The sequence below is a fragment of the Modicisalibacter coralii genome (assembly GCF_004117855.1).
Taxonomy (GTDB): domain Bacteria; phylum Pseudomonadota; class Gammaproteobacteria; order Pseudomonadales; family Halomonadaceae; genus Modicisalibacter; species Modicisalibacter coralii.
In genome coordinates this window covers 57,672-114,631 of the sequence record NZ_QWBW01000016.1, presented here as the reverse complement: position 1 = coordinate 114,631, position 56,960 = coordinate 57,672, and the positions used below count along the sequence as shown (strand labels likewise).

Annotated in this window: 52 protein-coding genes and 1 tRNA gene (2 of these 53 cut by a window edge); 31 read left to right on the top strand and 22 right to left on the bottom strand. The window is 66.3% G+C overall.

The window, feature by feature from the left end:
• The 8 genes from D0901_RS10690 to D0901_RS10650 form a co-directional block, all read right to left on the bottom strand.
• Positions 1-484, bottom strand: the start of a protein-coding gene (locus D0901_RS10690) for a TrbL/VirB6 family protein (protein ID WP_129140293.1). 512 nt of this gene lie to the left of the window's left edge; 484 of the gene's 996 nt are visible here — the first part of the coding sequence; its start codon is at positions 482-484; the stop codon falls past the left edge of the window.
• Entirely contained in the window at positions 481-774 is a 294-nt protein-coding gene (locus D0901_RS10685) for an EexN family lipoprotein (protein ID WP_129140292.1), read from the bottom strand. Before D0901_RS10685 ends, D0901_RS10690 begins: the two co-directional genes overlap by 4 nt.
• A gap of 9 nt (positions 775-783) precedes the next feature.
• Positions 784-1,434: a TrbJ/VirB5 family protein gene (locus D0901_RS10680; protein ID WP_129140291.1), complete on the bottom strand. Its 651-nt coding sequence runs from the start codon at positions 1,432-1,434 to the stop codon at positions 784-786.
• 2 nt (positions 1,435-1,436) lie between these two features.
• Positions 1,437-1,760 carry a hypothetical protein gene (locus D0901_RS10675; RefSeq protein WP_129140290.1) on the bottom strand — a complete coding sequence of 108 codons (324 nt, stop codon included), beginning with the start codon at positions 1,758-1,760 and terminating at the stop codon, positions 1,437-1,439.
• Positions 1,761-1,944: 184 nt separating this feature from the next.
• The gene (locus tag D0901_RS10670) at positions 1,945-2,520 is read right to left on the bottom strand and encodes a hypothetical protein (protein WP_129140289.1); all 576 of its coding nucleotides are present in this window, start codon (positions 2,518-2,520) and stop codon (positions 1,945-1,947) included.
• Between the two features lie 674 nt (positions 2,521-3,194).
• Positions 3,195-4,268, bottom strand: a complete 1,074-nt coding sequence (locus D0901_RS10660) for a PIN domain-containing protein (protein WP_129140287.1) — start codon at positions 4,266-4,268, stop codon at positions 3,195-3,197.
• 293 nt (positions 4,269-4,561) lie between these two features.
• Complete coding sequence (locus tag D0901_RS10655) at positions 4,562-5,806, bottom strand: site-specific integrase (RefSeq protein ID WP_233440397.1); 1,245 nt, start codon at positions 5,804-5,806, stop codon at positions 4,562-4,564.
• A gap of 97 nt (positions 5,807-5,903) precedes the next feature.
• Positions 5,904-5,979: transfer RNA gene (locus D0901_RS10650), tRNA-Ile, on the bottom strand.
• Positions 5,980-6,072: 93 nt separating this feature from the next.
• Here D0901_RS10650 and D0901_RS10645 point away from each other — a divergent pair.
• From D0901_RS10645 to D0901_RS10605, 9 genes are all read left to right on the top strand, one after another.
• A complete protein-coding gene (locus D0901_RS10645; protein WP_233440396.1) occupies positions 6,073-6,696 on the top strand; it encodes a hypothetical protein in 624 nt (207 codons plus the stop codon).
• Positions 6,697-6,704: 8 nt separating this feature from the next.
• Positions 6,705-7,436, top strand: coding sequence for a 4'-phosphopantetheinyl transferase family protein (locus D0901_RS10640; protein ID WP_129140286.1), 732 nt, complete (start codon positions 6,705-6,707; stop codon positions 7,434-7,436).
• 154 nt (positions 7,437-7,590) lie between these two features.
• Positions 7,591-8,577 carry a helix-turn-helix transcriptional regulator gene (locus D0901_RS10635; protein WP_129140285.1) on the top strand — a complete coding sequence of 329 codons (987 nt, stop codon included), beginning with the start codon at positions 7,591-7,593 and terminating at the stop codon, positions 8,575-8,577.
• 183 nt (positions 8,578-8,760) lie between these two features.
• Entirely contained in the window at positions 8,761-10,869 is a 2,109-nt protein-coding gene (locus D0901_RS10630) for a TonB-dependent siderophore receptor (RefSeq protein WP_129140284.1), read from the top strand.
• Positions 10,870-11,004: 135 nt separating this feature from the next.
• On the top strand, positions 11,005-11,772 hold the full coding sequence (locus D0901_RS10625) for an ATP-binding cassette domain-containing protein (protein WP_129140283.1): 768 nt from the start codon (positions 11,005-11,007) through the stop codon (positions 11,770-11,772).
• A 113-nt stretch (positions 11,773-11,885) separates the two neighbouring features.
• Positions 11,886-12,722, top strand: a complete 837-nt coding sequence (locus D0901_RS10620) for an ABC transporter substrate-binding protein (protein ID WP_129140282.1) — start codon at positions 11,886-11,888, stop codon at positions 12,720-12,722.
• Positions 12,719-14,719, top strand: a complete 2,001-nt coding sequence (gene fhuB / locus D0901_RS10615) for a Fe(3+)-hydroxamate ABC transporter permease FhuB (RefSeq protein ID WP_129140281.1) — start codon at positions 12,719-12,721, stop codon at positions 14,717-14,719. Before D0901_RS10620 ends, fhuB begins: the two co-directional genes overlap by 4 nt.
• Positions 14,720-15,260: 541 nt before the next feature.
• A complete protein-coding gene (locus tag D0901_RS10610; protein ID WP_129140280.1) occupies positions 15,261-18,332 on the top strand; it encodes a cellulose binding domain-containing protein in 3,072 nt (1,023 codons plus the stop codon).
• A 223-nt stretch (positions 18,333-18,555) separates the two neighbouring features.
• Positions 18,556-19,134 carry a PRC-barrel domain-containing protein gene (locus D0901_RS10605; RefSeq protein WP_129140279.1) on the top strand — a complete coding sequence of 193 codons (579 nt, stop codon included), beginning with the start codon at positions 18,556-18,558 and terminating at the stop codon, positions 19,132-19,134.
• An 88-nt stretch (positions 19,135-19,222) separates the two neighbouring features.
• Here the strand turns inward: D0901_RS10605 and D0901_RS10600 are convergent, their stop codons facing one another.
• From D0901_RS10600 to D0901_RS10580, 5 genes are all read right to left on the bottom strand, one after another.
• Complete coding sequence (locus tag D0901_RS10600) at positions 19,223-21,295, bottom strand: TonB-dependent siderophore receptor (protein ID WP_129140278.1); 2,073 nt, start codon at positions 21,293-21,295, stop codon at positions 19,223-19,225.
• 140 nt (positions 21,296-21,435) lie between these two features.
• Entirely contained in the window at positions 21,436-23,091 is a 1,656-nt protein-coding gene (locus tag D0901_RS10595; RefSeq protein ID WP_129140277.1) for a multidrug ABC transporter permease/ATP-binding protein, read from the bottom strand.
• A gap of 97 nt (positions 23,092-23,188) precedes the next feature.
• Complete coding sequence (locus D0901_RS10590) at positions 23,189-24,121, bottom strand: 5-oxoprolinase subunit C family protein (RefSeq protein WP_129140276.1); 933 nt, start codon at positions 24,119-24,121, stop codon at positions 23,189-23,191.
• Entirely contained in the window at positions 24,118-24,822 is a 705-nt protein-coding gene (pxpB, locus tag D0901_RS10585; protein ID WP_129140275.1) for a 5-oxoprolinase subunit PxpB, read from the bottom strand. The genes D0901_RS10590 and pxpB overlap by 4 nt, the downstream gene beginning before the upstream one ends.
• Entirely contained in the window at positions 24,819-25,571 is a 753-nt protein-coding gene (locus tag D0901_RS10580) for a 5-oxoprolinase subunit PxpA (protein ID WP_129140274.1), read from the bottom strand. The genes pxpB and D0901_RS10580 overlap by 4 nt, the downstream gene beginning before the upstream one ends.
• A gap of 384 nt (positions 25,572-25,955) precedes the next feature.
• Here D0901_RS10580 and D0901_RS10575 point away from each other — a divergent pair, with 384 nt between their 5' ends.
• From D0901_RS10575 to D0901_RS10555, 5 genes are all read left to right on the top strand, one after another.
• On the top strand, positions 25,956-26,393 hold the full coding sequence (locus D0901_RS10575) for a VOC family protein (protein WP_129140273.1): 438 nt from the start codon (positions 25,956-25,958) through the stop codon (positions 26,391-26,393).
• Positions 26,394-26,400: 7 nt separating this feature from the next.
• Positions 26,401-27,351 (top strand): LysR family transcriptional regulator, encoded by a 951-nt coding sequence (locus tag D0901_RS10570; protein ID WP_129140272.1) that lies wholly within the window; start codon positions 26,401-26,403, stop codon positions 27,349-27,351.
• 73 nt (positions 27,352-27,424) lie between these two features.
• Positions 27,425-28,429: a TRAP transporter substrate-binding protein gene (locus D0901_RS10565; protein WP_129140271.1), complete on the top strand. Its 1,005-nt coding sequence runs from the start codon at positions 27,425-27,427 to the stop codon at positions 28,427-28,429.
• Between the two features lie 61 nt (positions 28,430-28,490).
• On the top strand, positions 28,491-29,054 hold the full coding sequence (locus D0901_RS10560; RefSeq protein WP_129140270.1) for a TRAP transporter small permease: 564 nt from the start codon (positions 28,491-28,493) through the stop codon (positions 29,052-29,054).
• A 58-nt stretch (positions 29,055-29,112) separates the two neighbouring features.
• Positions 29,113-30,414 (top strand): TRAP transporter large permease, encoded by a 1,302-nt coding sequence (locus D0901_RS10555; protein ID WP_129140269.1) that lies wholly within the window; start codon positions 29,113-29,115, stop codon positions 30,412-30,414.
• Positions 30,415-30,500: 86 nt separating this feature from the next.
• Here D0901_RS10555 and purU read toward each other — a convergent pair whose 3' ends face one another.
• From purU to D0901_RS10520, 7 genes are all read right to left on the bottom strand, one after another.
• Positions 30,501-31,364 (bottom strand): formyltetrahydrofolate deformylase, encoded by an 864-nt coding sequence (gene purU, locus D0901_RS10550; RefSeq protein WP_129140268.1) that lies wholly within the window; start codon positions 31,362-31,364, stop codon positions 30,501-30,503.
• 282 nt (positions 31,365-31,646) lie between these two features.
• On the bottom strand, positions 31,647-32,288 hold the full coding sequence (locus tag D0901_RS10545) for a sarcosine oxidase subunit gamma (RefSeq protein WP_129140267.1): 642 nt from the start codon (positions 32,286-32,288) through the stop codon (positions 31,647-31,649).
• Positions 32,281-35,331, bottom strand: a complete 3,051-nt coding sequence (locus D0901_RS10540) for a sarcosine oxidase subunit alpha family protein (protein ID WP_129140266.1) — start codon at positions 35,329-35,331, stop codon at positions 32,281-32,283. The genes D0901_RS10545 and D0901_RS10540 overlap by 8 nt, the downstream gene beginning before the upstream one ends.
• Positions 35,328-35,720 carry a sarcosine oxidase subunit delta gene (locus D0901_RS10535; RefSeq protein ID WP_129140265.1) on the bottom strand — a complete coding sequence of 131 codons (393 nt, stop codon included), beginning with the start codon at positions 35,718-35,720 and terminating at the stop codon, positions 35,328-35,330. Before D0901_RS10535 ends, D0901_RS10540 begins: the two co-directional genes overlap by 4 nt.
• A 12-nt stretch (positions 35,721-35,732) precedes the next feature.
• Positions 35,733-36,983, bottom strand: coding sequence for a sarcosine oxidase subunit beta family protein (locus D0901_RS10530; protein ID WP_129140264.1), 1,251 nt, complete (start codon positions 36,981-36,983; stop codon positions 35,733-35,735).
• A gap of 24 nt (positions 36,984-37,007) precedes the next feature.
• Positions 37,008-38,327: a serine hydroxymethyltransferase gene (gene glyA, locus D0901_RS10525; protein WP_129140263.1), complete on the bottom strand. Its 1,320-nt coding sequence runs from the start codon at positions 38,325-38,327 to the stop codon at positions 37,008-37,010.
• Between the two features lie 289 nt (positions 38,328-38,616).
• Positions 38,617-39,672: a GlxA family transcriptional regulator gene (locus tag D0901_RS10520; protein ID WP_129140262.1), complete on the bottom strand. Its 1,056-nt coding sequence runs from the start codon at positions 39,670-39,672 to the stop codon at positions 38,617-38,619.
• A 226-nt stretch (positions 39,673-39,898) separates the two neighbouring features.
• On the opposite strand from D0901_RS10520, the gene D0901_RS10515 reads away from it, so the two are divergent.
• From D0901_RS10515 to D0901_RS10505, 3 genes are all read left to right on the top strand, one after another.
• On the top strand, positions 39,899-40,777 hold the full coding sequence (locus D0901_RS10515; RefSeq protein ID WP_129140261.1) for an AEC family transporter: 879 nt from the start codon (positions 39,899-39,901) through the stop codon (positions 40,775-40,777).
• Between the two features lie 82 nt (positions 40,778-40,859).
• Complete coding sequence (locus D0901_RS10510; RefSeq protein ID WP_129140260.1) at positions 40,860-41,090, top strand: hypothetical protein; 231 nt, start codon at positions 40,860-40,862, stop codon at positions 41,088-41,090.
• Positions 41,090-42,532, top strand: coding sequence for an FAD-dependent oxidoreductase (locus D0901_RS10505; RefSeq protein WP_129140259.1), 1,443 nt, complete (start codon positions 41,090-41,092; stop codon positions 42,530-42,532). The genes D0901_RS10510 and D0901_RS10505 overlap by 1 nt, the downstream gene beginning before the upstream one ends.
• Before the next feature lie 163 nt (positions 42,533-42,695).
• On the opposite strand, the gene rpmE is transcribed toward D0901_RS10505, so the two are convergent.
• Positions 42,696-42,911 carry a 50S ribosomal protein L31 gene (gene rpmE / locus D0901_RS10500; protein ID WP_129140258.1) on the bottom strand — a complete coding sequence of 72 codons (216 nt, stop codon included), beginning with the start codon at positions 42,909-42,911 and terminating at the stop codon, positions 42,696-42,698.
• A 297-nt stretch (positions 42,912-43,208) separates the two neighbouring features.
• Between rpmE and D0901_RS10495 the strand changes: the two genes are divergently transcribed.
• The 13 genes from D0901_RS10495 to tatC all read left to right on the top strand — a co-directional run bounded on the left by D0901_RS10495 (position 43,209) and on the right by tatC (position 55,714).
• On the top strand, positions 43,209-45,455 hold the full coding sequence (locus D0901_RS10495) for a primosomal protein N' (RefSeq protein WP_129140257.1): 2,247 nt from the start codon (positions 43,209-43,211) through the stop codon (positions 45,453-45,455).
• Between the two features lie 248 nt (positions 45,456-45,703).
• Positions 45,704-47,389, top strand: coding sequence for an arginine--tRNA ligase (argS, locus tag D0901_RS10490; RefSeq protein WP_129140256.1), 1,686 nt, complete (start codon positions 45,704-45,706; stop codon positions 47,387-47,389).
• 3 nt (positions 47,390-47,392) lie between these two features.
• Positions 47,393-48,067: an SPOR domain-containing protein gene (locus D0901_RS10485; RefSeq protein WP_129140255.1), complete on the top strand. Its 675-nt coding sequence runs from the start codon at positions 47,393-47,395 to the stop codon at positions 48,065-48,067.
• Positions 48,068-48,252: 185 nt separating this feature from the next.
• On the top strand, positions 48,253-48,774 hold the full coding sequence (gene hslV, locus D0901_RS10480; RefSeq protein WP_129140254.1) for an ATP-dependent protease subunit HslV: 522 nt from the start codon (positions 48,253-48,255) through the stop codon (positions 48,772-48,774).
• A gap of 1 nt (position 48,775) precedes the next feature.
• On the top strand, positions 48,776-50,101 hold the full coding sequence (gene hslU / locus D0901_RS10475) for an ATP-dependent protease ATPase subunit HslU (protein ID WP_129140253.1): 1,326 nt from the start codon (positions 48,776-48,778) through the stop codon (positions 50,099-50,101).
• Between the two features lie 157 nt (positions 50,102-50,258).
• Positions 50,259-50,642: a gamma-butyrobetaine hydroxylase family protein gene (locus D0901_RS10470; protein WP_129140252.1), complete on the top strand. Its 384-nt coding sequence runs from the start codon at positions 50,259-50,261 to the stop codon at positions 50,640-50,642.
• Between the two features lie 205 nt (positions 50,643-50,847).
• Positions 50,848-51,594, top strand: a complete 747-nt coding sequence (ubiE, locus tag D0901_RS10465; RefSeq protein ID WP_129140251.1) for a bifunctional demethylmenaquinone methyltransferase/2-methoxy-6-polyprenyl-1,4-benzoquinol methylase UbiE — start codon at positions 50,848-50,850, stop codon at positions 51,592-51,594.
• 7 nt (positions 51,595-51,601) lie between these two features.
• Positions 51,602-52,246, top strand: coding sequence for a ubiquinone biosynthesis accessory factor UbiJ (locus D0901_RS10460; protein ID WP_129140250.1), 645 nt, complete (start codon positions 51,602-51,604; stop codon positions 52,244-52,246).
• Positions 52,243-53,865 carry a ubiquinone biosynthesis regulatory protein kinase UbiB gene (gene ubiB, locus D0901_RS10455; RefSeq protein WP_129140249.1) on the top strand — a complete coding sequence of 541 codons (1,623 nt, stop codon included), beginning with the start codon at positions 52,243-52,245 and terminating at the stop codon, positions 53,863-53,865. Before D0901_RS10460 ends, ubiB begins: the two co-directional genes overlap by 4 nt.
• Before the next feature lie 50 nt (positions 53,866-53,915).
• Entirely contained in the window at positions 53,916-54,254 is a 339-nt protein-coding gene (locus D0901_RS10450; protein ID WP_129140248.1) for a phosphoribosyl-ATP diphosphatase, read from the top strand.
• Positions 54,255-54,284: 30 nt separating this feature from the next.
• Entirely contained in the window at positions 54,285-54,539 is a 255-nt protein-coding gene (tatA, locus tag D0901_RS10445; protein WP_129140247.1) for a Sec-independent protein translocase subunit TatA, read from the top strand.
• Positions 54,540-54,545: 6 nt separating this feature from the next.
• Positions 54,546-54,929: a Sec-independent protein translocase protein TatB gene (gene tatB, locus D0901_RS10440; RefSeq protein ID WP_129140246.1), complete on the top strand. Its 384-nt coding sequence runs from the start codon at positions 54,546-54,548 to the stop codon at positions 54,927-54,929.
• Positions 54,926-55,714, top strand: a complete 789-nt coding sequence (gene tatC / locus D0901_RS10435) for a twin-arginine translocase subunit TatC (protein WP_129140245.1) — start codon at positions 54,926-54,928, stop codon at positions 55,712-55,714. Before tatB ends, tatC begins: the two co-directional genes overlap by 4 nt.
• An 84-nt stretch (positions 55,715-55,798) precedes the next feature.
• Here tatC and elbB read toward each other — a convergent pair whose 3' ends face one another.
• Positions 55,799-56,452 (bottom strand): isoprenoid biosynthesis glyoxalase ElbB, encoded by a 654-nt coding sequence (gene elbB / locus D0901_RS10430; RefSeq protein WP_129140244.1) that lies wholly within the window; start codon positions 56,450-56,452, stop codon positions 55,799-55,801.
• Between the two features lie 246 nt (positions 56,453-56,698).
• Here elbB and hemB point away from each other — a divergent pair, with 246 nt between their 5' ends.
• Positions 56,699-56,960 carry the start of a porphobilinogen synthase gene (gene hemB, locus D0901_RS10425; RefSeq protein WP_425256172.1) on the top strand. The gene runs 785 nt beyond the window's last position, so only the first 262 of its 1,047 coding nucleotides appear in the window; its start codon is at positions 56,699-56,701; its stop codon lies off the right edge, out of view.

The window sequence follows — 56,960 nt, the reverse complement described above, 5'->3', positions numbered from 1 at the left end:
CCAGCAGGAGAAAAGCCACTACGATGGCAACACCACCACCAAACACCATGATCAGAATTGCCACTAAATACATGCCGAAATCACCACTCATGACTCCCGCTTTATCCCAGGCCTGATCAGCTACGGCGAGAACGCGGGAAAACAGGCTGTCCAAAATGGCCGCGGCACCTCCATTGGACCCCGTGATGACTACTGCTACCTTTTCCGGGCCGTGAGCTAGCACGTCCACCACGACGCCCATATAGGTACCGACCGTCAGTCCCATTGTCATGATGAAGCCGATGCGAAGGATGCGAAAAACACCCTCCTGCAAGGGCTCACTGACTTTGCCAAACATCATTAAATAGCCCCAGATGGCAATCCAGACGATCAACATGCTGGTAAACATTGGAGTGATGTAAGCGATGAGGTCAGTAGCCGTGTTGACGATGTACTGGTCCAGTGCCTGATCAACCACGGAGAACATGCCTTCAAACAGGTTCATGAGTCCTCCTCGCTTTTGAGGCTAGACAGGTCGAGCTCGAAGGACTCACCGCTAGACAGTGCCCGCTCCGCCTGGAGTGCATTAATGCAATTCGGCGCCTCCTGGAGTTCGCCAGGGTTGTTGCCACACGTCTCCAGTGTCACCTTGCGCTCGTCGTCATGCGTTTTGTACCAGTCCACGGTCTGCACCGGGCCAGTATCCGGGGTGTCATCAAAGCACCCGGACTGCGCAACGCTGACCAGAACCACAACGGCGATATTTCGTGCGCACGAAATTTTCCTGGTACTCATAAAGCCTCCTTACCAATCAAGCTCGAAAGGTTCTCCTGATGAAGCGACACGCATCTGCTGAACCCGCTGAGCGTGAAGCGCCTGGTTGGCCTCGGCCTGCGAACGGAACATGGACAGTTTGGCCATCTCATTTTGCAGCATGACTTGTTCGGCGCCGATACGGGCCTGAAGGTCCAGAATGTCTTTCTGGTCCGGGCTGTTGTTGACCTCAGCCACCAAGCCCGTCAGCTCGCTGAAACGCTCCTGCGCTTGCTCCAGGGACTTTTGGGACTGGCCAAGCCAGGTCGCCGTGTTCTGGTTGCCGCTGTCGTACAGGTCCGCCACGTCGCCGGTCAGGCCATGTTCGTTCGCACCTCTGATGCCGGCGTCACTCAGCACCTGGTTAGGATCGACGTTCACGGCGGTGTCATAGGCCGAGTCGATGACGTTGCCCAGGCCGCGAACCCCGCTCATGCTGTCCAGCTCCTTGTTGGCCGTTTCGAGCTGGCTTTTCAGTTGCTCGATTTGGTTAAGCATGTGCTGGACCTGCAAAATCTGCTGAGTCAGGCTCGACACGTCGATCACGGGAATCCCGCCCGCCATGGCTGGCTGCGAAAGACCGACGGTGGCCGCGAGAGCGACACCAGCGATTTTTCGTGCGCACGAAATTGTGATGCTCATAATCAAACCTCCTTTTGACGATTCTGGCGGGTCGCCTTGGCCTCCAGTCGCCGCTTTGTTCTCTGGAGCGCGAGCGACCGTTTTTCAAAATCTAGACTTTTCAGGTCGATGGACTCCATCACCTCTTTCATCTCCTCGATACAGGTGAAGAAGTCTTCGGGAAGGGCTTCCAACCCTTCGGTGAGGAAGTCGCAAGCGTAACCGGCGATGATCACCAGAGTTTGAATCTCACTCTGGATGGCGTGCTGTTCGACAGCGTGTGATCGGTACAGCCGTGACAGGCCACTGTCGGTGAAGACGGGTGTGATTCCCTGTCTGTTAGCCATGTATGCCTCCTATGCAGGCAGTCGTGGTTAGGCGCGGTCGGGGCCATCACCCCCGTTCCGCGCCGCTTGGATTCCATGTGCGAAGGGTTCTGCGCATTTCTTCTACTGCAGGAACTCCAACTTTGTTGCTGCCGTAGTTTCTGGCTATGAGGTCTGCTCTTTGCTGGCCCAATAACTCAGCCATCTATGCCCGCGTTAATTTTGATTCGGGCCTAGGATGGCTCTTGGCCTTGGCCGCCTCGCTTTTATTTCTTGATGTACTCTGTGTTGTATTCTCTGTAATAGATTTGCCCTTTGGTCGAATCAAGGTTTGACCATACTGATCACCAGATTTGCCAGAAGGGATAGTAGAATCGACCAAAGGGAAAAACTGGGAATTACAATCACTTCCAGAAGGCTCGTCGTCGAATCGCTCCGCCAGAAGCTCAAGCAAGCGCTCGCAGTTCACCCGATACCACATTTTTGCAGGTACACCTCTCCTTTCCTCTTCCAATACACCAATTTCCACTAGCGCTTTCCTAGCATTAGCCTGCTGCTTTGGAGAAAGTCCTGTTTCTGACTCCCAACTATCTCTGCCACGCTGATTTTTATAAAACCACCCGCCTCTTTCCTCCGCCTTGGTGTTACGTGTCCAGTAAAATGCTTGGCTAAGGAAGACTGCACCAGGAACTGAAACGCCGGGAAGGAGCGTGAATGCGGCATGATAAGCAACTACCCTACCCAGGATATTCTGTACTACCGAGGGACTAACACGCGCCATATTCAGAAGGCTCCAAATCCAGAGCGTCTTTTACTTGGAGCGTCCGGAAATAGACACGACGCCCTACCTTCACCATCGTGGGCTTTAGCTTTCTTGAAACCTCAGTATCACTATATAGGGATACACGCACGCCATCTGGAGAGCGATCAAGCAGGTCCGCCAGGTCAGATATGCTCATCAGAAGGCCAAACCGGCCAACAAGGTAATCATCTACAGTCATAGCTAGCCCTCATCAATCATACATTGATGAAAGCAATACTAACCAATTCAAAAAACAGCTCAAATCAGCAAGCTACAATTATCAGTCAATATGCTACACTTTGATTTTTAAGATATATCACTTTGATCAACCAGGATGCAAACAGGCTTGATAAAAAATATACCAATCAAGTGATTAACAAAAAAACACAATCCGAAGCAAATCTCACAGAGCCGGATTCCAGGCTTCCGAAAGCCTGCATAATAAGAATAATAATATGATTATTATTCTTATTACTCTATCTCCCTTAATCATCTCGTGGCTTGGCTCGCAAGTGGAGTACCCTTGAGCCTTTTGCTACTCATTTCATATTCTTTACAATACGAAATACGATACAGAATACATTACTGAATAAGGGCAGTCTCAATGAGCAAGTGCAACATCTGACGCACTTGCTCATTGAGACCGCCAATTCTCACATCCGTGGATCTTCCCAAGGAATCTCTTCAACTGAAAACTCGATCCCTCCGCCGATGCCTTGAATGTGCAATTCGAATTCGTCATTGATGAATTCTTCAACATCAGCCTCAAAAGAAAGATCCAACTCCACTGAAAAACTTTTCTCTTCTTCCTCCTGACGCGAAGTAGTATCAAATGTATGGATGACACCCTCTTCTTTGTCATAGAAGCCATTTACATAGTCCGGCCCACTCACATCCGCATGAAGCTTCACACTGACGTCGAATATGATCTGGCAACTTTCGTCGTCCAGATGGATTATTTGAGGCTCAAAATCTTCGACTTCAATCACTTCAAAAGAATCAAGCTCCGCATCCTCCCATGTAGAAAAATTATAAGCTTCCGCTTGCTCTAATTGCTCTTTGATTGTCTTCTTAATATCTTCCTTCTTGTGGAGCAAGAACTCTTCTACAAATTGTGACCTTTGATTATTATGCTTGTTGTAAATATCTAGAAGCTCACTCAGCGTATCGACGCTAACAAAACTCTCATTCTTTTCGCAAAATGCCTTGTGATCTGGATCGGCAGAAACAACATAAACCTTTTCCTGCCCCCTTAATGCAGAGCGAATAGCGAGAAGCGAAAATGCATCACGAAATTCATTCGGTTTTTTTGCGCTGAATGGAGTTTGCTGGTTAAAAAACATATTGATAATTTCGTCACCATTGACTTTGCTCATATCAATAACTGAGGCGCTCGATGCGTCAATGAAATCATCAAACGCTGCTAATGCTTTCTCCTCTAAATCGACCTCATTGATCTCTACGAATAGACTCTTAATACTTTCTTCGTCATACCCTTTCAGCACAGCGGCTTTGCGCCTAAAATTATTGATTCCTTTCAATACATCCTTGATATGATCACTAATTTTTCTCTTGACCTCGCTAACGACAATTGTGCTCATCATGTGATTTAGCTCGTTATCACTGCACAGATCCTCAAAAGACTTAATCGTCCTTGAATGGAAATCCAAATTGGCCTTTACAAAAAATTCTGTATCAATGAAAACGTTTCGTGTAACCAGTGGCATTTCACTATGCTCCAAGCTTTTTTGTGTTGTAGGCAATTGCGTTAAAAAATATTTCCGTATACATCGCAAGAAAGACCCAGCATGGCTCCTGCTGAAAGCAGGTCCGATAATTTCAGCAGGTCAACAAGTCTTTCTTACAGGTTTAACACATGGCCGTACCACACGATTTTTAAATCTTTCTATTCCTATAGGCGCCAATAAGTGACAGCTAATAGTCGATTTTTTTCTGCACTTAGCGGCTGCCTTGGATTGAGAACGGCCACATCAAACTACTCCATATTATGTCATACATATTATATTTCACTCAGTCTATCCAGCTTCTCAACTAAATCTTCCGCCCTAAGAGCTTCTTTCAGAACCGGTGGATGGGATGGGCTTCCTCGGTGGCAAGGCCCGAGGCGTCGGACCGTTGCGAGGGCGCTGTACACCCATCCCTGGGCGCTACCTTTGCCATCCATGGCAAAGGACCCTCGCTTCGCCTTGCCCCCGACGCCCATCATCATCGGGGTTTGGAAATGCGTTCTAAGGTGCGTATACCGCCTCAGCATCTGCATTGACTTGTGCCCACTGATCGCGGCGACCTCCTGATCGGATAGCCCCGCCTCCACCAGCCGGCTGACGGCTTCATGACGTAGGTCATGAAAGCGAAAGTCATCGAGCCTGGCCTGCTTCTTTGCCTGGTTCCAGAGCTTGGTGTACGCATAGGGGCCGCGCTTTCCATCCCTGCCAGGCTCACCGAAGAACACCAGCTCGCAGTCGAACGGTCGTACTGGGTTGTTCAGCGCCTGCTTGAACACCTCTGTGGCGGCCTGGGTCAGTGGTACCAGGCGGGCTTCGTTGTTTTTGGTGTCGGTGAGACGCACCACGCGGCGTTTTACGTCAACCTGGGAGCGAGTGAGGGTCAGGATCTCCGAAGAGCGCATGCCCGTCTCCAGAGCGATTCTGGCGATCCAGGCCAGCATCGGGTTGCTGTGCTGCCGGAGCACGGCGAACAGGCGCTTCTCCTCGTCGGGGCTCAGGCGCCGGTCACGCCCCTCCCCGGGGCTGGGCTTGCGAATGTTCTGGACCGGGTTGTAGGTCAGGCCGAGGCCCCATTCCTGGATGGCCACGGTGTAGAGATGGCCGAGCAGGGCGAGCTCCAGGCGCACGGTATTGGCGCTGATCGGTTGGCCCCGATGGCCAATGCTGTTAAGCCGCGTGTCGCGGTAGTTGGCGATCAGTTCCGGCGTCAGGGCCGCGAGGGAGTACTTGCCCAGGTGCTCAATCAGCGTGTTGGCCTTGTGGCGTTCGCTCTTTTGGGTGCTGGGCTTCTTGGTAGGGCTAACGTCCGTGAGGTAGCGCTTGAGGGCTGCTTCGAGCGTCATGCGCTCCGAGGCGCTGCGCTGGATATAGACGCCACGCACCATTTCATCTTCGGTGCGGCGTGCCCAATCCTGGGCGTCTCGCTTGGTGCGGAAGGTCTTGGCGGTGGTGGGCCAGCCGGTCTTGCGGATGACGGCCTTCCAGCTACCAGAGGGGGTCTTGACGATGGTGGCCATGAAAATCTCCAGGGGGCTGAAGGATCGGCACTGTACCGAAACTGTACCCTTGGACTATGGGACTCACCAAGCCAAACTCGTAAGATGCTGATTTTAATGGTGGGCCCAGCAGGATTTGAACCTGCGACCAAGGGATTATGAGTCCCCTGCTCTAACCGCTGAGCTATAGGCCCGTGCAACGCGGGCGGTATGATAGCGAATGCCAATGGCTGAGACCAGCAGCCGGCTGGTATTCTCGCTGCGTACCCTTCCAGGGAGGAATCGGCATGGATGTCCGCTTCGCTCACGCGCGTTCTGCGCTTTCACGCCGCTGCCTGGCGGCGGCCGGATTGGCCGGCCTGCTGCTGGCCGCGCTGCCCGCCCAGGCGGCCTGGCAACTGGCACCGGATCAGTCCCAGGTCACCGCCACCATCGTCGAGATAACCCCCAGCGGGCCGGTGCCGCATACTCACCGTGTCCGCCGTCTGCAGGGCGACCTGAGCGGCGACGGCACCCTGCGCCTGCCGCTGCGCCTCAACCAGACCGACGTGATGGACAAGCTGGGTCAGTTGCCCACCTGGCTCTCGGGCCTGGCGGACACCCCGCTGGCCACTGTGGTCACGCAGTTTCCGCCGGCGCGGCTCGATGCGCTGGGCGTGGGGGAATCGCTGACCGAGACCCTGATGCTGCGCGTGCAGAGCGACAAGGGGAACCGTCAGGAGCCGCTGGAGGTGCGCTTCACCCGCGAATCGGCGGACACCATCCACGTCGAGAACGCGCAGCGGGTGGTGCTCGACGGCCAGGCGCTGATGAGCGACCAGAATGCGCGTTCGGTCCTGATGTTGCTGGGTTACGAGCAGATCGGCGACGAGGTGCCGATCCGCCTCGACGCCACCCTGGTCGACCGCTGACGACGCGCATGGCCGACACCAACACGCCCCTGCCCGGTTGCTGCGGGCCCTGGCTACCCGACTGGCCATGGCCGCAGCCGCTCGTGGGGGCCCACTGGATGGGGTTGCGCTTTCAGCGCGAGCGCTTCATGCCCGAGCCCTGGGCCGGCGGGCCGGTCGAGCCACCCGACAGCGTGCGTGACGCGGCTCCCAAGCGCCAACTGGAATACCTCGCCGGGCGGCTGTGCGCCCACACCGCGCTGCACCGGCTGACCGGGCGTGCCACGGTCCCCGGCAGCACGCCCAGCCGGGCACCCTCGTGGCCGGCGGGCGTGGTCGGTTCGATCACCCACAGCGGCGACCTGGCCGCCAGCATCGTCGCCAGTCGCTCTGCCTGGCGCGGCCTCGGCCTGGACGCCGAACTGCCCATGAATCCCGAGCGGGCCGAGCGGCTGGCCGCGCAGATCCTCACCCCCGGGGAAAGGGAGCGATTGACCGCCATGGACCCGGCGGATCGTGGCACCTTCGTCACCCAGGTCTTCTCGCTCAAGGAAAGCCTGTTCAAGGCGCTGTTTCCGCTGGTGGGCGTGCGTTTCTACTTCCAGGATGCCCGCCTCGTGGCGAGTGACGAGGCGATGACCACGGCGACGCTGGAACTGCTCGCCTCACTCTCGCCGGACTGGCCGGCGGGAACGTACCTGACCGGGCAGGTCGGCCGGCTCGGCGATCACCTGCTGAGCCTGATCGCCATCCCCGCCTGACGCCGCGTCCCTGCCGGCGAGCATGGCACGAGCGGTGGCGCTATTGGCGCCCCTCCAACAAACGATTATCATTCTCAGACCATTCCCGTGTCCCGAGACGTGCGCGCCCGCCGATGGCGCGGCACGGCCATGGCGACAGGAGATCGTCGAGCCCATGTCATCCCCCGCGACCGCCACTCACGCCGCGACACCCACGCCCCGGCGGCTGACGATTGCCGATTTCACCGCCTACGAGCGGCGTTATCACCTGACGCATCGCTTTCCCGTCCCGCCGGGCGATCGGTGCGGCGACGAACTGACGATCGCCGAGGGCCGGGTCGACGAGCATCGCCCCGGGCGCGGCTGCCAACTGGTCGGCTCCGACCTGGTCGTGCATCGCACCTACGAGACCCATGCCCGGCGGGACGCGCCGGCGCACCTGTCGATCATCGTGATGCTGGAAGGTCGGGCCGAGCTGGCCCTGGATGAACACCGCCAAGCGCTCAGTGCCGGCGACGGGCTGGTGCTGGCCTACGGCCGTGACCAGGCGCTGCGTGCCCGGCACGTCGCCCAGCGTCGGGTGCGCGCCGTCAACCTGACGCTCACGGCGGACGCGCTCGCCGGCGACCCGCGCCTGGCGGCGCTGGCCAGGGCACCGTTCGAGGCGCCGACGACCGGCATGTGGCGGCTGTCGATTCCCGCCGGGCTGCATCGTTCGCTGGACGACTGGCTCGACGCCCCGCCCTTGGGCGACGCCGGGGCGCTGCTGACGGAAGGCCTCGCCCTGCAACTGCTCGCCTGCGGCGTCGCCCAGTGGCCGCTAGCCGCTGAATCGCCGGCCCCCCTGCCCTGGCGCGATCGGCGCCTGCTCGATCGCGTGCGCCAACGGCTCGAGGCCCAGCCGGGCCAGCCGCACTCCCTGGCCTCGCTGGCCGAACTGGCCTGCATGAGCCCCAGCACCCTCCGCGAGAAGTTTCGCCTGGCCTATGGCCGCTCGGTCTTCGCTTACCTGCGCGAATGCCGCCTGGCACTGGCCCACCGCCAGCTGCGCGCGGGTCTGAGCGTCCAGCAGGTCGCCCTTCAGGTCGGTTACCGTCACGCCACCAACTTCGCCACCGCCTTCCGCCAGCGCTATGGGGTCTCGCCCAGCGAGATCCGCTGAATCCCCACGTCCCCGAAGCCCCATGATGTCGCCCCGCGACACCCGGCATTCCCGAAAGCTCCCGTGTCCAGCCGATACCGGCATCCGGCATAGCCGTTCCGGCGCCCGACATAGGCGAAGCGGATCTCAACAGTGAATAATTCTCAATAACAGAATAACCGGTATCCGACACAAGGAGTCTTCATGCAGGGCCATCGCTTCCGCCGACCGACCACCGCCTGGCTGCTCGGTGCATCGCTGCTGCCGCTCACCGCCGCCGCGCAATCCCCCGACGGCGATGCCGCGACGCTCGATACCGTCACCGTCACCGGCCAGGCGGCGACCAAGACCGAGACCCCGGCACTCGAGACGCCGCAATCGGTGTCCAACGTCGGTCGCGAGGAAATGGACGAACGCGGCGTGCGCACGCTGCGCGAGGCGACGCAGTACACCCCCGGGGTCTACACCAACCAGGTCGGTGCCTCCAACCGCTACGACTACCTGGTGATGCGCGGCTTCTCGGACGGCAGCCTGAGCAATACCTACCTCGATGGCCTGAAGGTGATGGGCGACGCCAACGGCTACAGCTCGATGGTGATCGATCCCTACTTCCTGGAGAACGTCGAGATCGTCAAGGGACCGGCCTCGGTGCTCTACGGCCGCTCCTCGCCCGGCGGCCTGGTCGCGCTGACCAGCAAGAAGCCGCTGTTCGAGGACCACCGCGAGCTGCGCTTCTCGATCGGCGACAACGCCCAGCGCAGCGCCGGCTTCGATGTCTCGGGCCCGCTCGACGACGAACGCCGGGTGGCCTACCGACTGGTCGGCCAGGCCAGCCGGGCCGACACCCAGTTCGGCCCCATCGAGGAAAAGCGCTACGCCATCGCGCCCTCGATCACCTGGGACGCCACCGACGATACCAGCCTGACCCTGATGGCCTACCTGCAGAAGGACCCGGAGGGCGGCTATCACTCCGGCGTGCCCTACGAGGGCTCGGCGGTCTCCCACAACGGTCGCAAGATCGACAACACCTTCTTCGACGGCGAGGACGACTACGACACCTTCGAGCGCTACCAGCGCATGGTCGGCTACGACCTCGAGCATCGCTTCAATGACAGCCTGACCGCGCGTCAGAAACTGCGTTACCTGAATGCCGACGTGGAACTGAATCAGGTCTACCAGTACGGCTGGATCGGCGAGTCGAACGAGCTGAGACGCTACTACTCCGGCGGCCGCGAATCGCTGCAGGCCTGGACGGTGGACAACCAGCTGGAAGCCGACTTCCACGGCGGCGGCATCGAGCATACCGTGCTGGCCGGCCTGGATTACCAGCACCGCAAGAACGACGTGGTGTGGACCTCGGGTTCCTTTCCGTCCATCGACCCGTTCGCCCCCCACCACGGCGCCGAGCCGATCGGGGAGATCGGCGTCACCAACGACGAACGCCACGCGCTGACCCAGACCGGTGTCTACCTGCAGGACCAGATGGCGATCGATCGGTGGCGCCTCACCCTGGGCGGTCGCTATGACTGGGTCGACATCGAGAACACCGATCACCTCACCGGCAACGACAGTACCCTGGACGATACCCAGTTCAGCGGCCGTGCCGGAGTGCTCTACCTGTTCGACAACGGCGTCGCCCCCTACCTGAGCTACAACACTGCCTTCACGCCGACCAGCTTCGTCGACGCCGACGGCGACCTGCTGGAGCCCATGGAGGGCGAGCAGTGGGAGACCGGGATGAAGTACCAGCCCCCCGGCACCCGGGACCGCTACAGCATCGCCCTGTTCCGCATCGACCAGGAAAACGTCGCGACCAAGGAGCAGCCCACCGATCCGTATCGCTCCGTGGGCGAGATCGAGTCCCGGGGCGTCGAGCTCCAGGCCCGCACCCACGTCACCGACAACTTCCGCCTGCAAGCGGGCTACAGCTACACCGACATCAGCTACGCCAGGAGCGACGTGCCGGGCGAGCAAGGCAATCAGGCGATCTACGCGCCGCGCCACCAGGCCAGCGTGTGGGGCAACTACCGCTTCGACCAGGGTGCGCTCGACGGCCTGGATGCCGGGCTCGGGGTGCGCTACTACGCCGACATCCAGGCCGACCGCGCCAATACCGAGCAGGTCCCCGACTACACCCTGGTCGACGCCACGCTGGGTTACGACCTGAGCCAGGTCGGTCTCCAGGGCGTCAAGGCGCGTCTCAACGTCGGCAACCTGCTCGACGAGGAATACATCGCCTCGTGCAACTCGCTGGAATACTGCTACTTCGGTGCCGAGCGCAATGTGCGCGCTACCTTGAGCTATCGCTTCTAGGAATGGCTTGAGCCCCCACCGATGCCGTCCGGCCCACCCCGCGGGCCGGACGTTCGGATTCGGTACTTTTTGATACGCATTCGTATTTCTATTAGGATTGCGTCTCGACCTGCCAGCCCCGCGGGGAATACCGCCATGTTCGACGTCAACGCCGCCAGTTTCTCGGTCAACGGCAAACGCTTGCTCGAGCCGACCGACCTGACCTTTCAGGAAGGTCGTGTCTATGGCCTGATCGGCCACAACGGTTCCGGCAAGTCGACGCTGCTCAAGCTGCTGGCGCGCCAGCAGGCGCCGAGCGATGGCGATATCCAGTTCGACGGTCGGCCGCTGGACGCCTGGGGCAATCGCGAATTCGCCCGCCAGGTCGCCTACCTGCCACAGCAGTTGCCCGGCGCCGAGGCGCTGACCGGCCGTGAACTGGTAGGCTTCGGGCGTTACCCCTGGCAGGGCCTGCTCGGCCGCACCAGTGACGCCGACCGCCAACAGGTCGAGCGCGCCATCGAACTCACCCATACCCAGGCCTTCGCCGACCGTCTGGTGGACACCCTCTCCGGCGGCGAGCGCCAGCGCGTGTGGCTGGCCATGCTGCTCGCCCAGGAAAGCCGCTTCCTGCTGCTCGACGAGCCGCTGGCGGCGCTCGACATCGCCCATCAGGTGGAAGTGCTGGCACTGATCCGCCGGCTCTGTCACGAGCTGAACCTGGGGGTGATCGTGGTGCTCCACGACGTCAACATGGCGGCGCGCTACTGCGACCACCTGGTGGCACTGCACAGCGGGCGGCTGCTTGCCGAAGGCGCGCCCGACACCCTGATGCGCGACACCACCCTGGAAGCGATCTACGGCATCCCCATGCACGTGATGACGCACCCCGGCGGGGATCATCCGATCGCCGTGCTGAATTGATGGTCAACGCGCTTATCCGTGGGCCCGGCCTGCCCGTCGGCCGTCCCGCTTGCCGCTCCTCGCCGCCCCGACCACGACGTTCATGGGATCACTGCCGGTGGTTTATCGGGCTCATGGTCCTGACGCTCCTGCTGGCGGGGCCGGCGACCGCCGCGCCGCGCCTGATGACCCTCGACTGGACCATCGCCGAAACGCTGACGGCACTCGGCATGCCGCCACTGGGGGTCGCCCAGACGGCGGCCTACCGCGATTGGGTCGCCGAGCCGTCACTGCCCGACACGGTGGTCGATCTGGGCCTGCGCGTTCAGCCCAACCTGGAGCTGCTCGTCGATCTCGACCCCGACCGCATCCTGATCTCGCCGATGTTCGCCAGCCTTGAGCCACGCCTCTCGCACATCGCCCCGGTCACCACGGTGAGCCTCTACGCCGGCAGCGACGCGCTATGGCCCGACCTGCTGGCGGCCACCCGCAAGCTGGCCCGGCTCGGCGGCAGACCCGAGGCCGCCGAACGGCTGATCGCGACCACCGAGGCACGCATCGCCGATCTGCGCGAGCGGCTGCCCGAGGGGGAAAGGCCGCTGCTCATGGTGCAGTTCATGGACGCCCGCCACGTGCGGGTGTTCGGCGAGCATTCGCTCTATCAGGCGGTCGCCGAGCGCCTCGGCCTCGACAACGCCTGGCAAGGCACCACCAACGCCTGGGGGTTCTCGCTGGTCGGGCTGGAGGCGCTCGCCGGCATCGACGCCCAACTGGTCGTCGTCGATCCTCTGCCGGTGGGGGTCGAGCAGTCGCTGGCCGATAACGGCCTCTGGCAGCACCTCGCCGCGGTCCGGGAGGGTCGGGTGTTGCACCTGCCGCCGGTGTGGAGCTTCGGCGGCCTGCCCTCGGCCGAGCGTTTCGCCGAACAGCTCGCCGCGGCGCTCGAGGCATCACGGAGCCGCGACTCATGAAAGCGATCGCCGCCCGCTCGCCACTCCACCCCCGGCTGACGCCCGCCCGCGCCTGCCTGCTGCTCGCCCTGCTGACCCTGGCGCTGGCCGGCCTGACGCTGCACGACGGGATCGGCCTGGACGCCGCCTGGCAGGGGCTCGTCGCCCCGCAAGCCGGCCAGGAGGCCCAGTGGGTCGCCCATTTCAGCTGGTGGCCGCGGCTCGCCATGGCGCTGCTCGGCGGCGGCGGGCTGGCACTGGCCGGGGTATTGATGCAGCAGGTGCTGCGCAACCCGCTGGCCGCGCCCACCACCCTGGGCGTGGCCAGCGGCGCCAACCTGGCCCTGCTCGCCGCCACGCTGCTGGCCCCGGGGTTGCTCGTCGGCGGCCGCGAATGGGTGGCGCTCGCCGGCGGCGGACTGGCCATGGGGCTGGTGTTCGCGCTGGCCTGGCGACGCGGCCTGGCGCCAATGGTGGTGGTGCTCGCCGGGCTGGTGGTCAATCTCTACTGCGGCGCGCTGGCCATGGTGCTGCTGCTGTTCCACCAGGAGGCCCTCAAGGGGCTGATGATCTGGGGCGCCGGTTCGCTGGCGCAGACCGACTGGAACGGCGTGGTCTATCTACTGCCGCGACTGGCGATCGCCGCCGCCCTGGCCGCCGCCCTGCTGCGCCCGCTGAGCCTGCTCGAACTCGACGATGCCAACGCCAGGAGCCTGGGTGTCTCGCTCAAGCAGTTGCGCCTGGCCGGGCTGGGCCTGGCGGTGTTCGTCACCGGCTGTGTGGTCAGCGTGCTCGGCGTGGTCGGCTTCATCGGCCTGGCCGCGCCGGCCATCGTGCGCCTGCTCGGGGCACGCCGCCTCGGCGCGCGGCTGCTGTGGGCGACGCTGTTGGGCGCCTTGCTGCTCACCGCCACCGACCTGCTGCTGCAAAGAGTCTCCGGCACGCTGCCGACCCTGATCCCCACCGGCGCGACCACCGCCGCGCTGGGCGCCCCGCTGTTGCTGTGGCTGCTGCCGCGCCTGCGCCTGAGCGGGCAGCGTCCGGCGGTCTCGACCGGCGCCCCCGTGCGGCGTCATTCCGCGCCCGTTCGCCGGGCGGGGCTGCTCGGCGTGGCGCTGCTGCTCGCCGCCGCCGTCGCGCTGTGCCTCGGCCAGGGTGCCGACGGCTGGCAATTCAGCCTGCCCGGCGAGGCGCCGGCCCTGGCCTGGCGCGCGCCCCGGGTCCTCGCCGCCGCGGGCGCCGGGGTGCTGCTGGCGCTGGCCGGCACGCTGATCCAGCGGCTGACCGGCAACCCCATGGCCAGCCCCGAGGTCCTGGGCATCAGCGGCGGCACCGCGATCGGACTGATCCTGGCGATCTACCTGCTGCCGCCGATGGGCCCGCTCGGCCTGCTCGCGGTGGGCACCCTGGCGGCACTGGTCACCCTGCTGATACTGCTGGCGCTCAACCGCCGCCACGGCTTTCGGCCCGAGCCGCTGCTGCTCACCGGCGTCGCCGTCACCGCCCTGTTCGAGGCCGTGCGCAGCTTCGTCCTGGCCGGCGGCGACCCGCGCGGTCAGCAGGTGATCGCCTGGATGTCGGGCTCGACCTACTACGTCGGCCCGGGTTCCGCGCTCGCCGTGGTCGTCCTGGCGCTGCTTCTCGCCGCCGCGACGGCGCCCTTCGCCCGCTGGCTGGACCTGCTGCCGCTGGGGGCCTCCACCGCCCAGGCACTGGGCCTGCCGGTCGGCCGCGCCCGGCTGGCGCTGCTGGGGCTGGTCGCCCTGCTCACCGCCTGCGCCACCCTGGTGGTCGGCCCGTTGTCGTTCGTCGGCCTGCTGGCCCCCCACCTGGCGCGTCTGCTGGGCTTCTCGCGGGCCCGCGACCACCTGCTCGGCGCGGCGCTGGTCGGTGCCCTGCTGATGGTCGTCGCCGACTGGCTGGGGCGCCAGTGGCTGTTCCCCCAGGAGATTCCCGCCGGGCTGGTCGCCTCGCTGGTGGGTGGGGCGTATTTCCTGTGGGGGCTGCGAAAGCTCTAGCGTTGCCCGAAAGCTGCCTGCGCTCGCCGACTGTTCGTACCAACCCGAGGCTCCCACCATCTCGCTGCCGCCTTTCCCTCCCACGCGACCAAGAACGCATTTCCAAATCCTCTGATGATGGGCGCCGGGGGCAGGGCAAAGCGAGGGTCCTTTGCCATGGATGGCAAAGGTAGCGCCCAGGGAGGGGTTTACAGCGCCCTCGCGACGCCCTGCCACCGGAGAAGCCTACTTCGTCTACCGGTTGTGAAAGGCGTTCTAACGCCCCTGCCGGTTACCCGTGACTGACAAATCCCTACAAGTTGACAAATAGGGATAATTTTCTTCATTAAAGCTTCTCTAATGAACGCCGATAGTCTTTTTCGGTTGCGAGGTATGCATTCCATGGAAGTTCCACTGGGCGACTGACTGCCCCTCTGCCGCTCTCTCTTCGCCGTCTCCGGCCTCTTGCGGTAGCGCCTCTCGATAACCCAAGCGAGGACATTGCCCGCCCCTTGCGGTGCGAGCGATGCCAGGTGAGTCATGTCTTCTTCAGGTGGTCATCATGAATGCATCGATCGACGTAAAGACCCACAGTCAGTGGAGCACTGGCGCCGTCATGGAAATCTTCGTCACCAACAACGGCGACAGCCCCATCGAGGATTACCGCCTGGGCTTCGATCTGCCCGGCACCATCACCGATATCTGGAGCGCCTCGATCGCCTCGCACGATGCCGATCGCTACCTGATCGGTGAAACCGGCAGCGACAGCACCATCGCGCCGGGGGATACGGTTCGCTTCAAGTTCAAGGTCGCCAGCGATGCTCCGCAACGACCCGACGGATTCACCCTCAACGGTCATGCGCTGACCGCCACCGACGATGACGCGGTCGCCCGCCCCGAGCCGGTCGAGGAACCGACTTCGGAGGACGACGGCGGCCTCTTCTCGGACATCGGCGATCTCATCGATGCCATCGGCGATCTGATCTCGGGGGGCGGCGATACCCTCGCCGACGACATCACGGTCGATGCCGACATCACCGCCGCGCAGTTGCAGGCGCTGATCGACCAGGCGCCGGAGGGTGCCACTATCCATCTGGGCGCGGGAACCTATCGCTTCGACGATTCGATCACCGTCTCGCGTTCCGACATCACCCTGGCCGGTGCCGGCTCCGACGCGACCCGCATCGTCTTCACCGACGAGGCGCTCGACAACGATGCCGACACCGGCATTCTCGTCGCGGGCGGCAACACCCGCTTCGCCGGCCAACTGGAAAGCGATGCCGTCGAGGGCAGCCGGACCCTCGATCTCGCCGCCGATCACGGCCTGACCGTCGGCGACACGGTGCGTCTCTGGCAGGACAACACCGCCGAGTACTTCGCCGAGATCGGCGACGACTCCTGGCAGAAGTACAACGCCCCGCTGCGCACCAGCATGGCGAAGGTCGTGGCCGTCGACGGCGATCAGGTCACCCTGGACCGTGGCGTTCACTTCACCTTCGCGGGCGGCGAGGCCAGGATCGAGAAGGTGGATGCCCTCGACAAGGTATCCCTGTCGGGCTTCTCGATCGGCTATGAACTGGGCGAGCCCGACCCGGGCAAGTTCGCCAACACCCTGTCGGATTTCAAGGATTACCAGGCCGTCAGGTTCGACGCCACGACCGATGCCCGCCTCGACGACATCCAGGTAATCAACGGGCCGGGCACCGCTTTCGAATTCGCCCGTTCGCTCGACCTCGAGGCCGAGGCACTGGGCGCCCACGGCAGTTTCAACAAGGGCAGCGGCGGCATCGGCTATGCCTACGAACTGCGCGAGATGTACGACGGCACCCTGACCCACCTGGAAGACTCGGGCATGCGCCACAGCGTGCTGTTCGCCTCCTGGCGCTCCTCGGTCGGCAACGACGTTCACGTCTCGTCGACCGACCGAGACATCAACTTCCACGGCGGGCAGGATCACCACAACACGGTTCACGTCGAACGCTCGATCCGTACCGAGGCCAACGACGGCATGTCGACCTCGCTGTGGACCAACTCGGGCGGTGAAAGCTTCGGCGCCATTACCGACATGTCCACCAACCGGGTCACCTTCGACTACCTGATCGGCTCGCGGCGCGACGACGTGATCCACGGCTCCGACGACGGCGTCTATCTGGACGGCGGGCTGGGCGACGACCGCCTCCATGGCGGCGCCGGTGACGACATCCTGCGCGGCGGCGACGGCTGGGGCGACAACCTTCTCGACGGCGGCGCGGGGTTCGATATCGCGCTCTTCGGCGAGGTCCTGGCGACCTACACCCTCGAGCGCAATGCCGCGGGCCACTGGCGCGTGGACGGCGCCGGCACGGACGACACGCTGATCGACATGGAAGCGGCCTACTTCGCCGACGGCAAGGTACTCGACCTGCGTACCGGCGAGGTCCGCCAGGGCGAGGCCTTCGTCACGCCCTCCCCGGAAGCGATTCTCGGCGACGGCGATGCCCAGCCCGCCCCCATGCCCGTCCATGACGAGCAACCGGGCCCCGATGCCACGCCCGATGTTCCCGTCGAGCCGCCGCTGGACGCCCCGGCGCCCGACGACACTACCGAGATCCCGGCCCCGCCGGCGGATGGCGACGATGCCGGCGCCCTCGGCTATGAACTGACCCCGGTCCATCGCTGGTCGACCGGCTACGTCATGCGCGTGACGGTGACCAACCATGGCGACGAGGACCTCGTCGATCCGACGATCGCCTTCGACCTGGATACCGACCTGGATCAGCTTTACAACGCCAGCCTGGTGAGCGCCGATGATGGCCGCTATACCGTCGCTTACGAGGGCGCCACCACGGTCATGGCGCCCGGCGAGAGCATCACCTTCTCGTTCAAGGCCTATGCCGCGGAATCCCTGCTGCCCGAGGCGCTGACCCTCAACGGCCGGTCGGCCACGCTGGAAACGGAGGGCCTCTTCGCCACCGACGCCAACCCGGGCGACGCCCTGGATGCCGACGCCGTGACGAGCATCACCACGCATATCAAGAGCGAATGGAGCAGCGGCTATGTCGGCGAGGTGTTCGTCGAGAACACCTCCGCGGCGACCCTCGACGACGTCACCCTGGCCTTCGACCTGCCTTCCGGCCTCAGCAGCCTGTGGAACGCCGAGATCGTCGCCGACGATGCGGCCGGCCACTACGTGATCGGCGACGACCAGCCGCTGAGCCTGGCCCCCGGCGAGACCTGGCGCTTCGCCTACAAGACCTATGACGCGGACAAGACGCCGCTCGCCAACCTGGATGTCGAGGGCGAGGTGTCCTCGGGCGGGGCTTCCGGACCCGTCGTGCACACCGGTGGTGACGGCGCGGACACCTTCGTGTTCCGCACGCTGCAGGCCGCCGGTCCCGAAGCCCCGGCACGCATCGAGGGCTTCTCCCTGGACGAGGGCGACGTCATCGACCTGTCGGGCATCGATGCCGACCTGACCCGCGACGGCGATCAGGCCTTCGTCTGGCGCGACGAGGCGGGATTCACCGGTCGTGCCGGCGAACTGCGCCTGGACGAGGGCACCCTGCACGGCGACGTCAACGGCGACGGGGTCGCCGACCTGGCCATCGAACTCGGCGGTGTCGCGGCGCTCGACGCCCAGGGCCTGTTGCTGTGAACCACCCACATCGACGAATCGTCGCCAAGCGGTTGAAATATCTGCGCCAACCCCTATGTTGAGAAAGACGACGTAGCAGAATGTGAGGCAACGTTACGCCATTCCGGAAGCGGCCAGGGCCGGCCGCTTCCGGGACGCCTCTCCCGCACCGCGGGTCGCTGCATCGGCGCCTCAGGACACGAGGCGACATCCACGAAACGGAATTTTCACAAGGAGCAACGATATGGCTATGCGCAAGCCCCTCGACAAGGCGATTCTCACCGCGCTGCTCGCCGGCGGTCTGACCCTGGCCACCGCGGCCACGGCGGCCCCGCAGGGCCTCTACTCCGCCGACGAGCTGACCGACGCCGAGGTCTACGGCAAGGACAATCCCTCCGAGGAGATCGGCGACGTCGAGGACGTGCTGCTCGACGACAACATGCAGGTTCAGGCGCTGGTGATCGACACCGGCAACCTGCTCGACATGGGCTCCAAGCAGTACGTCATCCAGACCGGCCATTTCACCGTCGAGACCGAGAATGGCGACGATCTCGACAACATCGAGTACAAGGTGCACGTCGACCTGACCGAACAGGAGATCACCCAGCAGCCCGAGTACACCAACGACTGGTGGAATCAGACCAAGCAGGCGACCGCGAAAGCCTGGCAGAACACCAAGCAGTCCGCCGAGAGCGCCTGGCAGAACACCAAGGCCGCGACCTCCGAGCTGCTGATGGATGCCGGTCAGGCAATCGACAAGGCCGGCGAGAAAACCCAGCAGGCCGCGGATGACGCCGCGGACAACATGGGCGGCAACAACTGATCGCCCCGGTGTCTCGGTAAAGCGTCCGACACGCAAAAGCCCGGTCATCAACCGGGCTTTTTGCCGTCATGGCGTCACTGGAGGTCCGCTACCAGCGGTACTTCAGGCTGCCGATCACGCTGCGCGACTCACCGTAGTAGCACCAGTAGTCGCAACTGGCCACGTACTCCTCGTCGGTCACGTTGTTGACATTGACCTGGGCCGTCCAGTGGCGGTTGAACGCGTAGCTGGCCATGGCGTCGCTCACGGTGTAGTCGGGCACCGTGGCGCGCGACGTGCCATCGATCGACTCGCCCACATGGCGAACGCCCGCGCCGATCTTCAGGCCGTTCAGGGCGGTGCCCTCGAAGTCATAATCCAGCCACGCGGACGCCATATGGCGGGGGATCAGCCCGGCACGCTCATCGTCTTCGTCACGCGCATCCGTGTAGGTATAGGCCGCCGTCAGCTTGAGCGCATCGGTGAGATACCCCACCCCCTCCACTTCGAAGCCGGTGGAGGTCCTTTCCCCTTCCTGGGTCTGGTAGCCGGCCGGCGTCGTGGCGAAGGAGTTCGACTCTTCGATGTCGAATACCGCCGCCGTCACATAGCCATCCCAGGTCGACGGCGCGTACTTGACGCCCAGCTCCCACTGTTTGCCCTTGATCTCCTCGAAGATCGCCCCGGCCGTATTGGTCTGTGCCTCCGGCTGGAAGGACTCGGTATAGCTGAGATAGGGATTGAGGCCGTTGGCGCCGAGATACATCACGCCGCCGGACCAGGAGGTCGCCGCCTGGGTCTCGTCGACCGTGGTGTCTTCGCGTTCGGACACGTTGCGCACGTCCGCATGATCGTAGCGAACGGCGCCCAGCAGCACCCAGCGATCGTCGATGCGCAGTTGATCCTGCACATAGAGACCCAGTTGATCCTTGTCGATCTGGCGACGCGTCAAGCGATCGCCGGGAACGGCGACGATGTCCCCCTGGGGGTCGAAGATATCGACGATGTCGTAGGCATAATCGTCGAACTCCTGGCCATCCAGGCTCAGGTCCTGATAGTCCACCCCCAGCAGCAGGGTGTTCTCCGTGCGCTCGGTATACCACTTGCCGACCATGCGGTTATCGATGGTGAAGCTATCGATATCGCCCTTGCGCTGCAGATGACCGCGATATGCCGTCCGGCCATCGCCGGTGGCGAAGTCCATGTAGGTGCTGCGCAGGTCCAGGTCCAGATGGCTGTAGCGGAAGTCCTGCTCGAATTGCCAGGTGTCATCGAAACGGTGCTCGAATTCGTAGCCGAGCGCCGTCTGGGTGTGTTCGTCCTTGTCGTAGTCGGGCGCCCCGTAGTTGGTCCGGGGGTCGACCTTGCCGAAGGGCGTGTCTTCCAGCGTGCCGTAGGCCAGCTTGAACGGATTGACGGGAACGCCGTCGTCCTTCTGGAAACTGGTCAGCACCGTCAGTCGGGTGTCATCGGAGATATCCCATTCGAGGCTCGGCGCGATGTAGTAGCGCTCGTTATCGGTGCCGTCCAGATCGCCGTCGCGCTCCTTGTAGAGCCCCACGAGGCGATAGCGCACATCGCCGCTCTCGGTGGCCGGCCCCGAGGTATCGAAGGCGAATTGCCGATGGTGGCGGTTACCGGCCTGAATCTCGACCTCGCCGCGGCGCTCGGCGGTGGGGCGCTTGCTGACGGCGTTGATCAGCCCGCCGGAGGGCGCTTCACCATAGAGGATCGACGCCGGCCCCTTGAAGACGTCGACGCGTTCCAGCCCGTAGGGTTCGGGTAGCCACTGGTAGTAACCGGTGCGGTAGATCCGCAGACCGTCCTGATAGGTGGCCTGATCGAACCCCCGGATCTTGAACCAGTCGGTGTTGTTATCGGCGCCGTACTGGCCCGACAGGACCCCGGAGCGGTAGCGCAGCGACTCGTCCAGCCGCTGCACGTTGCGTTCGTCGAGCTCGTCACGGTCGACCGACGACAGGGCTCGCGGCGTCTCGACCAGCGGCGTGGCGACCTTCAGGGCCGTGGCACTGATGACCATGGTGTCGGGATCACCAGCGGCATCCGCCGCGTCCTGGGCGAAGGTGGCCACGGGCAGGGTCAGCAACGTCAGGCCCAGGGCATGGCGGACCGCCAGCGGCAGCCGCGCTGGCCTGGCGGCCGGAATCGGGAATGGGGGCATGGGAAAGGCCTCGGATGATCGTCTGAATGTTTTCTAGTTGTGGAAGAAAATGATAAGGATTGTCATTATCCACTACAACTGAAAAAGTCATCCGGCTTCCCGGCCTGTCTTCACCGCCCGGCTTCCTTCGCGGCCGCCGACTATTCGATGCGCGAGACCGCATCGCGAGTGGCGCGCTCGCGCTGGTCGCCGGTGAGTTCGGCGAGCCGGCCGTCGCGCATCTCCAGCAGCCGGTCGGCGTGCACGAAGTAGCTGTCGTCGTGGCTGATCGCGAACACCGTCAGGCCGCGCTCGCGCATCGCCGGCAGCAACTCGCGATAGAACACCCGGCGGAAGACCGGGTCCTGGTCGGCGGCCCATTCGTCGAGCAACAGCACGTCGCGCTGCTCGCAGATCGCCAGCAGCAGGGCCAGACGCTTGCGCTGGCCCTGGGAAAGCTGCGTGGACGTCACCCGCCGGTCGACGAACTCCAGCTTCTCGCGCATGCCCAGCCGTTCCAGCCAGGCATCGAGCAGCGCGGCATCCGCCGCCTCGCCGCCCGGCCCGAGCAATTGATCGAAGAGATGGAAGTCGGTGAAGACGCTGGCGAAGTACTGCCGGTAGGCCGGCCACTGCTCGGGCGCGAGCGGCTCGCCGTCGATGCGGATCTCGCCGGACAGCGGCCGATACAGCCCGGTCAACAATCGCGCCAGGGTCGACTTGCCGCTGCCGTTGCCGCCGATCAGGAAGATCTGCTCGCCACGCCGCAGCGTCAGGTCGATCGGCCCCACTTCGAAACCGGGCGTCTCCCCGCGGCTCGGATAGCGATAGGTGACGTCGCGCAGTTCCAGTGTCTGCCAGTCGTCCTTCACCGTGCCGGGCACGAAGCCCGGCTGCGCCTCGGCGAGCGCCAGCGCCTCGAGCTTGTCGAAGGCCACCTGGGCGCTGAGCAACGTGGGCAGCGCCCCCACCGCCTGGATCAGCGGCGTACGCAGGAACAGCAGGGTCAGCGCATAGGTCGCCGCCACCGTGGTGTCCGCCCAGCCCAGGCCATTGGCCAGGTAGAAGGCCACCCCGATGGCGCCGAGCATCATGATGTTGGCCCAGTTGTTGGCGCTGAGATGAAAGGTGTCGGCGCGGATCACGTGGTGGCGATAGTCCCGGGCGTCGAGGTCATAGACCTCATGATAGAGACGCCGCGCGCGGTGGCGGTTGAGCGCCAGCTCCTTGCGCCCGTCGATCACCGCCTCGAAGTCCTGATAGAGCCGGTCCTCGGCGTCGCGGACGTGACGCAGATGGGCGTAGACCCGCGACACCATCCACCATCCGACCAGCAGGGTCACGAGCACCCACAGCGCGGTGACGGCGAGCATCGCGCTCGAGAGATAGCCGAGATAGACGACCGAGGCCACGGACAGGATCACTCCCTGGACCAGCTCCGGCAGGCGCACGAAGGCGACGGTGACGTTGCGCACGTCGCTCGACAGGCTGGCCAGCAGGTGGGCGCTGCCCAGCGATTCGAGGCGTTCGACGTCGGTGTCGAGAATGCGCTTGATCAAGCGCCCGCGCAGGCGGTAGACGAAATCGTGCCCCAGGGTGGTGAGCGCCAGTTGGGAGCCGAGCGACACCCCCAGCAACAGCACCAGCAACCCCAGGAAACCGGGCAACGCGGAAAGCGCGGCATCGGTGCTGGCAATCAGCCGCTGGTTGATGAAGGCGATGATGCCGATGCCCAGTCCGGCACTGGCCAGACTGAGCAGCATGACCCCGATGAACGGCCAGCGATGATCGCGGAAGACGACGCGCAGCAGCTCCATGCGGACCTCGATGGATAGCGAGTGAGGCGCACACCATTGAGGAAAACGCCGCCTGCGTCAACGAATCATTCTCATTTCCCGCCGATAGCGGAGCACGTTACTGCCAATGGGCCCATTGCGCCAGATACGCCCGCCGGGCCGCGTCCGGCGTCTGCGCCGCCAGTCGCAGGGTCTCCCCCGGGGCGCACTGGGCGAGCCGCGCACAGGCCAGCGGCGTCAGCGCGCCGAGCCGCGGATAGCCGCCGATCGTCTGGCGGTCGTTGAGCAGCACGATCGGCTGGCCGTCGGCCGGCACCTGCACGGCGCCCAGCGGAATGCCTTCCGAGACCATCCCGGTCAGCCGGCAGGTCAGTTCGGGGCCGGTCAGTCTGACCCCCATGCGATCGGCGCGGGTGTCCACCTGCCAGTCGCTGTTGAAGGCGGCGAAGACGCTCTCGCCGGTGAAGTGCGCGATCTGCGCGCCCGGCACCAGCGCCAGATGCGTCCCGGCGGAGGGCGGCAGCACGACGCCCCGCGGCAGGTAGCGCGCGGGCCCCGCGGCACCGCGCCAGCCCAGGCGGTCGCCGACCTCGAGCGCGCGGCCCCGCCCGTCCAGGCCGCCGAGGCCCTCGCGGACCACGCTGGCGACACTGCCCAGCACCGGCTCGGCGTCGATGCCGCCGGGCACCGCCAGATAGGCGCGCAGGCCGCTGACCGGACGCGCGAAGGCCAGCCGCTGGCCGGCCTCGACCTCGAAACCGGCATTGAGCGGCAGCGGATGACCGTCGAGGGTGGCGTCGAGATCGGCCCCGGCCAGCGCCAGGCGGCCGCTGGTCTCGATATGCAGTTCCAGCCCGCCGACGGCGATCTCCAGCGCCGCGGCATCCGGCGGATTGCCGAGCAGCCAGTTGGCCCAGCCCATCGACACCCAGTCCAGCGCCCCGCCTTGGGTCACGCCGAGATGGCGCACGCCGAAGCGCCCGGCGTCCTGAACCAGCGCCTGGGGACCGGCCCGCTCGACGCGCAACCCCTGAGTCGTTTCACGCGTCATTGGCGCTCCTCCAGCGGGGATGGGTCGCCGCCCTGGTCGATGAATGCCTGGCGGCTGACGGCCTCGAAGCGCACCCGATCGCCGGGGCGCAGCAGGCTGTAGCCGTCGCGTTCGCGATCGAACAGCGTCACCGCGCTGCGGCCGAGGATGTTCCAGCCGCCCGGCGAGCGCAGCGGGTAGATCGCGGTCTGCCGGTCGGCGATGCCCACGCTGCCGGCGGCCACCGTCTGGCGCGGCGTCTTGAGCCGCGGCGTGGCCAGCGCTTCCTCGACCAGCCCCATGAAGCCGTAGCCGGGCGCGAAGCCCAGGGCGAAGACACAGTAGTCGCGGGCGCAGTGCCGATCGATCACGGTTTGCTCGTCGACGCCGAGGCGCTCGGCAATCCGCGAAAGCTCGGGGCCGACGCTGGCGTCGTACCACACCGGAATGACGTGATGCTGCCCCTGCTGGCTGCTCGCCGGCTCGAGACCGTCGAGGGCTGCCAGGATCCGGGCGCGCGCCTCGCCATGGGAGAGTCGCGCCACGTCGAACTGCACCAGCAGGGTGGTATAGGAGGGCACCAGATCGATCAGCGCCGCGTCGAAGGCCGCGCGCAGGGCGCTGTCGGCGGCGGTCAGCCAGGGCATGTTGGCCTCGTCGATGGCGTCGAAGAGGCGCACGATCAACGCATCCATGCCCACCGTCTCGAGTCGTGGTGTCATGCGCGCTCCAGCGCCCGGAAGGCGTCGCGAATGGCGCGCACCGCGGCCACCGATTCGGCGTTGTCGCCGTGCACGCAGAGGGTATCGGCGATCAGTTGCAGGGCGCTGCCGTCGTTGGCGACGAGCGCCTCGCCGCGCGCCAGGCGCACCGCCTGATCGACGATCGTCGCCGGGTCGTGATGCACCGCGCCGGGCTCGCGCCGCGAGACCAGATGCCCCTTCGCGTCGTAGGCACGATCGGCGAAGGCCTCGAACCACAGGGTGACGCCCATTTCCGCGGCCAGCTCCCGCGTCGGTCGCGGATCCGCGGTGGCCATCACCAGCAGTGGCAGTTCCGGATCGAAGGCGCGTACCGCACGCATCACGGCGCGTAGCAGTTCGCTATCGCGGGCCATGTCGTTGTAGAGCGCGCCGTGGGGTTTGACGTAGGCCACGCGCCCCCCTTCGGCGCGGCAGATGCCCGCCAGCGCGCCGATCTGATAGAGCAGCATCGCCTCGACCTCCGCCGGCGAGCAGGCCATCGAGCGCCGACCGAAGCCCTGCAGGTCCGGGTAGCCGGGATGCGCGCCGATTCGCACGCCGCTGGCCACCGCCAACGCCACGGTGCGACGCATGACCATGGGGTCGGAGGCATGAAAACCGCAGGCGATGTTGGCACAGTCGACCTGCGGCATGACCTCGTCGTCGAGCCCCAGCGTCCAGTTGCCGAAGCTCTCGCCCATGTCGCAGTTGAGTAATGGAAGGGGCATGCAGTCTCCTCGTCATTGTTGTCATGAAGCGGTGCAACGCCGGGTTTTCCACTGTAGGAACCGCCAGGAAGCGGGTCCAATCGTTTTTCGTGATGCCCAATATCGACGGAACTTTTCATGGCCGAGCGAGCCACGAAAAGCGTTGACGATGCGCGCCGGCGAGGGGAAGAATCCTAAGAGTTAGTTTCCAAACCCCAGTCATGATGGGCGCCGGGGACAAGGCGAAGCGAGGGTCCTTTGCCATGGATGGCAAAGGTAGCGCCCAAGGAAGGGTTTACAGCGCCCTCGCGAAGCCTTGTCGTCGGGTGGCCCATCACGTCTACCGGCTTTGAAATGAGCTTTGAACCATCACTCCCAACGACAATCACGCAAGAGGAGGCCACCATGGCCGTCAGCGATCCGTTCCATCTCGCCGTCCAAGTCCGCGACATCGACGAGGCCCGCCGCTTCTACGGCGATTTCATGGGCTGCCCCGAGGGCCGCTCCTCGGATTCCTGGGTCGACTTCGACCTGTACGGTCACCAGTTCGTCTGCCACCTGAATCCGGCGCTCAGGGACACCCCGGTCGCCAGTCACAAGAACCCGGTCGACGGCCACGGCGTGCCGGTGCCGCATTTCGGTATCGTGCTGGAAATGGACGCCTGGCAGGCACTGGCCGACAAGCTGCGCGAGAACGGCGTGGCCTTCGAGATCGAGCCCTACGTGCGCTTCAAGGGCGAGCCCGGTGAACAGGCCACCATGTTCTTCTACGATCCCTCCGGCAACGCCCTGGAATTCAAGGCCTTCAAGGATCGCGAGACGCTGCTGTTCAAGAAGGCCTGAACGGCCCATGACCTTCGACTTCAAGGAACTCGAGGCCTTCGTCTGGGTCGTCAGGCTGGGCTCGTTTCGCAAGGTCGCCACCCGGCTGCACCTGACCCAGCCGTCGATCTCCGACCGCATCAACCGGCTCGAGTCGGCGGTCGGCGAGTCGCTGCTCGACCGCGGCGCTCGCCCCATCCAGCCCACGTTGCGGGGGCGCGAGTTCTTCGCCCATGCCGAACGTCTGCTGGAAAGCCGCGAGGAAGCCCTGCGACTGTTCCAGAACGAGGAAGCGTTCTCCGGCACCCTGCGCCTGGGGATCATCGAGACCATCGCCAACAGCTGGTTTCCCGATTTCATGCGCCGTCTCGCCGAGCGCTATCCCCAGTTGACCCTGGAACTCACCGTCGACATCTCCCCCCAGCTGCATCAACGGTTTGCCGACAACGATCTCGACATGCTGTTCGCCATGGACGGCGTGGCGCCGGGCCTGGCCGTGGAGGAAACGCCGCTGTGCACCTACGAGATGGGCATGTTCGTCGCCCCGCAGCACGTCGAGCGCCTGCACGCCGAGGGGCCGGGCGCCCTGCCGTTCATCTCCTTTTCCAAGCAGGCCCGGCCCTATACCGAACTGGTCGCCTATCTCGCCGAGCAGGGCATGGACGCCCCCAAGATCCACTGCGCCAGCACCCTGATGACCATCGCCCGGATGAGCATCGAAGGGCTCGGCGTGGGCGTTCTGCCGGTTTCCACCGTCGCCGACAGCGTGCGCCGCGGCGAACTGGCACGACTGGCCCTGCCGCGGCCCCTGCCGGCGATGGTCTACGAGACCGTGTGGCGGGCGGCGAGCTACCCCCGTTTCAGCCGCAGCGTGGCGCATCTGGCGCGGCAATGCGCCGCCGACTACGACCGCAATCATGCCGACGATGCCAGCCTGCCGCAGGTGAAAGCCTGGGCCGATACTGGGAATAAGAATTAACGATTTGACCCTCGACCGCGGGCGCCGGAAGAATGACTTGGCACCTTTTCAACAACAACACGAGGTCTCTGCCATGCGTCATTCGCTGTCTCCGCTGGCCGTGCTGATGGCCGCCGGCGCCCTGTCCGCCGCCGCCTCCACCCCCGCCCTGGCCGCCGAGCAGTGGAACCTGGCCACGCCCTACGGCGATGCCAGCTTTCACACCAAGAACACCAAGCAGTTCGCCGAGGACGTCGAGAAGGCCACCGATGGCGAACTGGCGATCACCGTGCACAGCGGCGGCTCGCTGATCTCGCACGCCGAGATCAAGCCGTCGGTCCGCCGGGGCACCGTCCAGGCCGGGGAGATCTTCCTCTCGACGCTCTCCAACGAATCGCCGATCTACGAGGTCGACACCCTGCCGGGCCTGGCCAACAGCTATGAAGACGCCTACGCCCTGTGGCAGGCCTCCAAGCCGATCATCACCGAGCTGTTCGCCAAGGAAGGCCTGATGCCGCTGTACGCCGTGCCCTGGCCGTCGCAGGGCATCTACACCGACTTCGAGCTGACCGATGCCTCGCAGTTCAAGGGGCTGCGCGTGCGGGCCCCCAACATCAACACCCAGCGCTTCGTCGAGAATCTCGGCGGCAACCCCACCGAGACCGAAGAGGCCGACATCCCCACCGCGTTCAGCACCGGCCGCGTCGATGCCATGATCACCTCGGTCTCCACCGGCAAGTCGATGGCCGCCTGGGATTACGTCTCGAACTTCAGCGACGCCAACCTGTGGTTCCCCAAGAACATCGTGTTCGTCAACAAGCGCGCCTTCGACCATCTCGACGAGGCGTCCCGGAAGGCCGTGCTCGATGCCGCCAAGCAGGCCGAGCGCCGTGGCTGGCAGATGAGCAAGGCGGACCGCGCGGCCAGCGCCGAGGCCCTCGAGGAACATGGCATCACCATCAGCAAGCCGCAGGGCGAACTCGAGAAACAGCTCCAGGCGGCCGGCGACACGCTGTTCCAGAGCTGGCAGGAGCGCGCCGGTGACCAGGCCAAGCGGCTGGTCGAGGACTATCGCGCCCGCCAGCAGGCGCAGAACTGACGCCTCCGGGCCGGCGCTACTCCGCCGGCCCGGCCTCGCACCCCGCCGCCTGGATACCGCCATGACCTTTCGACTCGCCCGACTCTACGACCTCGGCGCCTGGGGCGCCGCGCTGTGCATGCTCGCGATCTGTGGGCTGGTCACGCTGCAGGTGCTGTTTCGCTGCCTCGACGGCCTGCTGTCGCTGCTCGGCGCCGCCCGGCTGGGCTGGGAGATCAGCGGCGTCTCGGAAATCGCCGCCTACCTGCTGGTCGGCGCCACCTTCCTCGGCCTGGCCTACACCTTCGTGCACCACGCGCATATCCGCGTGACGCTGGTGATCTCGCGCCTGCCCGCCGCCGCGCGGGTATGGGTCGAGGCGACCTGCCTGACGGTCGCCCTGGCGCTGACCCTGATGCTTGGCTGGGAATTGATCGCGCTGATCCGCGAAAGTCTGGAATACGGCGACGTCTCCTCGGGGCTGCTCGCCATCCCGCTGTGGATTCCGCAGAGCGTGCTCGGCGTCGGCGTGGCGCTGCTCGGCCTGGCCCTGCTCGAGGCTTTGCTCACGACCCTGCGTTTCGCCGTCACGGCGCCCGGCCGTTATATCGCTCCCGAACAGCACGAAGAGGCCGGCGGCGAGTGAGCCCCCGCCTCGCCGAGCACTCGCGCCAACGCCAACCATCACCGAGGAGACCGCTGCCGTGCTGACCCTCAGCCTCGTCACGATCGCCACCCTGGCCCTGCTGCTGGGCGGCGGCGTGTGGATCGCCTTCGCCCTGCTGGGTACCGGCTGGATCGCCCTGTCGCTGTTCTCGAGCTTCGACCCGGGGCCGATCCTCGCCTCCGACTTCTGGGGCGCCAGCTACGGCTGGGATCTCACCGCCCTGCCGATGTTCGTGTGGATGGGCGAGATCCTGTTCCGTTCCGGGCTCGCCGACAACATGTTCCGCGCGCTGTCGCCCTGGCTGAACCGTTTGCCCGGCCGCCTGCTGCACTCCAACATCATCGGCAGCGGCCTGTTCGCCGCGGTGTGCGGCTCCTCGGCGGCGACCTGCGCCACCGTCGGCAAGATGACCCTGCCGGAGCTCGAGCGGCGCGGCTACGACCCCAACCTGGCGATCGGCACCCTGGCCAGCGCCTCGACGCTGGGCCTGCTGATTCCGCCGTCGATCATGATGATCGTCTACGGCGTGGTCACCGAGCAGTCGATCTCGCGGCTGTTCATCGCCGGCATCGGCCCCGGGTTGCTGTTGCTCGTGCTGTTCATGGCCTACCTGATCGGCTGGTCGCTGCTGGTCGGCGAGCGTCAGGGTCGCGCCGGTCGGCGCGAGGCCTCCACCACCCTCGGCGAGAAACTGCGCGGCAGCCTGCAGTTGATTCCGCTGCTGATCCTGATCGGCGGCATCCTCGGCAGCATCTACGGCGGCTTCGCCTCGCCCACCGAGGCGGCCTCGTCCGGCGTGGTACTGTCGATGCTGATCGCCCGCGCCAACGGCCACTTCGACAAGGCGATCTTCCTCGACTCGCTGTTCGCGGCGATCCGCACCGCCTGCATGATCGCCTTCATCATCGCCGGCGCGTCCTTTCTCTCCTCGGCGATGGGCTTCACCCAGTTGCCGATGAAACTGGCCAACGCCATCGCCACCCTGGGCCTCTCGCCCACCGCACTGCTGGTGATCCTGACCCTGTTCCTGCTGGTGCTGGGCTGCTTCCTCGACGGCATCTCGCTGATCCTGCTGGTCACCTCGATCATCATGCCGCTGATCGACAAGGCCGGCTTCGACCTGATCTGGTTCGGCATCTACCTGGTGATCGTCGTCGAGATGTCGCAGATCACCCCGCCGGTGGGCTTCAACCTGTTCGTCATCCAGGGCATGACCGGCAAGGACATCATCACCATCACCAAGGCCACGATCCCCTTCTTCCTGCTGATGATCGTCGCCATCGCGCTGATGCGGCTCTTCCCGGAGATCGCGCTGTATCTGCCCCAGGCGATGAACTGAGCCTACCCATCGCATCGATGCCGGCCCGCAGCGCAGCCAAGCGCTTCCACGAGCCGGCACGTCGTTACTCGCCAATCACCACACTTCTAGCGCGCGAACACCACCGTGCGCCCCTGGTTGAGGAACACCCGACGCTCGACGTGGTAGTCGATCGCCCGCGCCAGCGTCAGGCATTCGATGTCGCGCCCCTTGGCGACCAGGTCCTCGGGGTAGTGGGTGTGATCGACCGGCTCGACGCCCTGGGTGATGATCGGGCCCTCGTCGAGGTCGTTGTTGATGTAGTGGGCGGTGGCGCCGACCAGCTTGACGCCCTTCTCGTAGGCCTGGTGGTAGGGCCGGGCGCCCTTGAAGCCGGGCAGCAGCGAATGGTGGATGTTGATCGCCCGGCCGCTGAGCAATTCGCACATCTCGGGCGAGAGTACCTGCATGTAGCGGGCCAGGATCACCAGCTCGGCGCCGGTCTCCTCGATCACCTCGCGGATCTGCGCTTCCTGCTGGGGCTTGGTGTCGGCGGTGATCGGAAAGTGGTGATAGGGCAGATCGTGCCACGCGGCGAGCGGCTCGAGATCGGGATGGTTGGAGACCACCGCGCGGATGTCGATCGGCAACTGGCCGATACGGTAGCGATAGAGCAGGTCGTTGAGGCAGTGATCGGCCTTGGAGACCAGAATCACCGTGCGCGGCCGGGCGCCGGGCGCGGTGAGTTCGAACTGCATGTCGAATTCGGCGGCGCGCGGCGCGAAGGCGGCCTCGAAGGCCCCGGCATCGAAGCCGTCCTCGGGGCGAAACTCGGCGCGGATGAAGAAACGCTCGCCCAGGCGCTCGTCGAAGGAGTGCAGCTCGGTGATGTAACAGCGCTGCTCCTTGAGAAAGCGCGTGACCACATCCACGGTGCCCAGCCGGCTGGGGCACTGGGCGGCGATGATCCAGGTATCGGGGGTGCGGCTCATGGCGCCTCCTGTTGGTGATTGTCGTTGGCCCGTCTTGTAGACGGTACGCCAGTGTCGGCCTTAGAGGGTATTTACAAACTGCCTGCGCTCGGCAATACGGCGTTAAAACCGGCCTCAAAATGCTCATTTACCCCGTGTAAACTCCGCTTTTTCGACCGATTTTGCCTTGTCTTGCCTTCGCTCGCCGACTTTGTAAACACCCTCAAACACACCGATCAGCCGACGAAAGAACGAGAGGGCGCCGTGGCGCCCTCTCGACATACCGCTTGCCGGGCACGTCCGTCAGTCGCCGGTGGACACCGCCAGGCCGTACTCCTCGCCGGCATCCACCAGCCAGCGGTAGCAGTAGTCGGCGAAGCTGCGGCGCAGAACCAGCTCCCAGCGCCCCTCGTCCGGCCGACGCAGGATCGCGGTGGCCTTGGCGAAGGTCGTGGTCACGCCCTTGCCGGCCGGGAAGTGCCGCGGGTGGACGTCGTAGGGCGTGGATTTCATCAGCACCTCGCGGGCCATCGGCCCGGAGAGCTCGACAACGGTCTGCCCGCCGCTGACGTCGACGATGGCGAAGTGGGCATCACCCAGGGCATCGCGCAGGCGCTGCTCCAGCGAGAAGGCCTCACCGTCGGGGACGATGACCAGCCACTCGTCCGGCGACAGCCACTGGATCGAGCGCTCGCCCGACTCGTCGAGGACCAGCGCGCCGGGCCGCGCCGGCAGGCTGACACCGAGCACCTGGCGTACCGCCTCGTCGAGGACGATCGCCCCGCCGCGCAGGATCAGGTGGCCGAGAAAGGCCCGCTCGCGCAGCGTGACACCGGGGCTGGCGGGCGCGCGCCGGGCGCGCTCGTCGAGCTGGCTCAGCACCAGCGGCGATTCGGCCTCGACCTCGGCGGTCGGGCGGCTGTCGAATAGACGCACATCAGACATTCTGGCGCTCTCCCTTGGGATCAACGAACACGGTACTCACGATCTCGGCGGCATGGACCTTGCCGTCGGCCATCGGCAGGTAGACGGTCTCGCCCATGCGATGGTGGCCGCCCTTGACCACGGCCAGGGCGAAGCCGCTGTCGAGCACCGGGCTGTAGTAGCTGGAGGTGACGTGGCCGACCATGGTCATGGGAATCGCCTGTTCGGGGTCGAAGACGATCTGCGCGCCCTCCTCCAGCACCACCTTGGGATCGTGCGGGCGCAGGCCGACCAGTTGCTTGCGGTCGATACGCCGGGTATCGGGGCGGCTCAGCGCACGCTTGCCGATCCACGGGAACGGCTTGTCGTAGCCGATCGCCCAGTACATGTTCAGGTCCTCCGGGGTCACCGAACCATCGGTGTCCTGGCCGACGATGATCAGCCCCTTCTCGGCACGCAGCACGTGCATGGTCTCGGTGCCGTAGGGCGTCAGGTCGTACTTCTCGCCGTGCGCGAACAGCGTCTTCCAGACGTGCATGGCGTAGTTGGCCTGAACGTTGATCTCGTAGGCCAGCTCGCCGGTGAACGAGATGCGGAAGACCCGCGCCGGAACGCCGGCCACGGTGCCTTCGCGCCAGTCCATGAACTTGAAGGCTTCCTTGTCGAGGTCGATGTCGGTGACCTCGGCCATCAGCTTGCGCGCCTCGGGGCCCGTCACGGTCATCGTCGCCCAGTGGTCGGTCACCGAATCGAAGTAGACCTGGAGTTCCGGCCATTCGGTCTGATGCCACAGCTCGAGCCACTCCAGCACGCCCGCGGCGCCACCGGTGGTGGTGGTCATCAGGAAATGGTTGTCGCCCAGGCAGCTGGTGGTGCCGTCGTCCATCAGCATGCCGTCGTCCTTGCACATCAGGCCGTAGCGGACACGCCCCGGAGCCAGCTTGGCCCACTTGTTGGTGTAGACCCGACCCAGGAACTCGCGGGCGTCCGGGCCCTGGATGTCGATCTTGCCCAGCGTCGAGGCATCGAGGATGCCCACGCCCTGGCGCACCGCCAGGCACTCGCGGGCCACCGCGTCGTGCATGCTCTCCTTCTTGCCGTTGACGGTGCGCGGGAAGTACCAGGGGCGCTTCCACTGGCCGACGTCCTCGAACTCGGCGCCGTGCTCGACGTGCCACTGATGCAGCGCGGTGTAGCGCTCGGGATCGAACAGCTCGCGACAGTGGCGGCCGACGATCGCGCCGAAGGTCACCGGCGTGTAGTTGGGGCGGAACACCGTGGTGCCGGTCTCGGGAATGGTCTGGCCGAGACAGCGCGCGGCGATCGCCATGCCGTTGATGTTGCCCAGCTTGCCCTGGTCGGTGCCGAAGCCCATCGCGGTGTAGCGCTTGACGTGCTCGATCGACTCGAAGCCCTCGCGGGTGGCCACCTCGATGCCCGCCGCGGTGACGTCGTTCTGCAGGTCGACGAACTGCTTGGGCGCGCGCAGCGTGGGCTTCTCGTGGGGCACCTGATAGAGCGCCACGGCCGGCGATTCGCGACGGGCCACCGCCCGCGGCAATTCGAGCCGGGCCGCGGTGAAACCGGCCGCCTCGGCGGCGCGGTTGCCGGCGGCGACGCCATCCTCGAGAACTTCGTCGAGCGCATAGATGCCCTGCGCCCCGCCCGCCGGCGTCAGTCCTTTGACCTTGCCGGGCACGAAGCCGAGGATGTCCTCGCGCCACACGGGACGCGTGCCGGTGTGGGAAGAGAGGTGGATCACCGGACTGTAGCCGCCGGAGCTGGCGATGGTGTCGCAGGCCAGTTCCTCGACCTTGCCGACCACCTGGAAGCCGTCGATGTCGATGCGCGCCACGCGTGCGCCGCTGACGCGCTTGTCGCCCTTGGCCTCGATCACCGCGCTGCCGGTGATGAGCCGAATGCCGGCGGCCCGCGCCTGCTCGACCAGCTCGCCATCAGGGTTGTCACGGGCGTCGACGATCGCCACCACCTCGCGACCCGCCTCCTGCCAGTCGAGGGCGGCGCGATAGCCGTGATCGTTGCTGGTGGTGAGTACCAGCTTCTGTCCCGGCGCCACGCCGTAGCGGCGGACATAGGTCGACACCGCACCGGCCAGCAGGTTGCCCGGTACGTCGTTGTTGGCATAGACCAGCGGCCGCTCGTGGGCGCCGGTGGCCAGCACCACCTGGGCGGCACGCACGCGATGCAGCCGCGAGCGTGACTGACGACGGCCGTCGACGCGCGGCGCGACATCGGCGAGATGCTCGGTGCGCCGCTCGTGCAGCGTCACGAAGTTGTGATCGTGATAGCCGTTGGCGGTGGTGCGCGGCAACAGGGTCACGTCTTCCATGGCCGCCAGCTCGTCGATCACGGCCTGCGCCCACTGGCTGGCCGGGGCATCGTCGAGGAGCTCGCGGCTGTCGAGCAGCGAACCGCCCAGGCGCTCCTGCTCGTCGCAGAGGATCACCCGCGCGCCGCTGCGGGCGGCCGTCAGCGCCGCCGTGAGGCCAGCGGGCCCGGCGCCGATCACCAGCACGTCGCAGTGCTGGTTCAGGTGATCGTAGATGTCCGGGTCCGACTCGGCGGGGCTGCGCCCCAGGCCGGCCGACTTGCGGATGTACTTCTCGTAGGTCATCCACATCGAGGCCGGGGCCATGAAGGTCTTGTAGTAGAAGCCCGGCGGCATGAAGGAGCCGCCCAGCTTGCCGACCGAAGCCATCAGGTCGCGCTGGACATTGGGCCAGCCGTTGGTGCTGCGCGCCTCCAGGCCCTGGTAGAGCGCCTGCTGGGTGGCGCGCACGTTGGGCACCTGGGCGGCCTCGGAGGCGCCCAGCTGGACCACGGCGTTGGGCTCCTCGGCGCCGGCGGCGACGATGCCGCGCGGCCGCGAGTACTTGAAGCTGCGGTTGACGATGTCGACACCGTTGGCGAGCAGCGCCGAGGCCAGGGTATCGCCGGGGTGGCCGACGTAGCGCTTGCCGTTGAAGGTGAAGGTCAGCTCGCGCGAGCGGTCGACCTGGCCGCCCTGCGCCAGGCGGTTGGGCTGTGATGATGACTGGCTCATGCCTGCGCTCCCTTCATCGACGCCAGGGCGGCGTCGCTGGCTCCCACGGTCTGCTGGCCGCCATCGGCGACCTGCACCTTGTCGGCTTTCTCCTCACGCGCCAGGCTCTCGGCGGTGATGGTCGGCTGCTCGCCCATGCGGTAGGTCTCGAGAATCTCGTAGGTCACCGTATGGCGGGTGATGTTGAAGAACTTGCGACAGCCCACCGCATGGACCCACAGCTCGTGGTGGATGCCGCGCGGGTTGTCGCGGAAGAACAGGTAGTCGCCCCACTCGGCATCCGAGCAGGCGTCCGGGTCCGCCGGGCGGGCGATGTGCGCCTGGCCCTTGGGATGGAACTCCTCTTCCTCGCGGTGCTCCTCGCAGTAGGGGCAGTAGATATGAAACATGATGATTCCCCCTCAGTGAGCCACGCCTGCCGCACCGTGCTCATCAATGAGCGCCCCAGTGCGAAAACGATCGATGGAAAACGGCGCGGCCAGCTTGTGCATCTGGCCCTTGGCCAGCGACCAGGCGAACACGTGCCCCGAGCCGGGCGTGGCCTTGAAGCCGCCGGTGCCCCAGCCGCAGTTGAAGTAGAGCCCCTTGACCGGCGTCCGCGAGAGGATCGGGCAGGCGTCCGGGCAGGTGTCGACGATGCCGCCCCACTGGCGGTTCATGCGCACCCGCGAGAAGATCGGGAACATCTCGACGATCGCCTGCAGGGTGTGCTCCACGGTCGGGTAGCTGCCGCGCTGGCCGTAGCCGTTGTAGCCGTCGATACCGGCGCCGATCACCAGGTCGCCCTTGTCGGACTGGCTGATGTAGCCGTGGACGTGGTTGGACATCACCACGGTATCGAGGATCGGCTTGAGCGGCTCGGAGACCAGCGCCTGCAGCGGATGCGACTCCAGCGGCAGTTGGAAGCCGGCCATCTTGGCCATCACCCCGGAGTTGCCGGCGGTGACGCAGCCCACCGTCCTGGCGCCGATGTCACCGCGATTGGTGTGCACACCGACCACCCGGCCGTCGAGGATCTTGAAGCCGGTGACCTCGGTGTTCTGCAACAGGTCGACGCCGAGTCCGTCGGCGCCGCGGGCATAGCCCCAGGCCACGGCGTCGTGACGCGCCACCCCGGCACGCGGCTGCCAGGAGGCGCCCATCACCGGGTAACGGGCACGCTTGGAGCAGTCCATGATCGGCACCAGCGCCTGCACGCCCTTGGCGTCGAGGACCTCGCTGTCGATGCCGTTCAGGCGGTTGGCGTTGACCCGGCGCTGGATGTCGCGCATGTCCTGCAGGGTGTGGCCGAGGTTGAGCACGCCGCGCTGCGAGAACATCACATTGTAGTTGATGTCCTGGGAGAGCCCTTCCCACAGCTTCATGGCGTGCTCGTAGAGCGCCGCCGACTCGTCCCACAGGTAGTTGGAACGCACGATGGTGGTGTTGCGCGCGGTATTGCCGCCGCCCAGCCAGCCCTTCTCGATCACCGCGACATTGGTGATGCCGTGCTCCTTGGCCAGGTAGTAGGCGGTCGCCAGACCGTGGCCGCCGCCGCCGACGATGATCACGTCGTACTCTTTCTTGGGCGTGGGGTTGCGCCACTGGCGCTGCCAGTTCTCGTGATGACTGAGCGCGTGCTTGACCAGTCCGAAGCCCGAATAGCGTTGCATGATTGTCTCCTGACTCGTGTCGCGTTACAGGGCGGAGGCGGCCGGCACGTCCGCGCCGGTCGCCTGCCCGTTGGCGGCGGCTTCCCCGTAGACCGGGTGACGCGCGCAGAGGTCCTCGACCTTCTCGCGGACCTCGGCCTCCACCGCGTCGGTGTTGCCGCGCTCGGCGAGCACGTCGAGGATGTCGCAGATCCAGCCCGCCAGCTCGGCGCACTCGCTGTCGTCGAAGCCGCGGCTGGTCGCCGCCGGGGTGCCGATGCGCAGGCCGGAGGTGACGAAGGGGCTCTGCGGGTCGTTGGGCACGGCGTTCTTGTTGACGGTGATGTGCGCCCGGCCGAGCGCGGCGTCGGCGTCCTTGCCGGTCACGCCCTGCTTGATCAGCGACACCAGGAACAGGTGGTCGTCGGTGCCACCGGAGACCACCTCGAACCCCCGCTCGAGGAACACCTGGGCCATGGCGCGGGCATTGGCGATGACCTGACGCTGGTAGTTGACGAAGTCCTGGCTCATGGCTTCCTTGAAGGCCACCGCCTTGGCCGCGATCACGTGCATCAGCGGACCGCCCTGCTGCCCCGGGAACACCGCGCCGTTGAGCTTCTTGACCAGCGCCTCGTCGGCGTTGGCGGAGAGAATCAGGCCACCACGCGGGCCGCGCAGCGTCTTGTGGGTGGTGGTGGTCACCACGTGGGCGTGGGGAATCGGGCTCGGGTAGAGGCCGGCGGCGACCAGGCCCGCCACGTGGGCCATGTCGACCAGCAGGTAGGCTCCGACCTCGTCGGCGATGGCGCGGAAACGCCGCCAGTCCACCACCCGGGAATAGGCCGAGAAGCCGGCGATGACCAGCTTGGGCCGATGCTCGCGAGCCAGGCGCTCGACCTCGTCGTAGTCGATCTCGCCGGTCTCCGGGTTCAGCCCGTACTGCACGGCGTGATAGTGCTTGCCGGAGAAGTTGGGCGCGGCACCATGGGTCAGGTGGCCGCCGTGGGCCAGGCTCATGCCAAGCACGGTATCGCCCGGCTTGACCAGCGCCATGAAGGCCGCCGCGTTGGCCTGGGCCCCGGAGTGCGGCTGCACGTTGGCATAGTCGGCGCCGAACAGGTCGCAGGCCCGTTCGATGGCCAGCTGTTCGACCACGTCCACGTGCTCGCAGCCGCCGTAGTAACGCTTGCCCGGGTACCCTTCGGCGTACTTGTTGGTCAGTTGGGTCCCCTGGGCTTCCATCACGGCACGGCTGGCGTAGTTCTCGGAAGCGATCAGCTCGATATGGGCTTCCTGACGCGCCACCTCGTCGGCGATGGCGGCGGCGACCTGGGAATCGAATGCGGCAAGACCAACCTGATTCATGATGGACTCCTGTTGTTATCGGTCATGGGCAGAGCGTGCCTCGGATACGGCGGCGACCGGCAACCCGGGAAACGGAGTGATCCGGGTGCCTCGACGCCCGCCATGTGGCTCTGCCGCCTCACGCTTCGATTAAAGGCGACGCGGCCGCGCAAAGATTGAACGAATGCGACAGGCTTGATGAATGTCCAAGTCAGGCGAGGGATCGTTCACGGCCGCTCGAGAGCCGCCGCGACGAACCCGGCTCCTCGTGCCACAGACCGCATGAGACGGAAGGATAAGGCCTTGCCGATCAGAGCGCCGGGCGGCCCTCGACATGCAGGAAGAAGGGGTCGACACGGTCGCTGTCGGGGTCGCCGGCCTGCTTGCGCATTTCCGACGGTGTCATGCCGAACGTACTACGAAAGTGGCGTGAAAAATGCGCCGTATCGGCGAAGCCGCACTGCTCGCCGATCTCGGTGACGCTCTTGCCGGTGTAGTGCAACAGCCAGAGCCCGTAGCGCAGCCGCAGGTCACGCGCGAACTTCTGCGGTCCCACGCCTAGCGTCTCGCGAAAACGGCGCTCCAGGTTGCGCCGCGACGTTCCCACCCGCTCGGCGAGCACGTCCATGGAGATCGACTCGCCCAGGTGCTGCTCGAGCAGCGCGATGGAGCGACGCACCAGGCGATCCTCGATCTTGCCGAACACCACCGGCTGCGGCTGCGGCCGGGTGCCGGCGCGGGCCTCCTCCAGGAGCATGATGTGCAGGCTTTTCATGGCCCACGCCTTGCCCAGGTGACGCTCGATCAGATAGGCGGCCAGGTCCGCCGCGGCGGCGCCGCCCGCACAGGTGACCCGGTCGCCGTCGTCGATGTATAGCCGATCGGCCACCGGCTCGATGGCCGGGAAGCGCTGGACCATGTCGCGATGGTGATACCAGCTCACGCAGCAGCGCCGGCCGTTCATCAGCCCCGCCTGGATGAGCGCGAAGACGCCGGTACACACGCCCACCAGCGGCACCTGGGCGGAAGCCGCCTGCTTGAGGTAGGCGAGCGCGGCGGTATCCACCCGGGCCTTTTCGTCCTGCACGCCGCCGATGACCACGATGTAGTCGAAGTCGTCGGGGTTGCGAAAGGGCTGACAGGGCGAGACGGCCGCCCCGCAGCTGGACACGGCCGGCTCGCCGGTGCTGGTCATGAAGGTCCAGTGGCAACGCAACTGGCGGCTGCGGTCACCCTCGTCCGCCGCCAGACGCAGGCAGTCGACGAAGGCGGCGAAGGGCATCAGCGTGAAGCGGTGCAGCAGGACGAAGCCGACCGACAGGGGCTCGCCCCGGGCACCGGGATGCTTGGAGGTTCTTGGCGTCATGACGGCGGTGAGGCATCCTCGAATACGGCCCAGCCCCCAGCGTATCCTCCCCGCTTCGCCGCTACCACTGTGGCGCACGGGCCCGCGGCTCGGCAACGACGGCAGCGGGCCCAGAACGCCGTGTTTCCGGCATCGGTGTTGCACCGCAACAGCAAGACTGGGGACAATGGTGGTCGCTACGCCGGTACGCTTGCCGGCCTTCGCTGACTTCTCACGAGGATCCTGCATGCTCGCCGAACTCTTCGCGGTGATGGCGCCGGTGTTGTGCGGCGCCGGCCTGGGCTTTGGCTGGGTTCGCCTGGGCTACGACTATCCCGTCGAGTTCATCACCCGACTGGTCTTCAACATCGGCACGCCGACCCTGATCCTGGCCTCGCTCGACGGTGCCGACATCGATCCCGGCAGCTTCGGCCTGACCATGCTCGGCACGCTGCTGGTCGTCACCGGCATGGGGCTGATCAGCCTGGTGATCGCGCGGGTGCTGGGCAAGCCGTGGCGCACCGTGATCCTGCCGACGATGTTTCCCAATACCGGCAACATGGGCCTGCCGGTGATTCTCTATGCCTTCGGCCATGCCGGCTTCGCCTACGCGATCACCTCGATGGTCTCGGTATCGCTGGTCCAGTTCACCTTCGGCACCCTGCTCTCCAGTCGCAGCGGTCGGCCGCTGCGCAGCCTGGCGCGCACGCCGGTGGTCTACGCAATCCTGGTAGCCACCGCGATGCTGCTCACCGGCACCACCCTGCCGGCCTGGCTGGCCAACACCGTGGACCTGATCTCGGGATTCAGCGTGCCGTTGATGCTGATCACCCTGGGCGTGTCGCTGGCACGCATCCGTGTGCGCAACCTGGCGTCGGGGTTCCACTTCAGCCTGCTGCGCATCCCCGCGGCGGCCCTGCTCGCCTTCGCCGTCGGTCATCTGCTGGGTCTGCCGCCGCTGGCGCAGAGCGTGCTGATCCTGCAGATGAGCATGCCGGTGGCGGTCTTCAACTACCTGTTCGCCCAGCGCTCCCGACGCGAGCCGGAATTCGTCGCCGGCCTGGTGCTGTGCTCGACGCTGCTGTCGTTCCTGTACCTGCCGGCCCTGCTCGCGATCATGATGTGATCCGGACCTTTCCTGATTGTCGCGGAACCGGCGCCGGAGTAACGTCACGTCATTCCCTGTTGCGAGACGCCGGAGCCGCCAGATGCCAGGACGCCATGCGCCGCCTTCCCTCGGCGCCCCCCGAACCGCCACCACCACCCGCTGCTCACCGCCGACGCTGACCCGCCGCCAGGCGCTGGGGCTTCTGCTGACCCCGATCGCCGCCGCCTGGCTGGCGCCGCTTGCCGCCGGCGACGGCGGGGTCGGCGCCGTGCCCCGCCGCGATCTCGGCGTGTGGGTCGACGGCTGGCTGCTCGACAGCGGAGACCTGTGATGCACGACGATCTCGCCCGCTACGCCGCCGCCGATCCGCTCGCCGATGTCTGTGTCATCGGGGCCGGCGCGGCGGGCCTGTCACTGGCCCTGCGCCTGGCGCGGCGCGGCCGGCACGTGCTGCTCTGCGAAGGCGGCGAGCAGGATTTCACGCTGCGCTCCCAGGCGCTCTACGAAGGCGCGGTCGCCGGCGATCCCTACATCCCCCTGGACGCCGCGCGACTGCGCTATTTCGGCGGCTCGACCAACCACTGGGGCGGCATGTGCCGGCCGCTGGATGCCTACGACTTCACCGCCAAGCCGGCCGACGAAGGCACCGCCTGGCCGATCGACCGCGACGCCCTCGCCCCCTACTACGCCGATGCCGCAGCGATCCTCGGCGTCTCGCCGATTCCGCCGGACGCGACGATTCCCGGCCTCGCCCTCAAGCGCGTGCATTTCTCGATCGGCCCCGCAACCCGGCTCAAGGAGACCTGCGCCGACGAGGTCGCCCGCTCGCCGCAGCTACACTATTGCCCGAACGCCAACCTGTTCGGTCTGGAGACCCGCGACGGCCGCATCACCGCCGCCGTCTTCAAGGACTACACGGGTGGCGAATACCGTGTCCGGGCGCGGCAGTTCGTGCTCGCCTGCGGCGGCATCGAGAACTCGCGGCTGCTGCTGTGGTGCAACCGCCGGAGCCACGGCCAGGTCGTCAAGCAACCGGCGACGCTGGGCCGCTACTGGATGGATCACCCCCACGCCACCCTGGGTCGGGCGATCATCCTCGAACCGGCGGCGCTGGGGCTCGACGCCAGTCAGAGCGTGTTTCTCGCCCCCTCCCCGGCGATGCTCGCCGAACATCGCATTCTCAATTGCGGGTTACGCCTGCACCGCATGAGCGATACCGAGACCGGAGAACTGGTCGAGCAGCTCACCCTGGCCGCCCCCCGGCTGGGCGAATGGATCAAGCAGCGCCCGTTGGCCGCGAACGGCTGTTGCGGCGTGGTGCTGCGTGCCGCCTGGGAGCAGCAGCCCCATCCCGAGAGCCGGGTGGAGCTCGCCGACGGGGACCTCGATGCCCTGGGCATGCCCCGCTCGCGGCTGGTCTGGCGCAAGACCGCCCTGGACCATCACACCGTGCGCGACTGCGCGCTGACCCTGGGCGACTACCTGCGCCGCCGCGACATCGGCCGCGTCCGGCTCGATCCCTGGCTGACCGACGACACGCTGCAGTTCCCCGCGGATGGCGAACTGGCCGGTCGCCACCACATGGGCGGCACGCGCATGGCCGAGAGCCCCGAACACGGCGTCGTCGATCGCGACTGTCGGGTGTTCGGCCAGGACAACCTGTATATCGGCGGATCGAGCGTCTTCCCCTCGAGCGGCCACGCCAACCCCACCCTGACCCTGGTTCAGCTGGCGATGCGCCTGGCCGACCATCTCGATGCGCGGCTGGCCTGAGGCCAGCGACCGAAAACGGGCCACGCACCCGCGTGACCCGCAGCCCGGCGAGGCGCATCCCGGTGCAGCGAAGAGCGCTAATGAAAAGACCCCGAGCCGCCGGAGCGGTTCGGGGTCTTTCTCGGACAGAACGCCCGCGCCAAGGGCGGGCGGGAACGCCGGCTTACGTGCGCTTGAGCGCGGCACCGAAGCGCTTGTTGAAGCGCTCGACACGGCCGCCGGTGGTCGCCTGCTTCTGCTTGCCGGTGTAGAACGGGTGGCAGTTGGAGCAGACGTCCAGGAAGAAATCTTCGCTGGCGGTGGAACCAACGGTGTGAGTGGCACCGCAGGAGCAGGTCGCGGTGACCGTCTTGTATTCCGGATGGATACCTTGTTTCATCGTGAGCCTCGTTGGACGGTGTGCCGCCACCCGATCCGGGAAGCCGGCGATGATCTACTGCACTCGGCGATGCGGCGTTGAATGCCTCTCAGAATGCGCATGGACTTCGTGTAAACTGCGCGTCTTCGAGGTATTCCGCCTGGCCTCGCCATCGTGAGCGACGATCGTAGCTCGACTTCCAGCCCGTCGGGCACCGCACACGGGTTGTGATAACCGGTTATCCTCCCCGCCCGCCGGCCGACATCGCCAGGGTGCAAGAAGGCCGGGCATTATAGCAAAGCCATTTGCGGAGGCCAATTGTCCACCACCCCCGACGACACCGCCGAGCCGCGGGTGCTCGGCGTCGCCGTGCCCACGCCCCTGCGCCGCCTGTTCGACTACCGCCCCTGTCAACCCGCGCCCGAGGGCGGCTGGCAGCCGGGGCTGCGCGTCAAGGTCGCGCTGGGCAAGCGCGAGGTGGTGGGCATCGTCGTCGAGTGCCGGGCCACCAGCGAACTGCCCCTTGATCGGCTCAAGCCGGTCACGGCCTGTCTGGACGCCCAGCCGCTGCCCGCCGACTGGCTGTGGCTGTGCCGCTTCACCGCCCGCTATTACCAGCACGCCCTGGGCGACACCCTGCATCAGGCCCTGCCGGTGCTGCTGCGCCAGGGCCGGCCGCTGGAGGCGCGTACCCGCGAGCGCTGGCAACTCACCGAGGCCGGTCGCAACACGCCTGCCGAGCGCCTGGGCCGGGCACGCCGTCAGGCGGAACTGCTGGAGTTGCTGCGCCAGCACCCGCGTGGCGTGGTGGGCTCGGTGATCAGCGCCCAGGGCTTCACGCGCAGCCAGCTCCGGGCGCTGGCCGACAAGGGCCTGGCCGACAGCGTGGAGGAGCCGCTCACCGCCGCCCCGGCGCCACGCCAGGGCGGCCTGCTCGCCGAACCGGCACTGACGCTCAACCGCGAGCAATCGGCGGCACTCGCCGAGCTGCACCAGGGGCTGGATCGTTTCCACCCCTGCCTGTTGCAGGGCGTCACCGGCAGCGGCAAGACCGAGGTCTATCTGCAGTTGATCGAGGCCGTGGTGGCCCACGACCGCCAGGCCCTGGTACTGGTGCCCGAGATCGGCCTGACCCCGCAGACCCTGGCGCGTTTCAAGCGCCGCTTCCGCGTGCCGGTGGTGGCGCTCCATTCGCAGCTCACCGACGCCGAGCGCCTGGACGCCTGGGAAGCCGCCCGCGCGGGCCGCGCGCCGATCGTCATCGGCACCCGCTCGGCGATCTTCACCCCGCTGGCCCGGCCCGGGGCGATCATCGTCGACGAGGAGCACGACGGCTCGTTCAAGCAGCAGGACGGCCTGCGCTACCATGCCCGCGACCTGGCGATCGCCCGTGCCCATCGCGACGCCATCCCGGTGGTGCTGGGCAGCGCCACGCCGTCGCTGGAGAGTCTGGTCCAGGCCCGCGCCGGCAACTATCGCCACCTGCGACTGACCCGCCGCGCCAGCCATCATGCCCCGGCACGGCTGGAACTCGTCGACCTGCGCGGCCGGCCGCGTCAGGGCGGGCTGATTCCGCCGGTGATCGACGCCATTCGCCAGACCCTCGCCGCCGGCAGCCAGGTACTGGTGTTCATCAACCGCCGCGGTTTCGCGCCGACCCTGGCCTGCCACGCCTGCGGCTGGCTCGCCGAATGCGAGCACTGCGACGCGCGCCTGACCCTGCACCGCCAGCCGCCGCAGCTCACCTGCCACCACTGCGAGCGCCACTATCGCCTGCCCGATGCCTGCCCCGACTGCGGTAGCGCCGACCTGCGCCCGCTGGGCACCGGCACCGAGCGCAGCGAGGAAACCCTCGGCGCGCTGTTTCCCGATGTCGCCGTGCATCGCATCGACCGTGACAGCACCCGGCGCAAGGATGCCTTCGAGCAGACCCTGGCGGAGATTCGCCGCGGCGAGCCGGCGCTGCTGGTGGGCACCCAGATGATCGCCAAGGGCCACCATCTGCCCCACGTCACCCTGGTGGTGGTGGTCAACGCCGACGCCGGCCTCTACGCCAGCGACTTCCGCGCGCTCGAGCACAGCGCCCAGTTGCTGGTCCAGGTGGCGGGACGCGCCGGGCGCGCCGAACGCCCCGGCCGGGTACTGGTACAGACCCTGCACCCCGACGACCCGCACCTGCGCCTGCTCGCCGAGAGCGGCTACGACGCCCTGGCCGAGACGCTGCTGGAGGATCGCCGCCTGGCCGGCCTGCCGCCCTACCGCTACCTGGCCCTGCTGCGCCTGGAGAGCCCGCGCGAGGCCGACGCCAACCAACTCGCCGGCGAGGCCGCCGAGGCGCTACGCGGCTGGCTCGGCGAACGCGACCCGGGGGTCGACTGTCTGGGCCCCGTCCCGGCGCCCATGGAGCGCCGCCAGAATCGTTACCACGTCCAGTTGATGCTCAGCGCCGCGCGCCGCGCGCCGCTCCACGAAGCCTGCGCCTGGCTGACCCACTGGCTCGAGGCCCACCCCGGGGCGAGGCGTGTCCGCTGGTCGCTGGACGTCGATCCGCAGACGCTGGCTTGAATGCCGTAAGCCGTAAGCCGGGACACCATCGCTTTGTCCCTGCAAAACTGGCCGGTAGGTTTTCTTACGGCTTAAAGCTCATGACTTACAGCTCCCCGCTAGGGGCTGGGGTTTAAAGCCGACCCGCAATTGCCGATAATGAGCGGCCATGCTCCACGAGCGACGCTTTTCCACGCCGGCGCCGCGAGTCGCGTATCCCCGCTGACCTCGCCGCTCGCCCGGGCCACAGGATACTGCACGCAAGCCACATGAAAGACACCATCATCGCGCTGCTCGACGAGGCGCTGGCCGCCCTCAAGCAGCAGGGCATCGTGCCCGCCGACGCCGCCCCCAGGTACAAGGTCGACCCCACCAAGGACAAGGCCCACGGCGACTACGCCAGCAACCTGGCCATGACGCTCGCCAAGCCCGCGGGCAAGCCGCCGCGCGAGGTCGCCCAGGCGCTCGTCGACGCCCTGCCCGAAAGCCCGGCGGTGCGTCGCGTGGAGATCGCCGGCCCGGGCTTTCTCAACTTCTTCGCCGCCACCGACGCGGTGGCCCGGGTGGTCGCCGCCATCCTCGATACCGGCGACACCTTCGGTCGCAGCATGACCGGGGCCGGCGAGAAGGTGCAGGTGGAGTTCGTCTCCGCCAACCCCACCGGCCCGCTGCACGTCGGCCACGGCCGTGGCGCGGCGATCGGCGACTGCCTGTGCCGGCTGCTCGAGGCCACCGGTTACGATGTCACCCGCGAGTTCTACTACAACGACGCCGGGGTGCAGATCCAGAATCTGGCGCTCTCGGTCCAGGCGCGCGTCAAGGGCATCACGCCCGACGACCCGGCCTGGCCGGACGACGGCTACCGCGGCGACTACATCGCCGACGTCGCCAGGAGCTATCTGGCCGGCGAGACCGTCGATGCCGACGACCAGCACGTCACCGCCGCGGCCGACCCGGACGATCTCGACGCCATCCGCCGCTTCGCGGTGGCTTACCTGCGCCGCGAGCAGGACCTGGACCTCAAGGCCTTCGGCGTCGAGTTCGACGTCTACTTCCTCGAGTCCTCGCTGTACAGCGGGGGCAAGGTCGAGGACACGGTCCGCCAGTTGATCGACAAGGGCCACACCTACGAGCAGGACGACGCCCTGTGGCTGCGCACCACCGACTTCGGCGACGACAAGGACCGGGTGATGCGCAAGCGTGACGGCGACTACACCTACTTCGTCCCCGACGTCGCCTATCACCTCGACAAGTGGCAGCGCGGCTTCAAGCAGGTGATCGACGAACAGGGCGCCGATCACCACTCCACGGTAACCCGCGTGCGTGCCGGCCTGCAGGCCCTGGAAGCCGGCATCCCGTCGGGCTGGCCCGACTACGTGCTGCACCAGATGGTGCTGGTGACCCGCTCCGGGGTCGAGGTCAAGCTCTCCAAGCGCGCCGGCAGCTACGTCACCCTGCGCGATCTGATCGACGAGGTGGGCCGCGATGCCACCCGCTACTTCCTCGCCGCGCGGCGCGCCGACTCGCAGTTGACCTTCGACATCGACCTGGCCCGTTCGCAGTCCAACGACAACCCGGTCTACTACGTGCAGTACGCCCATGCGCGCCTGTGCAGCGTGATGCGCAAGGCCGAGGCCGACGGCGTGCCCTTCGACCACGGTCTGGCGATGGCCAATCTGGCGTTGCTCGACAGCGACCCGGAAAAGGCGCTGATGAACCGCCTGGCCCGCTACCCGGAGGTGGTCGAGCACGCCGCCGCCAGTCGCGAGCCGCAGCAGGTCGCCCAGTACCTGCAGGATCTCGCCGCCGATTTCCACAGCTGCTACAACGCCGTCAAGGTCATGGTCGACGAGCCGGCCCTGCGCAACGCGCGCCTGGCCCTGGGGCTGGCCGCGCGTCAGGTGCTGCGCAACGGCCTCGACCTGCTGGGCGTGAGCGCTCCCGAGGAGATGTAGACCATGGCCCGTACCGCCGCCGCGCAAAACGGCAACCGTCGCAAGGCCGCGCCCCGCAAGGGCGCCACGACCCGCCGGGCGCCGCGCCAGAAAACGCGTCAGGGGGCGCGCGTCCCCGGCTGGCTGTGCGGTCTGATCGGCCTGATCGCCGGCTTCGCGCTGTCGCAGTATTTCCAGCAGAGCGCCGCGCCGGTGGCGACGCTGATGCCCAAGCCCGCCACCGAGGCCGCGGACACCAAGGCGGCATCCGCCGGCAAGGCCGCGTCCCGGTCTCAGGGCGAGAGTGCCGCGGCGAAGGACGAACCGGCCATGCCGACCTTCGAGTTCTACACCCTGCTGCCGGAATCCGAGGTGGTCGCGCCCAAGGTCGACGCCTACCAATCCACGCCGCGCCCCAGCGACGATGACGACGGCGGCGCCGCCCAGGCCGCGGCCAAGGGCGGCAAGTACATGCTCCAGGCCGCCTCGTTCAAGGACATGGCCGACGCCAGGCGCCTGGCCGGCAAGCTCAAGGACTTCGGCCTGCTGGCCAAGATCACCGACGTCAAGGCCAATGGCGACCAGACCTGGCACCGCGTCCAGGTCGGCCCCTACGAGGACACCCGCGAGCTCACCCGGGCCCAGGACCTGATGGTCACCCAGGGCATCGAACCGCTGATGATCCGCCTGCAGAACTGATCCCCGCCCGCCCGACACGCGACGGCCCGCCCGGGCCGTCGCGGCATCGCTTGATTTCCGTCGACGCCGCCCGCATCTCTGCCTCACACCTTCGTCGGGTACTGGTTTCACACCGGTGCATCATTCGTCATCGGGTGCCACGCCGCCGGCGCGACGGCGTCACCCCGCAACGGAGTTTCCGTTACATGACCACCATCGTTTCCGTGCGCCGCAACGGTCAGGTCGCCCTGGCCGGCGACGGCCAGGTCTCCCTGGGCGACACCGTGCTCAAGGGCAACGCCAGCAAGGTGCGGCGCCTCTATCGCGGCCAGGTGCTGGCCGGTTTCGCCGGCGGCACCGCCGATGCCTTCACCCTGTTCGAACGCTTCGAGGCGCAACTCGAGAAATATCAGGGCCATCTCACCAAGGCCGCCGTCGAGCTGGCCAAGGAGTGGCGCACCGATCGCGCCCTGCGCCGCCTCGAGGCGATGCTGGTGGTCGCCGACAAGACCGCCTCGCTGATCATCACCGGCAACGGCGACGTGGTGGAGCCGGAATACGGCGTGATCGCCATCGGCTCCGGCGGCAACTACGCGCTGGCCGCGGCGCGGGCGATGCTCGACAACACCGAGCTGTCGGCGAAGGAGATCACCGCCAAGTCGCTCGACATCGCCGCCGACATCTGCGTCTACACCAACCACAACGCCGTCATCGAGGAGCTCGCCTGACATGTCACAGATGACCCCCCGCGAGATCGTCCACGCCCTCGACCAGTTCATCATCGGCCAGCACGACGCCAAGCGGGCGGTGGCGATCGCCCTGCGCAACCGCTGGCGGCGCATGCAGCTCGACGACGACCTGCGCCCCGAGGTAACCCCCAAGAACATCCTGATGATCGGCCCCACCGGGGTCGGCAAGACCGAGATCGCCCGGCGCCTGGCCAAGCTGGCCCGCGCGCCGTTCATCAAGATCGAGGCGACCAAGTTCACCGAAGTCGGCTACGTGGGCCGCGACGTCGAGTCGATCATCCGCGACCTGGTCGAGATGGCGATCAAGATGGTTCGCGAGCAGGCCAAGGAAGAGGTTCGCCACAAGGCCGACGATGCCGCCGAGGATCGCATCCTCGACGCGCTGCTGCCGCCCCCGCGGGGCAGCGAGTACGACCACGCCCGCGACGACTCCTCGACCCGTCAGGCCTTCCGCAAGAAGCTCCGCGAAGGGCAGCTCGACGACAAGGAGATCGACATCGAGATCACCCCGGCCGGCGGCGGCATCGACATCATGACCCCGCCGGGCATGGAGGAGATGACCCAGCAGCTGTCGAGCCTGTTCTCGAGCATGAACAAGCAGAAGACCGAGACCAAGCGGGTCAAGGTCAAGGACGCCTGGCAACTGCTGCGCGACGAGGAAGCCGCCAAGCTGGTCAACGAGGAAGAGATCAAGCGCCGCGCCGTCGAGTCGGTCGAGCAGAACGGCATCGTGTTCCTCGACGAGATCGACAAGGTCGCCAAGGGCGGTGGCCAGTCGAGTGGTGGCGAGGTCTCCCGCGAGGGCGTGCAGCGCGACCTGCTGCCGCTGATCGAGGGGTCGACGGTGTCGACCAAGCACGGCATGGTGCGCACCGACCACATCCTGTTCATCGCCTCCGGGGCCTTCCATCTCTCCAAGCCATCGGACCTGATTCCCGAGCTGCAGGGCCGTCTGCCGATCCGTGTCGAGCTCTCGGCGCTGACCCCGGACGACTTCAAGCGCATCCTCACCGAACCCTCCGCGTCGCTGACCAAGCAGTACCAGGCGCTGATGGCCACCGAGGGCCTCGAGATCGAGTTCACCGAGGACGGCATCGCGCGCATCGCCGAGGTCGCCTGGCAGGTCAACGAAGGCACCGAGAACATCGGCGCGCGCCGCCTGCACACGGTGATGGAACGCCTGCTCGAGGAAGCCTCGTTCCAGGGCGGCGACCTGCAGGGCCCGCTGGTGGTCGATGCCGCCTACGTCGACTCGCAGCTCGGCGAACTGGCCAAGGACGAGGACCTGTCCCGCTACATCCTCTGACGAGGAGCTGTAAGCTGTAAGCGGGAAGAGCGCCGCTTCGCGGCGGGAAGAGAAGAATGGCCAAGGACGGGGTTCTTCTCTTCCATTTGCATCTCTCCCTGGCCTGGGCCAAGACTTACGGCTTACAGCTTATGGCTTAACAGCCAGGAGTTTTCTTATGACCGCCCCGATCCCCACCCGCGTGCACTATCACAAGCAGGCCCGCGAACTCGAGCTGGCCTACGCCGACGGCGAATGCTACCGGCTCTCCGCCGAGTACCTGCGGGTGTTCTCGCCATCGGCCGAGGTGCGCGGCCACGGCCCCGACACCGCCACGCTGCAGACCGGCATGAAGTACGTGGGTCTGAAGAACATCACCCAGACCGGCCGCTACGCGCTCAAGCTGCACTTCGACGACGGCCACGACACCGGCCTCTACAGCTGGGAATACCTCTACGACCTGGCGACCCATAAGGACGCCTACTGGGCCGATTACCTGAAGCAGCTCGAGGCGGCCGGCGCCTCCCGCGAGCCGCTGGGCATTCCCCTGAAATCGGTCTAGCCCACGCCCCATCGCGTCTGCGGCGCGCCGTGGCCGCCCCCGGGGCGGCGGCATGGCCGCCAAGCGCAGACAAGCCCCGTCCGGCGACGCTACAATGGCGCCCACTTCATCGAACCCGGCCCGCCGTGCTCGCCACGCCGCCGCCGGAACGTGCCGGCCCCATGCCGAGGCCGGAGCCGCGCCACCTGCACAGCAAGGGAAGCCCATGAACAAGCGCACGACCCACTTCGGCTATCAGGAAGTTCCGGTCGAGGAGAAGGCCGCCCGTGTCGCCGACGTCTTCCACTCCGTGGCGGGGCGCTACGACCTGATGAACGACCTGATGTCGATGGGCATCCACCGCTTGTGGAAGCGCATCACTCTCGAGCGTTCGGCGGTGCGCCGCGGCCAGACGGTGCTCGACATCGCCGGCGGCACCGGCGACCTGACGCTCAAGTTCGCCCAGCGGGTGGGCAGCGAAGGGCGGGTGGTGCTGGCCGACATCAACGCCTCGATGCTGCGGGTGGGACGCGACAAGCTGCTCGACCACGGGGCCGGCGGCAACGTCGAGTACGTCCAGGCCAACGCCGAGTGCCTGCCGTTCGCCGACAACACCTTCGACTGCATCACCATCGCCTTCGGCCTGCGCAACGTCACCGACAAGGACGCCGCCCTGGCCTCGATGGCCCGCGTGCTCAAACCGGGCGGCCGGCTGCTGGTGCTGGAGTTCTCCAAGCCAACTCACCAGGCGCTCTCGAAGGTCTACGACGAATACTCCTTCCGGCTGCTGCCGAAGATGGGCGAACTCGTCGCCAACGACGCCGACAGCTACCGCTACCTGGCCGAATCGATCCGCATGCACCCCGATCAGGAAACCCTCAAGGCGATGATGGAAGGCGCCGGACTCGAGCGTGTCGAGTACACCAACCTGACCGGCGGCATCGTCGCCCTCCACCGCGGCGTCAAGCTGTGAGGACCCGATGGCATTGACTCCCCCCCTGCTGCTGGCCTGTGCCGAGAAGACCTTCAATACCCTGCTCGCCCGCGACCCCGCCGCGCCGTCGCGATTGCGCCGGCTCGCCGGCAAGCGCCTGCTGCTGCGCCTGGAACGCCCGCAGCTCGAACTGCTGATCGCCTTCCACGCGCAGGGCCTCAAGCTGTTTCACCACCCGCAGGCCGAGGAAGGCGACGCCGACGCCGTCGTCGAGGTCGACAGCGAAGCCTTGGGCGCCCTGCTCGCCGGCGAGTCGCTGGAACACCTGATGTTCGACGGTCGGCTGTCGCTGCGCGGCCAGACCCACCTACTCGAGGCGGCCCGCGACCTGCTGATGGATCTGGACCTCGACTGGGAAGGCGCGCTGGCCGAATGGTTCGGCGACGTGCCGGCCAACACCCTTGCCGAGGGCATGCGGCGTTTCGCCCGCTTCGGCCTGCGCGGTCAGCGCGAGCTGCGCGCCGATCTCGCCGAGTACCTCTTCGAGGAGGCCCGGCTGTTGCCCGGCAGTTCACAGCGCGAGGTGCTGCGCGACCATCTCACCGAACTCGAGGTCGCCACCGACCGGCTCGAGGCACGCCTCGCCCGGCTCCAGCGCAAGCTCGCCGAACGCCGGGAGGCGACGACGTGAGCCTGCGACTGCTGCGCATCCTGTGGGTGGTCGCCCGCTATCGGCTGGACAGCCTGATCCCGCTCGACCGCCTGCCGCCGCTGCTGCGCCTGGTGGTACGCCTGTCGCCGCTGCGCCTGCTACCCACCGGGGGCCATTCCCGCGGGCGACGGCTGCGACTGGCCCTGGAAGCGCTGGGGCCGATCTTCGTCAAGTTCGGCCAGATGCTCTCGACCCGCCGCGATCTGCTGCCGCCGGACATCGCCGACGAGCTCAAGCGCCTGCAGGATCAGGTACCGCCCTTCCCCGGCGAGCGCGCCCGCACGGTGGTCGAGGAAGAACTCGAGTGCAGCATCGAGTCCGCCTTCGCGCATTTCGACACCGACCCCATGGCCTCGGCGTCGGTGGCCCAGGTCCACGCTGCACGGCTGCACGATGGCGCGGACGTGGTGGTCAAGGTGATCCGTCCGGGCATCGATCGGGTGATGCGCCAGGACATCGGCCTGATGTATACCCTGGCGCGCCTGCTGCGGCGCGTGCCCGAGGCCCGCCGCCTGCGCCCCGTGGAGGTGGTGTCGGACTACGAGGCGACGCTGTTCGACGAGCTGGACCTGCACAAGGAAGCCGCCAACACTTCGCAGCTCAAGCGCAACTTCAAGAACTCGCCGCTGCTCTACGTGCCGACGATCCACTGGCCGTTGACGCGACGGCGCATCCTCGTGCAGGAGCGCATCCATGGTATCCCGGTGGCCGACATGGCGGCCCTCGAGGCCCAGGGCACCGATCTGCACAAGCTCGCCGAGCGCGGCGTGGAAATCTTCTTCACCCAGGTGTTCCGCGACAACTTCTTCCACGCCGACATGCACCCGGGCAACATCTTCGTCGCCCACGGCAAGCCCGACGACCCGCAGTACATCGCCATCGACTGCGGCATCGTCGGCAGCCTGACCCGCGAGGATCAGGACTATCTGGCGCGCAACCTGCTGGCGTTCTTCCATCAGGACTATTACCAGGTCGCCCAGTTGCACATCGAGTCGGGCTGGGTCGGCGAGGGCACCCGCGCCAACGAGTTCGCCGCGGCGATCCGCGCGGTGTGCGAACCGATCCTCGAGAAGCCGCTCAAGGACATCTCCTTCGGCCAGGTGCTGCTGGGACTGTTCCAGACCGCCCGGCGTTTCAACATGGAGGTCCAGCCGCAACTGGTGTTGCTGCAGAAGACCCTGCTCAACATCGAGGGCCTGGGCCGGCAGCTCTATCCCGACCTCGACCTGTGGCAGACCGCCAAGCCCTATCTCGAACGCTGGATGAAGGAGCGCGCCGGCCCACGCGGGCTGTGGGCCTCGCTGCAGAAACAGGCCCCCGAGCTCAGCCGCCAACTGCCGGAGTTGCCGGTGCTCGCCCACCAGGCGCTGGCGCGGGTGGAGAGCGAGCGCCGCCAGCGCCATCAGCAGGTCGAGTCGCTGGCCCAGATGCAGGCATCAATGGCACGCACCGGGCGCAGCGCACGCCGCCTGCGCATCGGCGCGCTGCTGCTGGCCCTGGCGCTGGCCTGGCAGCCGCTGGAAGCCTGGGCGCTGGAGCAGCCCTGGCCGGTGCTGCTCGCCGCGGCAGTGGGCGTCGTGCTGCTCGCCTGGCGTTAGTGACCTGTTTAACCAAGCCCTTTCGACTCACTGACTCAGGATTGTCATCGATGAGCGATATTCTCAAACAGCTCGACGCGGTGCTCGACACCCGCCGTCAGGCCGCCCCCGACACCTCCTACGTGGCCTCCCTGCACCACAAGGGGCTCAACAAGATTCTGGAGAAGGTCGGCGAGGAAGCCACCGAGGCCATCATCGCCGCCAAGGATGCCCGCGCCGACGATGACGCCACCCGTCAGGCGGTAGTCGCCGAAACCGCCGACCTGTGGTTTCATAGCCTGGTGATGCTCTCGCATCTGGGCATCGACTCGCAGGCGGTACTCGACGAGCTGGCACGCCGTTTCGGCATCTCCGGGCTGGACGAGAAGGCCGCCCGCAACAACGAGTAGATCCGGGCCTGGCCCGAGGGGAGAAAGTTCATGTTAGGTGGTATCAGTATCTGGCAGCTGCTGATCGTTCTCGGCATCATCATCCTGATCTTCGGCACCAAGAAGCTGCGCAACATCGGCGGCGACCTGGGTGGCGCGGTCAAGGGCTTCAAGAAGGCCATGAACGACGACGACAAGGCGGACACGGACGACACCACCCAGCGGCAGGTGCGCCACGAGGAAACGGGCCATACCTACGACGCCGAGGCGGAACAGCGGGACAGCCGCAAAGAAGAACAGAAGTAGGCGATCATGTTCGACATCGGCTTTCTCGAACTGCTGCTGATCGGCGTGGTCGGCCTGCTGGTGCTCGGGCCCGAGCGCCTGCCCAAGGCCGCGCGCACCGCGGGGCTGTGGATCGGCAAGGTCAGGCGCAGCGTCGCCGGCATGCAGCGCGAGATCAACGAGCAACTCGAGGCGGAGGAACTGCGCCAGAAGCTCGCCGAGCAGGAACGGAAACTCAACGAGGGGCTCGACAAGGCGCGCCGCGATGTCGAGAGCAGCGTCGAGAGCGAGCCCCGGCGTGACGCCTCGTCGTCGACTGCCGTCGACACCGCCGCCCACGAGCCGGTCGAGGCATCGACCACGGCCGAGTCGCCGCCCCCTCCCGCCGACAAGGATTCCGCGCCGCGATGAGTGACTCCTCCTCCCCGCGTGACGACGACAAGCCGCACGACGACGCCTCCCACGCACCGCTGATCGAGCACCTGGTCGAACTGCGCAGCCGTCTGCTGCGCGCGGTGATCGCCATCGGGGTGATCTTCCTGGCGCTCTACGCCTTCTCCAACGACATCTACAGCTTCGTGGCCGACCCGTTGATGGCGCTGCTGCCGGCGGGCTCGCAGATGATCGCCACCGAGGTCGCCTCGCCGTTTCTGGCACCGTTCAAGCTGACCCTGGTGGTGGCGGTATTCATCGCCATCCCCTTCGTGCTGCATCAGGCCTGGGCCTTCGTCGCCCCGGGCCTGTACGAGAACGAGAAGACCCTCGCCGTGCCGCTGCTGGTCTCCAGCGTGGCGCTGTTCTACGGGGGCGCCGCCTTCGCCTATTACGTGGTCTTTCCGCTGCTGTTCAACTTCTTCGTGCATGCCGGGCCGCAGAACGTCGCGGTGATGACCGACATCAACCAGTATCTCAACTTCGTGCTGAAGCTGTTCTTCGCCTTCGGCGTGGCGTTCGAGATCCCCATCGCCACCTTCCTGCTGATCTGGACCGGCGCCACCAGCGTCGAGAACCTGTCGAAGAAACGCCCCTACGTTATCCTGGGCTGCTTCGTGATCGGCATGCTGATGACCCCGCCGGACGTGATCTCGCAGAGCCTGCTGGCGGTGCCCATGTGGCTGCTCTACGAGATCGGCATCCTGTTCGGCCGCATCGTCCGCCGCAAGACGCCATCGGACGACATCGACGACGACGCCTGACGCGTCGGCCCCTGACCGCAAGTGCCCGGCGCAGGGAGCCGGGGCGCTTGTCGTCGCGCCGGCAGCGCTGTCACGGCCACCCTTTCAGAGCATCTCCGCCAGCCGATCGATCAGCTTGAAGATGCCGGTCGAGGCCTCGGCCGGCCCGCCGGCGAGCAGGAAGGCCGGCGTCGACACCACCCGGTGCTCGCGGTCGATCGCTACCTCGTTGACCGCACAGCTCTTGTGCAGCCCGCCCATGCTGCTGATCGCCCCGGCCAGCTCGGCGTTCTGGCCCACGGTGACGGCGATGCCCTCGCCGAGCAGCCGCGGCACCAGCAACGGCGCGTAGCCCATCAGGCCGAAGGGCTTGCCCCGCTCGTGGAAGGGCACCAGGGCGTCGCGCAACTGCGGCAGCACGCTCATCTCGGTACCCGCCGTGGCGAAGTCCGAGAGCGTGTGGATCACGCCCACCCCGCCGGGGATCACCACGCCGTCGACGTCGTCGGGGTCGAGCGCCGCGAGGTCGAGCGTCTCGCGCCCGCCCAGCCGCGCGGCCTCGCGCAGGACGTTGCGCGTCGCGTCGTAGACTTCACCGCTGCGATGGTCGACGACCCGCGGCTGGTCGCCATCGGGCGCGAAACAGCGATAGCCGATGCCGCGCTGATCGAGCCCCAGCAAGGTGAGTATCACTTCCCGGGCTTCCGAACCGTCCTCGGTTCCGCAACCGGACAGGATGACCGCGACCTGTTTGTTCATTGCCGTCATTCTCCTACGCTCGTCCGAGACGCTCACCGGCGACCCGGACCGACCTGGAAGGCGCGCGCCTGGCGGCGGCGATGGGTATGGCGGACCCCGATGCAGCGCGGCGGGGAAACTACAATCTAGAAGCTGGCCGCCGGTGCGACAAGCGGAGGCATTCGCGTATCGGCCTGCGTTGATATACTCGGGGTCAGCGTCGCCGCTGTCATGGCATTGTCATAGTCGTCGGTCAGGCTGTGTCGCATGGCGGTCGCGACCCCATTCACGACCGGAGATATCCGTTTGAATCCGTTAACGCCACGCCAGTATCCGACCACGCGCATGCGGCGCATGCGCAAGGACGATTTCTCGCGCCGGTTGATGCGCGAATCGACCCTGACCCCCAACGATTTGATCCTGCCGGTCTTCGTGCTCGACGGCGAGGGCCGTCGCGAAGCCGTGCCCTCGATGCCCGGGGTGGAGCGGCTGTCGCTCGACCTGATGGTCGAACAGGCCCGCGAGGTCG

Coding starts and splice junctions, on each gene's coding strand:
- D0901_RS10685 (WP_129140292.1), bottom strand. CDS start 774: ATGAGTACCAGGAAAATTTCGTGCGCACGAAATATCGCCGTTGTGGTT.
- D0901_RS10680 (WP_129140291.1), bottom strand. CDS start 1,434: ATGAGCATCACAATTTCGTGCGCACGAAAAATCGCTGGTGTCGCTCTC.
- D0901_RS10675 (WP_129140290.1), bottom strand. CDS start 1,760: ATGGCTAACAGACAGGGAATCACACCCGTCTTCACCGACAGTGGCCTG.
- D0901_RS10670 (WP_129140289.1), bottom strand. CDS start 2,520: ATGGCGCGTGTTAGTCCCTCGGTAGTACAGAATATCCTGGGTAGGGTA.
- D0901_RS10660 (WP_129140287.1), bottom strand. CDS start 4,268: ATGCCACTGGTTACACGAAACGTTTTCATTGATACAGAATTTTTTGTA.
- D0901_RS10655 (WP_233440397.1), bottom strand. CDS start 5,806: ATGGCCACCATCGTCAAGACCCCCTCTGGTAGCTGGAAGGCCGTCATC.
- D0901_RS10645 (WP_233440396.1), top strand. CDS start 6,073: ATGGATGTCCGCTTCGCTCACGCGCGTTCTGCGCTTTCACGCCGCTGC.
- D0901_RS10640 (WP_129140286.1), top strand. CDS start 6,705: ATGGCCGACACCAACACGCCCCTGCCCGGTTGCTGCGGGCCCTGGCTA.
- D0901_RS10635 (WP_129140285.1), top strand. CDS start 7,591: ATGTCATCCCCCGCGACCGCCACTCACGCCGCGACACCCACGCCCCGG.
- D0901_RS10630 (WP_129140284.1), top strand. CDS start 8,761: ATGCAGGGCCATCGCTTCCGCCGACCGACCACCGCCTGGCTGCTCGGT.
- D0901_RS10625 (WP_129140283.1), top strand. CDS start 11,005: ATGTTCGACGTCAACGCCGCCAGTTTCTCGGTCAACGGCAAACGCTTG.
- D0901_RS10620 (WP_129140282.1), top strand. CDS start 11,886: ATGGTCCTGACGCTCCTGCTGGCGGGGCCGGCGACCGCCGCGCCGCGC.
- fhuB (WP_129140281.1), top strand. CDS start 12,719: ATGAAAGCGATCGCCGCCCGCTCGCCACTCCACCCCCGGCTGACGCCC.
- D0901_RS10610 (WP_129140280.1), top strand. CDS start 15,261: ATGAATGCATCGATCGACGTAAAGACCCACAGTCAGTGGAGCACTGGC.
- D0901_RS10605 (WP_129140279.1), top strand. CDS start 18,556: ATGGCTATGCGCAAGCCCCTCGACAAGGCGATTCTCACCGCGCTGCTC.
- D0901_RS10600 (WP_129140278.1), bottom strand. CDS start 21,295: ATGCCCCCATTCCCGATTCCGGCCGCCAGGCCAGCGCGGCTGCCGCTG.
- D0901_RS10595 (WP_129140277.1), bottom strand. CDS start 23,091: ATGGAGCTGCTGCGCGTCGTCTTCCGCGATCATCGCTGGCCGTTCATC.
- D0901_RS10590 (WP_129140276.1), bottom strand. CDS start 24,121: ATGACGCGTGAAACGACTCAGGGGTTGCGCGTCGAGCGGGCCGGTCCC.
- pxpB (WP_129140275.1), bottom strand. CDS start 24,822: ATGACACCACGACTCGAGACGGTGGGCATGGATGCGTTGATCGTGCGC.
- D0901_RS10580 (WP_129140274.1), bottom strand. CDS start 25,571: ATGCCCCTTCCATTACTCAACTGCGACATGGGCGAGAGCTTCGGCAAC.
- D0901_RS10575 (WP_129140273.1), top strand. CDS start 25,956: ATGGCCGTCAGCGATCCGTTCCATCTCGCCGTCCAAGTCCGCGACATC.
- D0901_RS10570 (WP_129140272.1), top strand. CDS start 26,401: ATGACCTTCGACTTCAAGGAACTCGAGGCCTTCGTCTGGGTCGTCAGG.
- D0901_RS10565 (WP_129140271.1), top strand. CDS start 27,425: ATGCGTCATTCGCTGTCTCCGCTGGCCGTGCTGATGGCCGCCGGCGCC.
- D0901_RS10560 (WP_129140270.1), top strand. CDS start 28,491: ATGACCTTTCGACTCGCCCGACTCTACGACCTCGGCGCCTGGGGCGCC.
- purU (WP_129140268.1), bottom strand. CDS start 31,364: ATGAGCCGCACCCCCGATACCTGGATCATCGCCGCCCAGTGCCCCAGC.
- D0901_RS10545 (WP_129140267.1), bottom strand. CDS start 32,288: ATGTCTGATGTGCGTCTATTCGACAGCCGCCCGACCGCCGAGGTCGAG.
- D0901_RS10540 (WP_129140266.1), bottom strand. CDS start 35,331: ATGAGCCAGTCATCATCACAGCCCAACCGCCTGGCGCAGGGCGGCCAG.
- D0901_RS10535 (WP_129140265.1), bottom strand. CDS start 35,720: ATGTTTCATATCTACTGCCCCTACTGCGAGGAGCACCGCGAGGAAGAG.
- D0901_RS10530 (WP_129140264.1), bottom strand. CDS start 36,983: ATGCAACGCTATTCGGGCTTCGGACTGGTCAAGCACGCGCTCAGTCAT.
- glyA (WP_129140263.1), bottom strand. CDS start 38,327: ATGAATCAGGTTGGTCTTGCCGCATTCGATTCCCAGGTCGCCGCCGCC.
- D0901_RS10520 (WP_129140262.1), bottom strand. CDS start 39,672: ATGACGCCAAGAACCTCCAAGCATCCCGGTGCCCGGGGCGAGCCCCTG.
- D0901_RS10515 (WP_129140261.1), top strand. CDS start 39,899: ATGCTCGCCGAACTCTTCGCGGTGATGGCGCCGGTGTTGTGCGGCGCC.
- D0901_RS10510 (WP_129140260.1), top strand. CDS start 40,860: ATGCCAGGACGCCATGCGCCGCCTTCCCTCGGCGCCCCCCGAACCGCC.
- D0901_RS10505 (WP_129140259.1), top strand. CDS start 41,090: ATGCACGACGATCTCGCCCGCTACGCCGCCGCCGATCCGCTCGCCGAT.
- rpmE (WP_129140258.1), bottom strand. CDS start 42,911: ATGAAACAAGGTATCCATCCGGAATACAAGACGGTCACCGCGACCTGC.
- argS (WP_129140256.1), top strand. CDS start 45,704: ATGAAAGACACCATCATCGCGCTGCTCGACGAGGCGCTGGCCGCCCTC.
- D0901_RS10485 (WP_129140255.1), top strand. CDS start 47,393: ATGGCCCGTACCGCCGCCGCGCAAAACGGCAACCGTCGCAAGGCCGCG.
- hslV (WP_129140254.1), top strand. CDS start 48,253: ATGACCACCATCGTTTCCGTGCGCCGCAACGGTCAGGTCGCCCTGGCC.
- hslU (WP_129140253.1), top strand. CDS start 48,776: ATGTCACAGATGACCCCCCGCGAGATCGTCCACGCCCTCGACCAGTTC.
- D0901_RS10470 (WP_129140252.1), top strand. CDS start 50,259: ATGACCGCCCCGATCCCCACCCGCGTGCACTATCACAAGCAGGCCCGC.
- ubiE (WP_129140251.1), top strand. CDS start 50,848: ATGAACAAGCGCACGACCCACTTCGGCTATCAGGAAGTTCCGGTCGAG.
- D0901_RS10460 (WP_129140250.1), top strand. CDS start 51,602: ATGGCATTGACTCCCCCCCTGCTGCTGGCCTGTGCCGAGAAGACCTTC.
- D0901_RS10450 (WP_129140248.1), top strand. CDS start 53,916: ATGAGCGATATTCTCAAACAGCTCGACGCGGTGCTCGACACCCGCCGT.
- tatA (WP_129140247.1), top strand. CDS start 54,285: ATGTTAGGTGGTATCAGTATCTGGCAGCTGCTGATCGTTCTCGGCATC.
- tatB (WP_129140246.1), top strand. CDS start 54,546: ATGTTCGACATCGGCTTTCTCGAACTGCTGCTGATCGGCGTGGTCGGC.
- tatC (WP_129140245.1), top strand. CDS start 54,926: ATGAGTGACTCCTCCTCCCCGCGTGACGACGACAAGCCGCACGACGAC.
- elbB (WP_129140244.1), bottom strand. CDS start 56,452: ATGAACAAACAGGTCGCGGTCATCCTGTCCGGTTGCGGAACCGAGGAC.